The sequence below is a fragment of the Streptomyces sp. NPDC002328 genome, assembly GCF_042890065.1.
In the GTDB taxonomy this organism is placed as follows: Bacteria; Actinomycetota; Actinomycetes; order Streptomycetales; family Streptomycetaceae; genus Streptomyces.
The window spans coordinates 57,672-102,095 of record NZ_JBIARQ010000025.1 but is presented as its reverse complement, the minus strand read 5'-3'; the positions used below and the strand labels follow the sequence as shown (position 1 = coordinate 102,095).

The window sequence follows — 44,424 nt, the reverse complement described above, 5'->3', positions numbered from 1 at the left end:
ACCCGCACCAGCCCCCTGACAGCACTCCGCCCCGCCGCACAGCGACGGGGCGAAGCAACCAGGCCCGAATAAACCAACAGCATCCCCCTCGGGGGGCCGGGCCTCGGCGTGTGCGTGGGCCTCGGCTGTCGGTGGCGTTTGGTAAGAATGCAAGCGTGAGCAGCGAGAACGAGCAGGGGGACGGCGGCGGGGCCGGGGAGGCCGCGCCGCCGGAGCAGCTCGCGCTGATCCGGGAGAGCGTGCGCGCGGCGAAGGTCCCGCGGGCGAAGCCGCGCACCTGGCGGGGGGCCGCCCTGGCCGGGGAGCTGCCGGTCGCGCGGGTGCTCGTCGACAAGGGCGTGCTGCATCTCGACCGGTACTTCGACTACGCGGTGCCGGCCGAGCTGGACGCCGAGGCGCAGCCGGGCGTGCGGGTGCGGGTGCGGTTCGGCGCCGGGCGCGGGCGGGTGCGTGAGGGCCGGCGTGAGGGCGGAGGGCTCATCGACGGTTTCCTCGTCGAGCGGCTCGCCGAGTCCGACTACTCAGGTCCGCTGGCCGCCCTCGCCCAGGTGGTGTCGCCCGAGCCGGTGCTGAGCCCGGAGCTGCTGGGACTGGCGCGGGCCGTCGCCGACCGCTACGCGGGAAGCCTCGCCGATGTGCTGCAACTGGCCGTGCCGCCGCGCAGCGCCCGCGCCGAGCAGCGGCCCTCGCCCGAGCCGCTGCCGCCGCCCGCGCCGCCCACGGCCGGTTCCTGGGCGCGCTACGAGCACGGGCCCGCCTTCCTGGAGGCGCTGGCCTCGGGCGCGTCCCCGCGTGCCGTGTGGAACGCGCTGCCCGGCCCCGAGTGGAGCGAGGAGCTCGCGCGGGCCGTCGCCGCGACGCTGGCCTCGGGGCGCGGCGCGCTCGTCGTCGTACCGGACGGGCGGGCCGCCGCGCGGGTGGACGCCGCGCTGACCGTCGTGCTGGGGGAGGGGCGGCACGCTCTGCTGACCGCCGACGCCGGGCCGGAGAAGCGCTACCGGGAGTGGCTCGCCGTGCGGCGGGGGGCCGTACGGGCCGTCGTCGGGACGCGGGCCGCCATGTTCGCCCCGGTGCGCGACCTCGGGCTGGTGGCGGTCTGGGACGACGGCGACGACAGCCACAGCGAGCAGCACGCTCCGCAGCCCCACGCGCGCGATGTGCTGCTGCTGCGGGCCGCGCAGGACAAGTGCGGCTTTCTGATGGGGGGTTGGAGCTGCACGGTGGAGGGCGCCCAGCTCGTCGAGAGCGGGTGGGCGCGGCCCGTTGCCGCCGGGCGGGAGCAGGTGCGGCGTGCGGCTCCGCTGGTGCGGACGGTGGGCGACCAGGATCTCGCGCGGGACGAGGCCGCGCGGGCCGCCCGGCTGCCGACGCTCGCCTGGCAGGCGGTACGGGAGGGGCTGCGGCTCGGGCCGGTGCTGGTGCAGGTGCCGCGCCGGGGGTACGTGCCGCGCATGGCGTGCGCCGCCTGCCGGGCGCCGGCCCGCTGCCGGCACTGCTCGGGGCCGTTGGAGGCGCGGGACGGCGGTGCGCCGGTGTGCGGCTGGTGCGGGCGCGAGGAGGGCGCGTGGCACTGCCCGGAGTGCGGGGGCTTCCGGCTGCGGGCGCAGGTCGTGGGCGCGCGGCGGACCGCCGAGGAGCTGGGGCGGGCGTTTCCGGCCGTGCCGGTGCGCACCTCGGGGCGGGAGCATGTGCTGGACACCGTGCCGGGGACGCCCGCGCTCGTGGTGAGCACGCCGGGCGCCGAGCCCGTCGCCGAGGGCGGGTACGCGGCGGCGCTGCTGCTGGACGGCTGGGCCATGCTCGGCCGGCCCGATCTGCGGGCCGGGGAGGACGCGCTGCGGCGATGGATCGCGGCGGCCTCGCTGGTACGGCCGCAGGGGGACGGGGGGAGCGTGGTCGTCGTCGCCGAGCCGACCCTGCGGCCCGTGCAGGCCCTGGTCCGCTGGGATCCCGCCGGACACGCCGTACGGGAGCTGGCCGAGCGGGCCGAGCTGGGCTTCCCGCCGGTGTCGCGGATGGCGGCGGTGACGGGGCCGGAGGAGGCGGTGGCGGCGTTCCTGAGGGCCGTGGAGCTGCCTTTGGAGGCCGAGGTGCTGGGCCCCGTGCCGGTGGCTCCGACCCCGGCGGGACGGCCGCGGCGGCCCGGGTCGCCCCCGCCCGGCGAACACTGGGAGCGGGCGCTGATCCGGGTCCCGCCGGGCCGGGGCGCCGCACTGGCCCTTGCCCTGAAGACCGCGCAGGCGGCCCGGATGGCACGCGGCGGGGGAGGCGGCGGGAACGGGGGCGGGGCCGCCGGGGGCGGGGGCGGCTCGCCGGTCTGGGTGCGGATCGATCCGCCGGACATCGGCTGAGGGGCCCGACGGGGTAGTCCCGCGGAGGGGGAGCGGGTCAGCCGTTCCGGGGGCCGGGGAAGGCTGTCGGTCTTGCCTCGTCGCGCAGGGACGGGCTGCCCGCCGTCGGCTGGGTCGGCATGGAGCGGGCCGCCGGGACCGTCGGGATCGGGACCGCGGGGATGCCGGCGCCCACGCTGAGCGTGCGGGCGACCGACGGATCCGCCGCCCTCTCGGGCTCAGCGGTGGCGGTGGCGGTGGCCGTCGCGGTGGCGGCGGCAGTGGCGGTGGCCGTCTGGGCGGCGGCGCGGCGGGCGCCGTAGCGGCGGTGCACCGCCTGCTTGGTGACGCCGAGCGCGGAGCCGACCGCGTCCCACGAGAAGCCGAGCGAGCGGTCGAAGTCCACCGCCGCGGTCACCAGGGTCTCCACGCTGTCCCGCAACTCCTGGGCGAGGCGGACCGTGGGGGCGGGGGCGCGTCCGTAGACGACGAAGCCCGTGGACGGGCCGGAGCGGCGGGGGCGGTAGACGTTGCCGAGCTGGGCGGTGAGGGTGCGGAGGGCGTCCACCTGGCGGCGGACCCGCTCGATGTCCCGCACCAGCAAGTGCAGGCTGGCCCGGGCCTGGGCGTCGTGGGTTGCGTGGTCGGCCATGAACAAGCCTCTCGAACCGGCGTTGGGGTCAACTCTTTCTTGACCAACGCGGGTTTGCTCCGCTGGTCACGGTGTGGGGGCGTATGGGCATATGCGTACGCCCCCTGGGGAGGGGTGTGCGCGGCTCGGCCTTCGGCCGTCGCCCTGTTCGTCTCCCACCCGCGCACCGCTCGTGGCGGTTGGTTGAAGGGGGAACGTTTCCTGTGGGGGCTGAGCGCCGTCGGCGGCCTTTCCCATGTGGGCCAATAAACTTGTGCGTTGCCCGTCGTTCGATCCCTCCGAGAGGCCCGTCCCACCTATGAAGCTCGTCTTCGCCGGCACCCCCGAGGTCGCCGTTCCCGCTCTGGACGCCCTGATCGCCTCCGGGCGGCACGAGGTGGCCGCCGTCGTCACGCGGCCCGACGCTCCGGCGGGGCGGGGACGGCGGCTCGTCGCGTCCCCCGTGGCCCAGCGTGCCGAGGAGTCCGGCATCGAGGTGCTGAAGCCGGTCCGGCCGCGGGAGCCGGAGTTCCTGGAGCGGCTCAAGGAGATCGCGCCGGACTGCTGTCCCGTCGTCGCCTACGGCGCCCTGCTGCCCAAGGCGGCCCTCGACATCCCGGCGCGCGGCTGGGTCAACCTGCACTTCTCGCTGCTGCCCGCCTGGCGCGGGGCCGCGCCCGTGCAGCACGCCCTCATGGCGGGCGACCAGATCACCGGGGCCTCCACCTTCCTCATCGAGGAGGGGCTCGACTCCGGGCCCGTCTACGGGACGGTGACGGAGGAGGTCCGCGCCACCGACACCAGCGGTGACCTGCTGACCCGGCTCGCCTTCGCGGGCTCCGGGCTGCTCGCGGCGACCATGGACGGCATCGAGGACGGCACGCTGAAGGCCGTACCGCAGCCCCAGGACGGCATCACCCTCGCCCCGAAGATCACCGCCGAGGACGCCCGGGTCGACTGGGCCGCGCCGGCGCTGCGCGTCGACCGGGTCGTACGGGGGTGCACGCCCGCGCCCGGCGCCTGGACCGTCTTCCGGGGCGAGCGGCTCAAGCTGATCCAGGTGCGGCCGGTCCCGGGACACGACGACCTCGCCCCGGGCGCGCTCGCCGTCGGCAAGAACAGCGTGCACGTCGGCACCGGTTCGTACGCCGTCGAGCTGCTGTGGGTGCAGGCCCAGGGCAAGAAGCCGATGCGCGCGGCGGACTGGGCGCGGGGCGCGCGCATCGGCGAGGGGGAGCGCGTCGGGGAATGAGCCGGAGCGCGGTGGGGGAGTGAGCCGGGGCGCGGGGCAGGGGAGCGGGGCGGGGGAGTGAGGGGGCGCGTTCGTGCCGCGTAGGCTGGACGCGAATGTCTACCCGTGATCCGGAGCACCTTTTTCGTGAGTGAACAGCCTCGCCGTCCCCGTCCCGGCGGCAAGCCCTACCGTCGTCCCAAGAAGGATCCCGTCCGCATGCTCGCCTTCGAGGCGCTGCGGGCCGTGGACGAGCGGGACGCGTACGCCAACCTCGTGCTGCCGCCGCTGCTGCGCAAGGCGCGCGAGGGCGGGGACTTCGACGGGCGGGACGCCGCGCTGGCCACCGAGCTGGTGTACGGGACGCTGCGGCGGCAGGGGACGTACGACGCCGTCATCGCGGCCTGCGTCGACCGGCCGCTCCGGGAGGTCGACCCGCCGGTGCTGGACGTGCTCAGCCTTGGTGCGCACCAGCTGCTCGGGACGCGGATCCCGACCCACGCCGCCGTGTCCGCCTCCGTCGAGCTGGCCCGGGTCGTGCTCGGCGACGGGCGGGCCAAGTTCGTCAACGCCGTGCTGCGCAAGGTCGCCCAGCACGACCTCGACACCTGGGTCGAGCAGATCGCGCCGCCCTACGACGAGGATCCCGAGGACCACCTCGCCGTCGTCCACTCGCACCCCCGGTGGGTCGTCTCCGCGCTGTGGGACTCCCTCGGCGGCGGCCGCAACGGCATCGAGGACCTGCTGGAGGCCGACAACGAGCGGCCCGAGGTGACCCTCGTCGCCCGGCCGGGGCGCGCCACCGTCGACGAGCTGCTGCGCGAGGAGGCCGCCGAGCCGGGGCGCTGGTCGCCGTACGCCGTGCGGCTCACCGAGGGCGGCGAGCCCGGGGCCGTCGACGCCGTACGCGAGCAGCGGGCCGGCGTGCAGGACGAGGGGAGCCAGCTGGTGGCGCTCGCGCTCGCCGCCGCGCCCCTCGACGGGCCCGACGAGCGCTGGCTCGACGGATGCGCCGGGCCCGGCGGCAAGGCCGCGCTGCTGGCCGCCCTCGCGGCCGAGCGGGGCGCGACGCTGCTCGCCTCCGAGAAGCAGCCGCACCGCGCCGGCCTGGTCGCGAAGGCCCTGGCCGGCAACCCCGGGCCCTACCAGGTGATCGCCGCCGACGGGACGCGCCCGCCGTGGCGGCCCGGCTCCTTCGACCGCGTCCTGATGGACGTGCCCTGCACCGGCCTCGGCGCGCTGCGCCGCCGCCCCGAGGCGCGCTGGCGCCGCCGTCCCGAGGATCTGGACGGCTTCGCGCCCCTCCAGCGCGGGCTGCTGCGCACCGCGCTGGAAGCCGTGCGCGTCGGCGGCGTCGTCGGCTACGCCACCTGCTCGCCGCACCTCGCCGAGACCCGCGCCGTCGTCGCCGACATCCTCAAGCAGCACCCCGAGGCCGAGCTGATCGACGCCCGCCCGCTGCTGCCGGGCGTGCCGGCCCTCGGCGACGGCCCGGACATCCAGCTCTGGCCCCACATGCACGGCACCGACGCGATGTACCTGGCCCTCCTCCGCCGCACCGCCTGACGCCGGAGGGCAGCGGTGCCCTGAAGGGGCGCGGGCCCCCCGGGGTCCGGAACGCTAACCGGAACCGGACCGATGCCGCCAACCCCCGGAGGGCATGGCAGGCTTGGGTCATGGCCGCGCAGATCAACCCCAGCATCCTGTCCGCCGACTTCGCCCGCCTCTCGGACGAGGCCCAGGCGGTCGCCGGAGCCGACTGGCTCCACGTCGACGTGATGGACAACCATTTCGTCCCGAACCTCACGCTCGGCGTGCCGGTGGTGGAGTCGCTGGCCCGCGCGACGGACACCCCGCTGGACTGCCATCTGATGATCGAGGAGCCCGACCGCTGGGCCCCGCAGTACGTCGAGGCGGGCGCTTCTTCCGTCACCTTCCACGTGGAGGCGGCCGCCGCGCCTGTGCGTCTCGCCCGGGAGATCCGGGCCAAGGGCGCCCGGGCCTCCATGGCGCTGCGGCCCGCGACGCCGATCGAGCCGTACGAGGATCTGCTGCCCGAGCTGGACATGCTGCTGATCATGACGGTGGAGCCGGGCTTCGGGGGGCAGGCGTTCCTCGACATCATGCTCCCCAAGATCCGCCGCACCAGGGAGCTGATCGGCAAGCACGGCCTTCAGCTGTGGCTCCAGGTCGACGGCGGGGTCTCGGCCGCCACGATCGAGCGGTGCGCGGACGCCGGCGCGGACGTCTTCGTGGCAGGGTCGGCGGTGTACGGGGCCGAGGACCCCGCCGAAGCGGTACGTGCACTACGCACGCAGGCGGACGCGGCCACCGCCAAGGCCTCGTGGGCGTGCGACCACTGAGCCACAGCTACATGAACGGCTCCCATCAGGACTGATCAAGTGCGCCGGATCTGCAAGGATGAACGGCGAATCCAAGTGTGAACAGCAGTGAGGAGATCGCCGTGTCGGGTATGTCGGCGGGCCGGTCAGCCATGCGGATGGGACCCGCTGAGCTGGTGCAGGCGGCGGCCATGGCCCGCCGCTTCTACCTCGAGGGCAAGTCCAAGATCCAGATCGCGGAGGAGTTCGGCGTCAGCCGCTTCAAGGTGGCCCGGGTCCTGGAAACCGCTCTCGAACGGGATCTCGTGCGCATCGAGATCCGCGTGCCGGCCGAGCTGGACGCCGAGCGCTCCGACGCGCTCCGCGCCCGCTACGGCCTCAGGCACGCAGTGGTGGTCGAGTCCCCGGCCGACGTCGAGGAGTCGCCCGACCCCGAGAACCTGGGGGAAGTGGCCGCCGACCTGCTCGGCGAACTGGTGAACGAGGGGGACGTCCTGGGCCTGGCCTGGGGCCGCTCCACCATCCACATGGCGGCGGCGCTGGACCGGCTGCCGCCCTGCACGGTGGTGCAGCTGACGGGCGTGTACGACGCCGGGACCGCCGAGCGCGGCTCGGTCGAGGCCGTCCGCCGCGCCGCCCAGGTGTCCGGCGGCGACGCGCACCCCATCTACGCGCCGATGCTGCTGCCGGACGCGGCCACCGCGGAGGCGCTGCGCCACCAGACCGGGATCGCCCGGGCCTTCGAGTACTTCGACAAGGTCACGGTCGCCTGCGTCTCCATCGGCTCCTGGGAGCCGGGCATCTCCACGGTGCACGACATGCTCAGCGACGAGGAACGCGGCCACTACGCCTCGTTCGGCGTCGCCGCCGAGATGTCCGCGCACCTCTTCGACACCGACGGCCGCCGGGTCGGGCGCGACCTCGGCGAGCGGTGCATCACGGTCAAGGCCGACCAGCTGCGCCGGGTGCCCGAGGTCGTCGCTATAGCGGGCGGGCAGCGCAAGGCGGCGGCGATCGACGCGGTGCTGCGGTCCGGGCTCGTCACCAGCCTGGTGACGGACACCGCGGCCGCGGACTACCTGATGACCGCCGGACCGACCCCGAAGCCGGCCCTCAACCGGGCCGACCCGGACGGGAACTGACGTAACGTCAGAAGGGAGGGGACGGCCGCACGGGCCGTCCCCGGAGCCGGAACCACGACTCGTGCAGGGCGGTGGCTGGATGACGGATCACGTGCTCACGCTGGACCTCGACGGCGTCCAGGACAAGGCGGACCTGATGGACCGCTGCGTCCGGGACCTGGAGCTGTCCGACCGGTTCGGGCGCAACTGGGACGCCCTCTCCGACAGCCTCGCCGGCCTCCCCGACCGGCCCGACGTCGAGGGCCTGCTCGTCGTCGTACGGAACTGGCAGGCGTACGCGAAGGCGCGGCCGGAGGAGTGGGAGATCGCGCAGGAGGTGTTCTCCTCGGCCGTGGACCACGTGCCCGCGCTCTCCGTGGTGCTGGCCCTCGGACGATCCTCCTAGGCGCCCGCGGTCCTCCTGGAGGATCCGACCGGGCACCGCATTCCGGGCCGCGTGGGAGAATGAAGTACGTGCTTCTCCCCCTGGCTGACCTGCCCGGGGGTCACCTCTGAACGACTGGGATGTGCAGCACGTGCGTTTCCTCAACGACATCCAGCCCGCCCACGACCTGACCTACGACGACGTCTTCATGGTGCCGAGCCGCAGCGCCGTGGGATCGCGGCAGGCCGTGGACCTCAGCTCCCCGGACGGCACGGGCACCACGATCCCGCTGGTCGTCGCCAACATGACCGCCGTCGCCGGCCGCCGGATGGCCGAGACCGTGGCCCGGCGCGGTGGGCTCGTCGTCATACCGCAGGACATCCCCATCGACGTCGTCACCGACGTCATCTCCTGGGTGAAGAGCCGCCATCTGGTCCTCGACACCCCGATCGTCCTCGCCCCGCACCAGACCGTCGCCGACGCGCTGGCCCTGCTGCCCAAGCGGGCGCACGACGCGGGCGTCGTCGTGGACGAGGACGGCCGCCCGGTCGGCGTCGTCACCGACGCGGACCTCACCGGCGTGGACCGCTTCACCCAGCTCAGCGAGGTCATGTCCCGGGATCTGCTGCTCCTGGACGCCGACATCGACCCGCGCGAGGCCTTCCACACCCTCGACCACCACAACCGGCGCTACGCCCCCGCCGTCGACTCCGAGGGCAAGCTCGCCGGCATCCTCTCCCGCCGGGGCGCGCTGCGCGCCACGCTGTACACGCCGGCCACCGACGCCGAGGGCCGGCTGCGGATCGCCGCCGCCGTCGGGATCAACGGCGACTTCGCCGAGAAGGCCAAGCTGCTGCTGGACGCTGGCGTGGACACCCTCGTCATCGACACGGCCCACGGCCACCAGGAGTCGATGATCAATGCCATCCGGCTGGTGCGCGACCTGGACCCGCGGGTGCCGATCGTCGCGGGCAACATCGTCTCCGCCGAGGGCGTCAAGGACCTGATCGAGGCCGGTGCCGACATCATCAAGGTCGGCGTCGGACCGGGCGCCATGTGCACCACGCGCATGATGACCGGCGTGGGCCGGCCTCAGTTCTCGGCGGTCCTGGAGTGCGCCGCCGAAGCGCGCAGGCACGGCAAGCACGTGTGGGCCGACGGCGGCGTCCGCCACCCGCGCGACGTGGCGATGGCCCTCGCGGCCGGCGCGTCCAACGTGATGATCGGCTCCTGGTTCGCGGGCACCTACGAGTCCCCCGGCGACCTCCAGCACGACGCGAACGGCCGTGCCTACAAGGAGTCCTTCGGCATGGCCTCCGCGCGCGCGGTGCGCAACCGCACCGCCGAGGAGTCGTCCTACGACCGCGCCCGCAAGGCGCTCTTCGAGGAGGGCATCTCCACCTCCCGCATGTTCCTCGACCCGGCCCGCCCGGGCGTCGAGGACCTGATCGACTCGATCATCGCGGGCGTCCGCTCCTCCTGCACCTACGCCGGCGCGGGCTCCCTGGAGGAGTTCGCGGAGAAGGCCGTCATCGGCGTTCAGAGCGCGGCGGGTTACGCGGAGGGCAAGCCGCTGCACGCCAGCTGGTAGCTCTGCTGGTAAGGCCGGATTTCGGGTGCGGGGCGGCTGTGGCGGGTCGCGCCCACGCGGCGGAGCCGCACATTGATACGGCCCCGCGCCCCTTCGGCGCGGGCCGCTCGGACGCCCCGCAATGAATGTGCGACCTCGTCGCCATGAACGCAACGATTTTGCGTGTGTGCGCATGGTTGCTGCATTACACCTGCGACGTCCCTGCTCATAGGGTCGTGCGCTGTACGTGGCGTGGCGGGGACCCCGCTCGGTGGGTTCCTGTGTGCGCAGGCATGTCCGCCGGTCCCCCTCGCGTCGAGAGGCACCGACGAAGGAGTCAGCGCGTGCTCGACCAAGGCGCACCCTTGAAGGACCGCCCCCAGGCCGTCCCGCCGTCCGCGGGGCCGGTCGCCCGGCTGATGCGGCGCAAACCCGTGGAACGCCTGGTCGCCGAGGGCGGGCAGGGCGAGGGAGGGGCTCTGCGGCGCTCCCTCGGGCTCTGGCAGCTCACCATGATCAGCATCGGTGCGACGCTCGGCACCGGCATCTTCGTCGTCCTCGGCGAGGCGGTGCCGAAGGCCGGTCCCGCCGTCACCCTCTCCTTCGTGATCGCCGGACTCACGGCGCTCTTCTCGGCCCTGTCCTACGCCGAGCTGGCGGGCGCGATCCCGGTCGCCGGGTCCTCGTACTCGTACGCGTACGCAACGATGGGCGAGCTGATCGCCTGGATCTGCGGCTGGTGCCTGGTCCTGGAGTACGGGGTGTCGGTGGCCGCCGTCGCCGTCGGCTGGGGCGAGTACCTCAACGAACTGCTCGACGGGACCCTCGGCGTGACCATCCCGGCCGCGCTGTCCGCCCCGCCCGGCGACGGGGGAGTGTTCAACCTGCCCGCCCTGATCGTCGTCCTGCTCGCCATGGCGTTCCTGCTCGGCGGGGCCCGGGAGTCCGCCCGCGCCAACACCGTCATGGTCGTCGTGAAGATCGGCGCGCTGGTGCTGTTCTGCGCGATCGGGATCCAGGGCTTCCGCTCCGGCAACTACGAGAACTTCATGCCGCTCGGCATGGCGGGCGTCAGCGCGGCCGGGGCGACGCTCTTCTTCTCGTACATCGGCTTCGACGCCGCCTCCACCGCCGGTGAGGAGGCGAAGAACGCGCAGCGCGACCTGCCCCGCGCGATCATGCTCTCGCTGGTCATCGTGACGGCGCTGTACGTCCTCGTCGCCGCCGTCGCCGTGGGCGCCCGCCCCTGGCAGGGCTTCAACGACTCCGAGGCCGCGCTCGCCCAGATCATGCGCGACGTCACCGGACAGACCTTCTGGGGCACCCTGCTGGCGTTCTGCGCCGTCGTCGCCATCGCCAGCGTCGTCCTGACCGTGCTCTACGGCCAGACCCGCGTCCTGTTCGCGATGTCCCGCGACGGACTTGTGCCCAAGGTGTTCTCCCGTGTCCACCCCAAGACCGGCACGCCCCGCGCCAACACGCTGATCGTCTCCCTGTTCTGCGGCGTCCTGGCCGCGGCCGTCCCGCTCGGCCAGCTCGCCGACGCCACCAGCATCGGCACCCTCTTCGCCTTCGCGCTGGTCAACGTCGCCGTCGTGGTGCTGCGCCGGACGCGCCCGGAGATGCCCCGCACCTTCCGCGTGCCGCTGTCGCCGCTGCTGCCCGCGCTGGGCTTCGCCTTCTGCGTCTGGATGATGGGCAGCCTGTCCACGGTCACCTGGGCGGTCTTCGGAGTCTGGATGGCCGTCGGGCTCGTGTTCTACTTCGTGTACGGCTACCGCCGCTCCCGTCTCGCACCGCCAGCAGCGTCTGCTGCGTCAGAAGTGAAGTGAACCAACCGCCGTGCTGAACGATCTCGACGAACGCATCGTGCACGCCCTCGCCGAGGACGCCCGCCGCTCCTTCGCGGACATCGGGCAACTGGTCGGCCTCTCCGCCCCCGCCGTGAAGCGGCGCGTGGACCGGCTGCGCGCCACCGGGGCGATCACGGGCTTCACCGTCCGCGTCGACCCGGCGGCCCTCGGCTGGAAGACCGAGGGGTTCGTCGAGATCCACTGCCGCCGCAACACCTCCCCGGAGACCATCCAGCGGGGCCTCGAGCGCTACCAGGAGGTCGTCGCCGCCTCCACCGTCACCGGGGAAGCGGACGCGATCGCCCAGGTCTTCGCCGCCGACATGCGCCACTTCGAGCGGGTGCTGGAGCGGATCGCGGGGGAGCCGTTCGTCGAGCGGACCAAGTCCGTGCTGGTGCTGTCGCCGCTGCTGAGGCGGTTCTCGTCGGGGTCGCCCACCTGACGCTGCCCCCGCTTTCTCGCTGGGCAGCGGGGCGGGAGCTGTCTACCATCGGTGCCATGACCTGGCGACATTGATCCACCCGCCGTGCCTCCCGAGGGCCGCCTCGGACGCCGTACATCCGACGTCCGAACCGCGCCCCTTACGGGAAGGCCCCATGACACTCACTCCCGCACGTGTGCCCGTCGCCGGCGTCCGGCGCCTGACGGCCACGCTGTACGGTTACGCGTTCCTCGACGAGTTCGTCCTGCTCTACCCGGTGTACGCGCTGCTGTTCGCCGACACCGGGCTGTCCGTCTGGCAGATGTCCTCGCTGTTCGTCCTGTGGTCGGCGACCGGCGTGCTGCTGGAGGTCCCCTCCGGCGCGTGGGCGGACGCCGTCTCCCGCCGCGCGTTGCTGTGGCTCGGCCCGCTGCTCGGCGCGGCCGGCTTCGCGCTGTGGGTACTCGTCCCGTCCTACTGGGCCTTCGCCCTCGGCTTCGTCCTGTGGGGAGCGCGCGGCGCGCTGGCCTCCGGGGCGCTGGAGGCCCTGGTCTACGAGGAGTTGGAACGACTCGGCGCGGCGTCCCGCTACGCCCGGATCATGGGCCGCGCCCACGCGGCCGGCCAGGCCGCTGCGATGACGGCGATGGCCCTGTCCGGCCCGGTCTTCGCGGCATACGGCTACCCGGCGGTCGGCGCAGCCAGCGTCCTGGCCTGCCTGCTGTGCGCCGGGGTGGCGACGAGGTTTCCGGAACATCGGGGGGTGGGGCCGGGTGCAGCAGTGGCTGTGGGGGGTGGTGGTGGCGATGGCGGTGGCCGGGGTGGTGGCTGCGACGGTGGCGACCAGGAGGGTAGCGGTGGCGGTGGCCGCGGGCGGGGCCGGGGTGGTGGCGACCTTGGCGGTAGCGGCAGGGGCAGCGGTGACGGTGAGGGCGGTGGTCATGGCTCTGGCGCTCACGGGGTCGGCCGAGGGGATGGCGATGCCGGCGGGCCCTCCGGTGGCGGAGATGTAGGCAACGGCCTCGGCTGGGTTGCCGTTCTGCGGGCCGGGGTCGGTGAGGCACGACGTGATCGCTCCGTGCGCGGAGCCCTGTTGCTCGTCCCGGCCGTCGCGGCGGTCTGGGGCGCGCTCGACGAGTACACCCCGCTGCTGGCCCGGGACACCGGGGTGGCGGACGCGACCGTCCCCTACCTGCTGGTGCTGATCTGGGCCGGGGTCACGGCCGGCAGCCTGCTCGCCGGTCCCGCCGAACGCCTGGGCCGGAAGGGGCTCGCGGCCCTGCTCACGGCGTCCGCGCTCGCCCTGGCCGTCGGCGCGGGAGCCGGGACACCGGCCGGCATCGCGCTGGTGGCCGTCGCCTTCGGCGGCTTCCAGCTGGCGACCGTGCTGGCCGACGTGCGACTCCAGCAACGTATCGAGGGCACCGGCCGAGCCACCCTCACCTCGCTCGCGGGCCTGGCCACCGACCTGACCACCATCACCGTCTACGCCACCTACGCGACCGCCCTCACCCCCACCGACACCCACGCGGGCGCGTTCGTGCTGTACACGGTGCCGTACCTCGTGACGGCGGGGGTGCTGGCGCTGCGCCGGTTACGCCCCTAGGGCGGCGGGGGAGCGGTCGGGCGTGCAACGAATCGTCGTTCAGGCCGGGATCGACGCAACGAACCGCTCGGCAGCGCGCAACAGCTGCTTCTTGTTCCGTCCCGGGCGGCGACCGTACCTTCTACGTGGCCCCCACAACCACCCTCCGTCCCGGTGAGGATCACGCATGCGCACCGCCCTGCTCCAGAGCTCCGGCCGTCCCGGCTCGGTCGCCGAGAACCTCAAGGTGCTCGACGAGGCCGCGGCGCGGGCCGCCGCCGCGGGCGCGGAGCTGCTCGTCGCGCCGGAGATGTTCCTCACCGGGTACGCGATCGGCGACGACATCGCCCGCCTCGCCGAGCCCGCCGACGGCGACTCGGCCGACGCGATCGCCGAGACGGCCGGCCGGCACGGGCTCGCGGTGGCGTACGGCTACCCGGAGCGCGAGGGCGACACGGTGTACAACTCCGTCCAGCTGATCTCCGCCGACGGCGTCCGTCTCGCCGGCTACCGCAAGACCCACCTCTTCGGCTGCTTCGAGCGCGACCACTTCACCCCCGGTGAGCGCCAGGTCGTCCAGGCCGAGCTGAACGGCCTCACCGTGGGCCTGCTGATCTGCTACGACGTCGAGTTCCCGGAGAACGTCCGCGCCCATGCCCTGGCCGGCACCGACCTCCTGCTGGTGCCGACGGCGCAGATGCACCCCTTCCAGTTCGTCGCCGAGTCGATGATCCCGGTGCGCGCCTTCGAGAACCAGATGTACGTCGCGTACGTCAACCGGGTCGGCACGGAAGGGGAGTTCGAGTTCGTCGGGCTCTCCACGCTGGCCGGCCCCGACGGCGTAGCCCGCACCCGCGCCGGCCGCGACGAACAGCTGGTGTTCGCCGACGTCGACCCCGTCTTCCTGGCCGCCTCCCGCGAGGCGAACCCCTATCTCCAGGACCGCCGCCCCGGCCTCTACGGGTCACTGGTCTGATCCGCGCCCTTCCGCCGCCCCTCCGCTTCCCCACCGCTTCACCTTTGTCGCAAGGAGTCCGCACCCCATGACGTCCACGGTGCCCAACGCCGTCGAGCACACCGACGAGCAGCAGCCGCCGATCACCATGTTCGGCCCGGACTTCCCGTACGCGTACGACGACTTCCTCGCCCATCCGGCGGGGCTCGGCCAGATCCCGGCGACCGAGCACGGCGCCGAGGTCGCGGTCATCGGCGGCGGGCTGTCCGGCATCGTGGCCGCGTACGAGCTGATGAAGATGGGCCTCAAGCCGGTCGTCTACGAGGCCGACCGCATCGGCGGCCGGCTGCGCACCGTCGGCTTCGAGGGCTGCGACCCGTCGCTCACCGCCGAGATGGGCGCGATGCGCTTCCCGCCGTCCTCCACCGCCCTCCAGCACTACATCGACCTGGTGGGCCTGGAGACCCGGCCGTTCCCCAACCCCCTTGCCGAGACCACGCCTTCGACCGTCGTCGACCTCAAGGGCGAGTCCCACTACGCCGAGACGATCGACGACCTCCCGCAGGTCTACCGGGACGTCGCCGCGGCCTGGGCGAAGTGCCTCGAAGAGGGCGCCGACTTCACCGACATGAACCGCGCCCTGCGGGAGCGGGACGTGCCGCGCATCCGCGAGATCTGGGCGAAGCTCGTCGAGAAGCTCGACAACCAGACCTTCTACGGCTTCCTCTGCGACTCCGAGGCGTTCCGGTCGTTCCGCCACCGCGAGATCTTCGGCCAGGTCGGCTTCGGCACCGGCGGCTGGGACACCGACTTCCCCAACTCCATCCTGGAGATCCTGCGCGTCGTCTACACCGAGGCCGACGACCACCACCGCGGCATCGTCGGCGGCAGCCAGCAGCTCCCGCTGCGGCTGTGGGAGCGCGAGCCGGAGAAGATCGTCCACTGGCCGTACGGCACCTCGCTGGCGAGCCTGCACGAGGGCGGCGAGCCCCGCCCCGCCGTGACCCGGCTGCACCGCACCGCCGGCAACCGGATCACGGTGACGGACGCGAACGGCGACATCCGCACCTACCGGGCGGCGATCTTCACCGCGCAGTCCTGGATGCTGCTGTCGAAGATCGCCTGCGACGACTCGCTCTTCCCGATCGACCACTGGACGGCGATCGAGCGCACCCACTACATGGAGTCCAGCAAGCTCTTCGTCCCGGTGGACCGGCCCTTCTGGCTGGACAAGGCCGTCGACGACAGGGGAAACCCCACGGGCCGGGACGTCATGTCGATGACGCTCACCGACCGTATGACGCGCGGGACTTACCTCCTCGACGACGGTCCGGACAAGCCCGCCGTGATCTGCCTGTCCTACACCTGGTGCGACGACAGCCTGAAGTGGCTGCCGCTGTCCGCGAACGAGCGGATGGAGGTCATGCTGAAGTCGCTCGGCGAGATCTATCCGAACGTCGACATCCGGTCGCACGTCATCGGCAACCCGGTGACGGTCTCCTGGGAGAACGAGCCCTACTTCATGGGCGCGTTCAAGGCCAACCTGCCCGGCCACTACCGCTACCAGCGGCGCCTGTTCACCCACTTCATGCAGGACCGGCTCCCCGAGGACAAGCGCGGCATCTTCCTCGCCGGCGACGACATCTCCTGGACCGCCGGCTGGGCCGAGGGCGCCGTGCAGACCGCGCTGAACGCGGTGTGGGGCGTCATGCACCACTTCGACGGGTCGACGGACGCCGCCAACCCGGGCCCGGGCGACCTGTACGACGAGATCGCCCCGGTCGAGCTGCCCGAGGACTGAGAGGCACGGACGCTAACGGCCCCACGCGGGCAGCGGCGTCAGCAGCATGCGGCCCGCGAAGCCGACCGCCGCGTCCAGGCGGTCGGTGAACTCCTCGGCGACGTCCGGGAGTCCGCGCAGGGCCCACAGCGCGCGGGCCGCCGACCAGGTGGCCTCGCGGGCGCGCTCCAGGCTCCAGGCGCCGAGGAGATGGGTGAGCGGATCGGCGATCTGGAGGAGATCGGGACCCGGCATCAGCTCTTCGCGGATGCGCTCCTCCAGCGCGCCGAGGAGATCGCCCACGCGGTCGAACTCGTCCTCCAGGTCAGCCGGTTCGCAGCCGAGGCTACGGCAGGCGTCCACGACGGCGAGCGCGAGGTCGTGCCCGATGTGCGCGTTGATGCCCGAGAGCGCGAACTGAAGCGGACGTACGCCGGGATGGCGGCGCAACTGGAACAGCGGGCGCCAGCAGGCCGGCGGACGGCGGTCGAGAGCGGCCGCGTCGACCGCCGCGAGGTAGCGCTCCGCGAACCGTACGTCCAGCGTGACGGCGGCGACGGGGTCGGTGAAGCGGCCCGCGTCGACCCGCCGGTCGACCTCCTCCGTCACGGCGAGGTAGACGCGGTTGAACACCGCGACCCCGTCCCCCTGTGGCAGGGCCGCGTCAAGGTCGCGCATTCGGGCGAGGACCCCGTCGAGGGCGGCGGAGGCGGCAGGGACGGGTGGGACGAACTGCTCCAAGTGCGGCATGGGGGAAGGGTCCCAGCCCTAGGCTGACTCGGGCGTCGGCGGGCCCGGTGCTTCCCCGGAACGGGGGACGTGTCCGTCGCGCGGGAGGGGGAGCAGCGCAGTGCGAGTACCGCGAGAGCGGCGGGGCGTCCGGCGGGGCGTGCTGATCGCCGTCGCCTCGGGCGCCGTCGCCCTGGCCGCCGCGGCCGGGCTGGTGTCGGCGACGGGCGACGGGAGCGGGACGGACGACGGCCGCCGGGGGCGGGCGGGCGAGCGGGTCCGGCAGGAGGCGAGCGGCGTCCCGGCGTCCGCCTCGGCTTCCGCTTCCGCGTCCCCGACGGCGTCGGTGTCGCCGTCCGCCGTGAGCGGGAGTCCCACGGCCGGCCCGACCGCCACGCCCACGCCGACCGTGCCGCCCGGCCGGAGCGAGCGGCGGGCCGCCGCGTCGGCCGCCGGGCTCTACCGCCATCCTCAGTCCCAGGTCCTGGACTGGGTGCGGGCCAATCCCCGGGACGCGCGCCGCGCGGTCATCGAGTCCCGGATCGCGAGTCGGCCGGCCGCGGTGTGGTTCGCCGACTTCACGCCGGCCACGATCACCTCCCGGGTCCGCGCGGTCACCGCGGGGGCCGCCGCGCGGGGCCGGGTGCCGGTCCTCGTGCCGTACGCGATCCCCGACCGCGACTGCGGCGGGGCCTCCGGGGGCGGCGCGCCCGACCTGGGCTCCTACGACGCCTGGATCGACCGGTTCGCCGCCGGCCTCGGCTCGGGGGAGGTCGTCGTCATCCTGGAGCCGGACGCGATCGCCTACGCCGACTGCCTCTCGGCGGGGCGACGGGCAGACCGGTTCGCCTCGCTGGCCCGCGCGGGCCGCGTCCTGACGGCGGCGAACCCCCGGGCGCGCGTCTACTACGACGCCGGCCACTCGCACTGGAACGCGCCGGCGAAGCAGGCGGCGCTGCTCAGGCAGGCGGGCGCGGCCTCCGCCTCCTCCGCCGGGATCTTCAGCAACGTCTCCAACTTCCAGCGCACCGCCGACGAGGTCGCCTACGACCGGAGGGTGCTCGCCGCGCTCGGCGGCCCGCCGGGCCTCGGCGCGGTCGTCGACACCAGCCGCAACGGCAACGGCGCGCCCGCCGACGGCCAGTGGTGCGACCCGGACGGCCGCACGGTCGGCCGCGCCCCCACCCTCGCCACCGGCCAGGACCGCGTCGACGCCTACCTGTGGGTGAAGCTGCCGGGCGAGTCCGACGGCTGCAAGGGGACGGCGGGCGCCTTCAGCCCGTCGTACGCCTACGAGTTGGCGCGCTGACCGTCGTCGTAGGAACTGGCGCCCTCGTCCAGCAGGGGCTGCCCGGTCGTGAGATGGGCGGGGGCGAAGGCGCGCAGCGCGTGGTAGCCGACGATGACGACGAGGGTGCCGAGGGCGATGCCGCTGAGGGAGAAGGTGTCGCCGAACGTCATCGTGACGTCGCCGATGCCGATGATGATGCCCGCGGCGGCCGGGACCAGGTTCAGCGGGTTGCGCAGGTCGACCTTCGCGTTGATCCAGATCTGGGCGCCCAGCAGGCCGATCATGCCGTACAGGATGACGGTGATCCCGCCGAGGACCCCGCCCGGGATCGCGGCCACCACCGCGCCGAACTTGGGGCACAGGCCGAAGAGCAGCGCGAAGCCGGCGGCGGCCCAGTAGGCGGCGGTCGAGTAGACGCGGGTCGCGGCCATCACGCCGATGTTCTCGGAGTACGTGGTGTTGGGCGGGCCGCCGACGGCGGTGGACAGCACCGAGCCGAGTCCGTCGGCGGAGATCGCCGTGCCGAGCTTGTCGTCGAGCGGGTCGCCGGTCATCTCGCCGACCGCCTTGACGTGCCCGGCGTTCTCCGCGACCAGGGCGATGACGACGGGGAGCGCGACGAGGATCGCCGACCACTCGAAGCTCGGCCCGTGGAAGGCGGGCAGGCCGATCCAGTCGGCCTGGCCGACCGCGGAGAGGTCCAGCCGCCAGTGGTCGGTGACCTTGCCGCTGGCGTCCGCCGAGTGGATCATGCCGAAGATCCGGTCGAACGCCCAGGAGACGCCGTATCCGAACACCAGGCCGAGGAAGATCGCGATACGGGACCAGAAGCCGCGCAGACAGACGACGGCCAGCGCGGTGAACGACATCACCAGCAGGGCCGTCCACTGGTCCTGCGGCCAGTAGGTGGACGCGGTCACCGGGGCGAGGTTGAAGCCGATCAGCATCACGACCGCGCCGGTCACGATCGGCGGCATCGCGGCGTGGATGATCCGCGCGCCGAAGCGCTGCACGGCCAGCCCCACCAGGAACAGCGCCACGCCCACCACGAGCACCGCCCCGGTGACGGTGGCGCTGGTGCCGCCCTGGGCGCGGATGACGGCCGCCACGCCCACGAACGACAGCGAACAGCCGAGGTAGCTGGGCACCCGGCCGCGGGTGGCGAGCAGGAAGATCACGGTGGCGACGCCCGACATCATGATCGCGAGGTTCGGGTCGAGCCCCATCAGGACGGGCGCGACGAACGACGCGCCGAACATGGCGACCACGTGCTGCGCGCCCAGCCCGACCGTGCGGGGCCAGGAGAGCCGCTCGTCGGGGCGGACCACCGCGCCGGGCGCGGGACTCCGGCCGTCGCCGTGCAGTTTCCAGCCGACGCCAAGATCCATGGTGCGGTTCGCTTTCGTGCGGGTGCGGATGTCCGGCCCATTCTCACGTGAAAACGGAACCTGCCCGACCGCTTGCCGCCGGGACGGCCGCCAGGCGATCGTCCGCAGCCCCCGGCGAGGCCGTCAGGACGACCCCCGCAGCCCCCGGCGAGACCGTCAGGACGACCCCCGCAGCCCCCGGCGAGACCGTCAGACGCCCGCTCGCAGCCCCCGGCGAGGCCGTACCGCGACCGCCCGCAGCCCCGGCGAGACCCTCAGGAGCGCGGGCCGGGCACCGTCTCGCTCCGCGCGGCGGACTGCGCGGGCGTCCGCTCGCCCCCGCGCAGCACGCCCGCGAACCCCACGAGCGCGAAGGCCAGCACGGTCACCACGCCGAACGACACCACCAGGCTCGACAGCTGCGCCACCCCGCCGATCAGACTCGGCGCGATCAGACCGGAGGTGTACGTGATGGTCGCGACGCCCGCGATGGCCTGGCTGGGGTTGGGCCCGCTGCGCCCGGCCGCCGCGAAGCAGAGCGGGACCACGACGGCGATGCCGAGGCCCATCAGCCCGAACCCGCCCGTGACCACCGCCGGGTGGCCGCCGAACACGATCAGCAGCCCGCCCAGCGTGGCCAGCACACCGCCCGCCCGGACCGTGCGCACCGCGCCGAACCGGTTCACCACCGCGTCGCCCGCGATCCGGGCCACCGCCATGGTGAGCATGAAGCCCGTCGTGCAGGCCGCGGCGACGGCGGCCGAGGAGGCGAGCTGGTCGCGCAGATAGACCGCCGACCAGTCCAGGGCGGCGCCCTCCGCGAACACCGCGCAGAACCCGACCGCGCCGATCAGCAGCGCCGAACGCGGCGGCAGCGCGAACCGCGGCGGCGGCTCCTCGTCCTCCGTGGGCCGCAGGTCGAACACCCAGCGGCAGGCCACCAGGCCGAGCACGGTGAGGACGGCCGCCGCCAGCGCGTGATGCACGCGCGCGTCCGCGCCGAGATGGGCCGCGAGCGTTCCGCCCGCCGAGCCGATCAGCGCGCCCGCGCTCCACATGCCGTGCAGCCCGGACATGATCGACTTGTCGAGCAGCCGCTCGACCTCCACGCCCAGGGCGTTCATGGCGACGTCGGCCATGCCGGCGCTGGCCCCGTAGACGAACATCGCCAGGCAGAGCGTGAGCAGGTTCGGCGCGAGCGCGGGCAGCACCAGCGACAGCGTCCACATGGCCATCAGGCCGCGCAGGGCGGCGCGGCTGCCGAAGGTGTGGCTGATCCGGCCGGCCAGCGGCATGGAGCAGGAGGCGCCGAACGCCGTGAAGGCCAGCGCGAAGCCGAGCTGTCCGGCGCTCACCGAGGAGTGGTCCTGGATCCAGGGCACCCGGGTGGCGAAGGAGCCGGTGACCGCGCCGTGCACGGCGAAGACGGCGGCCACGGCGTACCGGGCCCGCCGCACTTCCGCGGGTGCGTAGGTCACTTCGCTCATGCTCGCCGTCCCCTCTCCGTTCGGACTCCCGATCGGTGCCGCCGTAAACTATCAGGAAGCCTGCCTGATAAATAGAGCGCCATTCGGACTCAAGCCTCGGCTCCCCGTGGGAGGATCCCCGCATGCCCGCATCCCCGAGCACCGCCCGGGCCATCAACGACCGGCTCGCACTGCGGCTGCTTCAGGACGAAGGCCCGCTGACGGCGGGGCAGTTGAAGGAGCTCACCGGACTGTCCCGGCCGACGGTCGCCGACCTCGTCGAACGCCTCGCCGCCTCCGGCCTGATCGAGGTCGTCGGCGAGACCGGCGCGCAGCGGCGCGGCCCCAACGCCAAGCTGTACGGCATCGTCGCCGACCGTGCGCAGCTCGCGGCGCTGGACGTGCGCACGGAGGGCGTCACGGTGGTCGTGTCCGACCTGCTCGGCCGGGTCCTCGCCGAGGCGTCCGCGCCGATCGGGGACGACGCCGGCACGGGGCCCGCCGTGGAGCAGGCGGTGGCGTTGGTCGAGCGGGCGGTGAAGGAGGCCGGCGCCGACCGGCTGCACACCGTCGGCATCGGCGCGCCCGGTCTGATCGACCCCGCGAGCGGCGAACTGCGGGACTCCTCCGGCCTGCCCGCCTGGCACCGCCGGCTGGTCGCCGCCCTCCAGGAACGGCTTCCGCAGGCCCGCGTCAGCGTCGAGAACGAGACCAACCTCGCCGCCCTGGCCGAGCGGCACGCGGGCGCGGCCCGGGACCGCGACACCTTCGTCCTGCTCTGGCTGGGCCACGGCACCGGCGCGGCCGTCGTGCTGGACGGCGTCCTGTGCAGGGGCGCCTCCGGCGGCGCCGGCGAGATCGGCTTCCTCCCGGTCCCCGGCACCCGCGCCCTCCCGTCGGCGACGGACTGCGAGGGCGGCTTCCACAGCCTGGCGGGCTCGGCGGCGATCGTGGCGCTGGCGGGGGAGCACGGGCTGGAGGCGTCCGACGCGCGGGCGCGGGCTTCGGGCGGTCGGCTGTCCGGTGAGCCCGAGGCCGCCGGATTCGTGCGGGCGGCGGTCGCGGACGGAGCCGGTGAAGGCGCGGCCCGTTTCCTCGACGTCCTCGCCGAGCGGCTCGCCATCGGCGTCGCCTCGGTCGTCGCCGTGCTCGATCCGGGGTGTGTCGTCCTCGGCGGCGAGGTCGGGCAGGCGGGCGGAGAGGTGCTCGCCGCCCGGGTGGCGGAGCGGCTGCGGCGGATGGCGCCGCCGCCCACCGAGGTGCGGCCCGGCGCCCTGGGCGGTGGCGCGGTGCTGCACGGCGCGCTGCTCACGGCACGTCAGTCCGCCCAGAGCGAGTTGTTCGGCACCCCCGACGCGCGCTGAACGACCCGTCCGAGGCCGCGCTCCAGGGGCCCCGACGGCGGGCAAGGGCCGTCGTCACCGCCGCCGGGACCGTACCCGCCGACCCTAAGAGGACTAGACCAGTGCGTCAACAGGTACGGACCAATCCCTGTGAGGCACCCCACATTCTTCACCCGTATGGACGCCGATCAGGCGTGGCACACTGACCCTGTACCTAAAGCAGCGCACTCCGGGGTCGGTGAAAGTCCGAACCGGCGGTTACAGTCCGCGACCCGGTCGCTTCCAGCGGCCGGTTGACCAGGTGGAATTCCTGGACCGACGGTTAAAGTCCGGATGGGAGGCAGTGCGCGGCGGGCGGGCATTCGTGCGCGCCGCCGTATACGTACTCGTCCGCGGACGAGTCTGTCCGGCGTCGCCCCCGGTGTCCTCGCCCGTACTTTCTGTCGTCCTCGACAGGCCCCGGAGTCCGTGCCCGAATGAGGCAGGAGGACCCGGGAAGTGTTCACCGGAATCGTCGAAGAGCTGGGTGAGGTCACCGCCGTCGAGAACCTCGGCGACGCCTCCCGCTTCCGGCTGCGCGGCCCCGTCGTCACCGACGGCGCGAAGCACGGCGACTCCATCGCCGTGAACGGGGTCTGTCTCACCGTCGTCGAACACGAGGGCGACGAGTTCACCGCCGACGTCATGGCGGAGACCCTCACCCGCTCCAGCCTCGGCGCCCTCGCCGTCGGCTCCCGGGTCAACCTCGAACGCCCCACCGCCGTGGGCGCGCGCCTCGGCGGGCACATCGTGCAGGGCCATGTCGACGGCACCGGCGAGGTGCTGGAGCGCAAGCCGTCCGAGCACTGGGAGATCGTCAAGGTCTCGCTCCCCGCCGGCCTCTCGCGGTACGTCGTCGAGAAGGGCTCCATCACCGTCGACGGCATCAGCCTCACCGTCGTCGACGCCGGCGACGACTACTTCACCGTCAGCCTCATCCCCACCACCCTCGCCCTGACCACGCTCGGCGCCAAGCAGCCCGGCGACCCGGTCAACCTCGAAGTGGACATCGTCGCCAAGTACGTCGAGCGGCTGATGTCCGGTCAGGGCGGTCAGGGCGGTCAGGCAGGACAGGGGGCCACCCGGTGAACTGGCTCAACTCCGAGGCCTTCACCCTCCTCGACCAGCACATCCTCTGGTCGGACATGATCGGCAACATCTTCGGTCTGGCCGCCCTCGCCCTCGGCTGGCGCCGCTCCCTGTGGACCTGGCCCGTCCAGTTCCTCTCCGGCCTGATCCTGTTCGGCGCCTTCTTCGGCCACCTCACCGGCAGCGCCGGCAAGCAGGCCGTCGTCATGGCCGTCGCCCTGTACGGCTGGTGGCAGTGGAACCGCGACAAGGGCCGCAGCGAGGACGGCCACATCGCCCCCCGCTTCGCCACCTGGACCGAGCGCGCCGCCATGGTCGCCGCCGCGGCCGCCGGCACCGTCGCCGTCGCCCTCCTCTTCAAGGCCTACCCGACCCTGTCCTGGGACCCCTGGCCCGACGCCTACATCTTCGTCGGCACCATCGTCGCCATGTACGCCCAGGCCCGCGGCATGGTCGAGTTCTGGTTCGCCTGGCTCCTCGTCGACCTCGTCGGCGTCCCCCTCAACTTCGCCAACGGCTACGCCTTCTCCGGCTTCGTCTACGTCATCTACGGCGCGCTCGTCCTGTGGGGCATGCGCGACTGGTGGCTGCGCTCCCGCAAGGGACCGCGGCCCGCTCTGGAAGGAGCGCCGGCATGAGTACGGCACCGATCCTGTACACCGCCGACGGCGTCGAGGACTTCACGCTCGACCCGATCGAGCAGGCCGTCGCCGACATCGCGGCCGGCCGCCCCGTCGTCGTCGTCGACGACGAGGACCGGGAGAACGAGGGCGACCTCGTCATCGCCGCCGAGAAGGCCACCCCCGAGATCGTCGCCTTCATGATGAGCGAGTGCCGCGGCCTGATCTGCGCCCCCATGGAGGGCGACGAACTCGACCGCCTCCAGCTCCCGCAGATGGTCGCCGACAACACCGAGTCGATGAAGACCGCCTTCACCGTCTCCGTCGACGCCTCCGCCGCGCACGGCGTGACCACCGGCATCTCCGCCTCCGACCGCGCCACCACCCTCCAGCTCCTCGCGAGCGGCGCCGCCGAACCGGCCGACCTCGTCCGCCCCGGCCATGTCTTCCCGCTGCGCGCCAAGCCCGGCGGGGTCCTGGTCCGCGACGGCCACACCGAGGCCGCCGTCGACCTCGCCCGGCTCGCCGGACTGCGCCCGGCCGGCGCGATCGTCGAGATCGCCGGCGAGGACGGCCGGATGCTGCGGCTGCCCGAACTGATCCCCTTCGCCCGCAAGCACGGCCTGACGATCATCTCCATCGAGGACCTGATCGCCTACCGCCGCAGCGCCGAGCCCACCGTCCGCCGCGAGGCCGAGACCCGACTGCCCACCGTGCACGGCACGTTCACCGCGTACGGCTACCGCTCCACCGTCGACGGCGTCGAGCACGTCGCCCTCGTCCACGGCGACATCGGCGACGGCGAGGACGTCCTCGTCCGCGTCCACTCCGAATGCCTCACCGGGGACGTCTTCGGCTCCGCCCGCTGCGACTGCGGCCCCCAGCTCGACGCCTCGCTGGAGCGCATCCAGGCCGAGGGCCGGGGAGCCGTCGTCTACCTGCGCGGGCACGAGGGCCGCGGCATCGGCCTGCTGTCCAAGCTGCGGGCCTACGAACTCCAGGAACAGGGCCACGACACCCTCGACGCCAACCTGGAACTCGGCCTGCCCGCCGACGCCCGGGACTACGCGGCCGGCGCGCAGATCCTGGAGGACCTCGGGGTGCGCAGCGTCCGCCTGATGACCAACAACCCCGAGAAGACCGACGCGCTCGTCCGGCACGGCCTCGAGGTGAGCGCGCGCGAGCCGATGCCCGTGCAGGCGGGCGAGCACAACATCCGCTACCTGCGCACCAAGCGCGACCGGATGGGACACGACCTGCCCTGGCTGGACACGGCCCCCGTGTCCCCCTGCGGCAACCAGTAAGACGAACACCTAGGAGACACGAGAACGTGAGCGGCAAGGGCGCACCCGAACTGTCCGTACGCAATGTGGGCGACCTCAGGGTCGCCGTCATCGCGGCCCAGTGGCACGAGAAGGTGATGGACGGACTGGTCGACGGCGCCCTGCGCGCCCTGCACGACCTGGGCATCGACGAGCCGACCCTGCTGCGGGTCCCCGGCAGCTGGGAGCTCCCGGTCGTCGCCAAGGTCCTCGCCGGCCGCGGCTACGACGCGATCGTCGCCCTCGGCGTCGTCATCCGCGGCGGCACCCCCCACTTCGAGTACGTGTGCCAGGGCGTCACCCAGGGCCTCACCCAGGTCTCCGTCGAGACCGGCGTCCCCGTCGGCTTCGGCGTCCTCACCTGCGACACCGAGGAGCAGGCCCTGGACCGGGCCGGCATCGAGGGCTCCCACGAGGACAAGGGCCACGAGGCGGTGACGGCGGCGGTGGCGACCGCGGCCACCCTGCGCTCAGTATCCGAACCCTGGCGATAGGGCCGACGGCATTACGGCTAGGGTGGGCAGCACCATGTCCAAGAAGACGTTCGAGGAGCTCTTCGTCGAGCTCCAGCAGAAGGCCGCCACCGGCGACCCCGCCACTTCCCGCACCGCCGAACTGGTCGAGAAGGGCGTCCATGCCATCGGCAAGAAGGTCGTCGAAGAGGCCGCCGAGGTCTGGATGGCCGCCGAGTACGAGGGCAAGGACGCGGCCGCCGAGGAGATCTCGCAACTGCTGTACCACGTCCAGGTGATGATGGTCGCCCGCGGGATCTCCCTCGACGACGTCTACGCCCACCTCTGAGCCGTACCCCCACCTGTCTCCCCGACGAAGACGAACCGAAGGAAGCTCGCCTCATGCTGCGCATCGCCATCCCCAACAAGGGTTCCCTGTCCGGCCCTGCGGGGGAGATGCTGCATGAGGCCGGCTACCAGCAGCGCCGCGAGTCCAAGGAACTGCGGATCGTCGACCCGGGCAACGAGGTCGAGTTCTTCTACCTCCGCCCCCGCGACATCGCGATCTACGTCTCCTCCGGCCGCCTCGACATCGGCATCACCGGCCGCGACCTGCTCATCGACTCCGGCGCCGACGCCGAGGAGATCCTCCCCCTCGGCTTCGCCCGCTCCACCTTCCGCTACGCCACCAAGCCCGGCACCGCGAAGGGCGTCGAGGACCTCGCCGGCATGACGGTCGCCACCTCCTACGAGGGCATCGTCGCCGGGCACCTCGCCGACAGCGGCATCGACGCCTCCGTCGTCCACCTCGACGGCGCCGTCGAGACCGCCATCGAACTCGGCGTCGCCGAGGTCATCGCGGACGTCGTCGAGACCGGCACCTCGCTGCGCAACGCCGGCCTGGAGGTCATCGGCGAGCCCATCATGAAGTCCGAGGCCGTCGTCATCCGCCGCACCGGCGCCGACGCCGACGACCCCAAGGTGCAGCAGTTCCTGCGCCGCCTCCAGGGCGTCCTGGTCGCCCGGACGTACGTGATGATGGACTACGACTGCCGCGTCGAGCAGTTGGAGAAGGCCGTCGCGCTGACCCCGGGCCTGGAGTCGCCGACCGTCTCCCCGCTGCACAACGAGGGCTGGGTCGCCGTCCGCGCCATGGTCCCCGCCAAGGAGGCGCAGCGCATCATGGACGACCTGTACGAGATCGGCGCCCGCGCCATCCTCACCACGGCCATCCACGCCTGCCGTCTCTGACCCGAGGGACCCGAGGGATACGCAGCGATGTCCGACCAGCCCGCCCTCCCCGTCACCTTCCGGCCCGGCCGCACCCGTGTGGTGCTGCTCACGGCCGGCGTGACGATCTTCGTCGTGATCTCCGCGATCGCGCTGCTCCTGGAGCAGCTCGGCCCCGGCGAGCGGCTCAGTTTCGTCGTCACCGGAGCGCTCATCTTCTGGGTGCTGGCTCAGCTCGCCCGGGTGCGCGTCGTCGCCGACGACTCCGGCGTCACCGTGGTGAACATCGCGAGCCGCAGGCGTCTGGCCTGGGCGGAGATCGTCCAGGTGAACCTCCGTCCGGGCGATCCCTGGGTGTTCCTGAACCTCAGCGACGGCACCAGCCTGCCCGCGCTCGGCATCCAGCCGGGCATCGCCAAGCAGCAGGCCATCGCCGACGCGCGCGCCCTGCGGGCCCTCGTGGAGCACCGCTCCGTGCGCGACCCCGAGCGGGGCTCCGGGCAGGATCAGGGCTGACTCGGGGCCGTCCGCCCTGCCGCAAAACCGCCTGTCTTGATTAATCTGGTGACGGAGGCGTTCCCCTTTCGCCTCCGCCCCTGGGGTGCCCGGCCGGGCGCACAGGGGTTCCTGCTACCCGAGGAGTGACCCTCTCCGGCGATGGACGGTTCGTCCTGTAGTACCTGCGCCGCCCCCTCCGACGTGGAGGCGGCGGCATCATGACCACCCCCCTGCTGCTCCTGGCAGCCGCGTTCCTGCTCATCCTCGCCAACGGATTCTTCGTGGCCGCCGAGTTCGGCCTCGTGACCGTGGAGCGCCCGGACGCCGAGAAGGCCGCCGCCGAGGGCGACCGACGGGCCCGTACCGTCGTCGAGTCGCTCAAGGAGCTGTCCTTCCAGCTCTCCGGCACCCAGCTCGGCATCACCATCACCTCGCTGGTCGTCGGCATGCTCGCCGAACCCGCGCTCGCCGAGCTGCTCGACGGGCCCGTCACCGCGATCGGCGTCCCCGACGGGGCCGTCTCCGGCGTCGCCGTCGCCGTCGGCATGCTGCTGGCGTCCGCCGTGCAGATGGTGATCGGCGAACTCGTGCCGAAGAACTGGGCGGTGTCCAAGCCGATGCAGGTCGCGCGCTTCGTCGCCGGCCCGCAGCATGTGTTCGCCCGGCTGTTCCGGCCGGTCATCGCCGGCCTCAACGCCGTCGCCAACCGGCTCGTGCGCGCCCTGGGCGTCGAGCCCGCCGAGGAACTGGCCTCCGCCCGCACCCCCGGTGAGCTCGTCTCCCTGGCCCGCCACTCCGCCCGGGCCGGCGCCCTGGAACAGGACACGGCCGACCTCTTCGTACGGACCCTGTCCCTGGCCGAGCTGACCGCGCAGCACGTCATGACCCCGCGGGTGAAGGTCAGCGCCCTCCAGGCGTCGGCCACCGCCGAGGACGTGGTCAACCTGACCCGCGCCACCGGCCTCTCCCGCTTCCCCGTCTACCGCGAGAAGATCGACGAGGTCGTCGGCATGGTCCATCTCAAGGACGCCCTGGCCGTCCCCGTCCATGACCGGCTGCGCACCCCGGCCGGCCGGATCGCCCGCCCGGCGCTGCTCGTCCCCGAGACCCTGCCCGTCCAGCCGCTGCTGGCCCGGCTGCGCAGCGAGCAGCCCATCGCCGTCGTCGTCGACGAGTACGGCGGCACGGCCGGCGTGGTCACCCTGGAGGACATCGTCGAGGAGATCGTCGGCGAGGTCCGCGACGAGCACGACGGGCTGGACACGCCCGAACTCGCCGCCGCCCCGCCCGAGGACGGCAGGCCCGCCTGGGACGCCGACGGCAGCTGCCGCGTCGACATCCTCCGGCGCATAGGCCTGGAAGTGCCCGAGGGACCGTACGAGACGGTCGCCGGGCTCGTCGCCGACCTGCTCGGCCGGATCCCCGCCGTCGGCGACCGCACCGAGCTGCCCGGCTGGCGGCTGTCGGTGCGCCGCGTCGGCCACTACCGGGCCGAACGGGTCCGGCTGGTGCGCACCGGCGTGGTCGTGGAGGTCGCCCGATGAGCGTCCTCCAACTCGCCTTCGCGGGCCTTCTCGTGCTCGCGAACGGCTTCTTCGTCGGCGCCGAGTTCGCGCTCGTCTCGGTCCGCCGCAGCCAGATCGAACCCCTCGGCACCGCGCGGGCCCGCCAGGTCCTCTACGGCCTGGAGCGCCTGCCGCAGATGATGGCCGCGGCCCAGTTCGGCATCACCGTCTGCTCCCTCACCCTGGGCGCGGTCGCCGAGCCGACGGTGGCGCATCTGCTGGAGCCCGTCTTCGAGTGGGTCCAGCTGCCGCACGGCGTGATCCACCCGCTGACCTACGTCATCGCCCTCGCGGCGGTGGTCTTCTTCCATCTCGTCATCGGCGAGATGCTCCCGAAGAACCTCGCCATGGCGGCCCCCGAGAAGGTCGCGCTGTGGCTCAGCCCCGGCCTGGTCTGGTTCGCACGTCTGTGCCGGCCGATCACCGTCGCCCTCGGCGCCTGCGCCCAGGCCATCCTGCGGCTCTTCCGCGTCGAGCCGAAGGACGAGGTCGAGGCCGTCTTCACCAGCGAGCAGCTCAACCGGCTGGTGGAGGACGCCGGCCAGGCCGGTCTGCTCGACCCGGAGGAGCAGGAGCGGCTGGAGGACGCGCTCGAACTGGGCTCCCGCCCGGTGACGGACGTGCTCCTGAAGCGGGAGTCCCTGGTGACGGTCAGCCCGTCGGTCACCCCCGGCGAGATCGTCCGGCTGACCGCCCGCACCGGCTACTCCCGCTTCCCCGTCGCCGCGGAGACCGGCGCCTTCATGGGCTATCTGCATGTGAAGGACGTCCTCGACCTGGAGGAGTCGGACCGGGCCGTGCCCCAGCAGGTGTGGCGCCCGATGACGAAACTCCGCTCGGACCTGCCGCTCGACGACGCGCTGACCGTCATGCGCCGGGCGGCCACCCACCTCGCCCAGGTGGCGGACGGCTCGGGCCGGGTGCTGGGGCTGGCGGCCCTGGAGGACGTGCTGGAGTTGCTGGTGGGCGAGGTCACCGACCCGGCGCACCGGGCGGCGCCGGAGGTCGAGGCCGAGATCAGGGTGACGGACCCGCAGCCGCAGCTGACCGGCGAGCCGGCGCAGGCGCTGGCCACGTAGCCGACCGCCCGCAGGCCCGGAGGGGCGCTACATCCCCGAAGGGTCCTGCGGGCTCCGGCCCGAGAGCACCTCTCCGTACGCCTGCATCAGATCCGGCAGCCGCAAAGTCGACAAGTCGTCCCGCGACAGCATTCCCGGGTAGGTCGACAACCGCAGATCCCGGTAGGCGCAGCTCTTCTCGTACAGCGTGCGCAGGAACCGCCCGTTGCCCAGCTCGTCGATCCACCCCTGGTCGACGACGTGCCCCGCGATGGAGCGCAGCTCGTCCAGCGCCTCCTCGTCCCACACGTCCCCGTTCTCCGCCGCGAGCACCTCGCCGATCGAGGTCAGCTCCAGCGGACGGTAGGACGGGAAGTCGACCCGGGTCGTGAAGCGGGACGACAGCCCCGGGTTCGCGGTCAGCAGCCGGTCCATCCCCTCCGGATAGCCGGCCAGGATCACCACCAGATGGTCCCGGTTGTCCTCGGCCCGCTTCAGCAGCACCTGGAGGGCCTCGTCCCCGTACGCGTCGCCCTTGCCGTAACCGGAGTTGGACAGGGAGTACGCCTCGTCGACGAAGAGCACGCCCCCGAGCGCGGAGTCGATCAGCTCGTTGGCCTTCACGGCGGTCTGACCGAGGTACTCGCCGACCAGATCGGCCCGCTGGGCCTCCACGAGGTGGTCGCCGCCCAGCAGACCGAGGGCGTAGAAGACCCGGCCGAGGATGCGGGCCACCGTGGTCTTGCCGGTGCCGGACGGACCGGAGAAGACGAAGTGCCGTTTCGGCGGCTGCACCGGAAGCCCCTGCCCGGCCCGCAGCCGCGCCATGTTGAGCTGCGCCGACAACGCCTTGACCTGCCGTTTCACCGGCTCCAAGCCCACCATGCGCTCCAGTTCGGCGAGCGCCTCCTCCAGCAGCACCGGGTCGGTGGGGCCGGCGGGCAGCGTCGGGGCGCCGATCGTCCGGGCGCGCACCGCCGGATCGGTCACCGACGGCAGCGGGCCGACGGGCGGCAGGTCGGCGGGCTCCGGGAGCCTCAGGTCCCGGCCCTCCGTGCCGAACAGCGGATCCAGGCCGTCCGGTCCGTCCCCGGCGTCCTGCCCGATACCGGTCAGCGTGATCGCGGCGAGGTCGGCGGGATCGTCGTAGCCGTCGCCCTCGGCGATCGCGGCGAGACGGGCGGAGGTGTCCATGAACGCCGGGTCCACGCGGTGCACGGCCCGGTAGAGGGGGAGGGCCGCCGCGGAGCGGCCGGTGCCCTCGTGGGCGCGGGCCAGCCAGTACCGCAGCTCCTTGCGCTGCGGCTGTTCGCTGCGACAGCGCATCAGCGCCGCCGACAGCAGCGGTTCGGCCTGCCCGTACATCTCCAGCCGGACCCGGGCCATCCCGCCGAACAGGCCGGCCTCGATGCCGAGCAGCGGATCGTCCAGCAGCGGGTCGGTGTGCCGGACGAGCTGCTCCCAGTCCTTGACCAGGTAGGCGCGGCAGGCGTGCAGAAAGCGGACCTGGTGGTCGGTGTCGACGGGCGGGAGCCCGGCGAGCGCCCGGTCCAGCTCGGGCACATGGCGGCCGTCCAGCCAGTGCGAGGCGTGCGCGAGCAGTAGATCGCGGGGGCTCTCCAGCACCGGTTGCACCCACCAGCCCAGCCAGTACCAGGAGTTGAGGGTGCGGCGGTGCCGGGTGCGCTGCTCGCCGAAGCGATCCCGGTGGCGGAACATGCGCAACAGCGCGGTCGTCGTGTCGACGCGCAGCGCGTGCAGTCCCAGCCAGCCGTCGGCCATGCCGGGGTCGATCCGCACGGCGGTCCGGAACTCCTCCTCCGCCTGCGGATACGCGCCCATGGTGTAGGCGTCCACGCCGCGCAGCCAGGCCAGGTCGGCCGGGGCCTCGGGGCCCTGCGTGCCGAAGTCCATCACGTCCCCCACAGACCGTGCCCCCGTCGGTGTGCCGCCGGACCGTCGCCCGCCGGCTGCCATGGTCGAACCGCTGTGCCGCGGACCGGAGTTGCCAGGTGCGCACAGCAGTTGCCCCAGGTCGCACCGAGGGCATCGTACCTGCGCGGGCGTCGCCCGCCGTAGGGTGCCGCACGGGCCGTCGGGCGAGGCGGAAGCAGAGGGGGCGCATGACGGCACGGTGACCCTGAGTGAGGGCATTGCGTCACATCGCGTTCAAACGACGCCGCCGAAGCGGCTTTTGAGCAGAACGAAGCCCCCGATCACGGGGGAACAACCGGGGGCTTCGCGTCTGCGGGGCGGCTTCGATTGCCGCACATTCAGAACGTAAGTCCTGCCCCGGCCGCCGGTCAAGCCGCGTCGGAGCACTTGGCGAAGTTCGGACGCAAGGACCTTCACAGGTTCACCACATCGCAGGCGGGCCCTCACGGTGCGTGACGTCGCGGTCCGGACCAAGTCGTCCCGACGGCCCCGGCAGCACCTCGTATCCCTGCCCCAACTGCCGTACCAGCAAGTCGGCATGGGGCCGCGAAGGATCCTCGGCGACATGACGGAGTTCGGCGTCGACCCATCCGTCCCAGAACTCGCGCTGTTCCTCCCCGTCCCGTGAGCGGCCCCGGGCCCAGGCCTCCTCGCGCGGCACCTCCATCCACAGCAGCTGCGCCAGATACGGCCGCAGCGCGCGGCGGCCCGCGCCGACGCCCTCGATCAGGACCACGGGGGCCGGCGGCAGCGGGCGGGGCGAGGCGAAGCCGCGGGCGCGCCAGTCGTAGGGGGAGTAGTGCGCCGTCTCGCCCCGGCCGAGCGGCTCGATCACCTCGGTCAGCAGACGCGCGGTCCACGAGAACAGCTCGTCGTGGCTGGCGATGTCGTCGAGGTGCAGGACCGGCGCGCCGCCGAGGGCATCGGCCAGCCGTCCGGCGAAGGTGGACTTCCCCGAACCGGCGTGCCCGTCCACGCCGACGAGACGGACGGGGCCGCAGGACGGCGGAAGGCGGCGGAGCCGGGCGGCGAGCTGGTCGATGACGGGCTCCTGGGAGGGGTGTGCGGTGGCCACGCGAGGGGATGTCGGGTGGCCCTGCGAGGAGATGTCCGGTGGCCCCGCGAGGGCATGTCCGGTGGTCACACGAGTCTAGGCGGGCGTCCTTCGCGCATCGGTGGGCGTGGCACGGGCGCGGGTGCTGGCAGCCCCGGCCGCCCGCGTCCATAGTGGGCGCACTACCGTCGCACCGGACCAGTCCCGCCCCGGACCCTTGGGAGACTTCCGTCCATGAGCCAAGCCGAACAGCCGTTCAGCGGAGCCGAGCAGGGCTCCGGCGGAACCGACCAGCTCTCCCGGACCGCCGACCCGCGAACGCCCGCCGCCGACCGTCCCTCGCGCCGGTCCGTCCTCGCCGCCGCGGTCGTCGCCGCCGTGGCGGGCGGCACCGGCTCGGCGGCGGCCGTCGACCCGGCCGGCCCGGTCCTCGACCCGGCCCTCGACCCGGACGTCGAGCCGGTCGACGTCACGGACACCACGGCCGCCGGAGCGCCCGGCGCGGGGGCGGCCCCGGCCCGCACCGTCGACTACCGCGCCTGGACCACGTACGACGACTGGCGGGCCGGCGCCGCCCAGGGCGTCCGGGCCGTCGCGGGCGTCCGGCCGGGACTCGTCGTCGACAGCCCGCTCGGCGTCGTCGACCACACCGACCCGCACACCGGGACCACCGCCCGCTGGGAGTACGCGACCTGGACGTCCCCGGTCCACCGGCTCACCGTCCCCGCGACCGAGGCGATCGCCTCCTGGAACGCGAGCACCCCCGCGGGCACCTGGCTCGCGGTCGAGTTCCAGGGCGTTTACTCCGACGGCGCCGAGACCCCCTGGTACGTGCTCGGCAGGTGGGCCTCCGGCGACCAGGACATCAAGCGCGCCTCGGTCGACGGCCAGGGCGACGGCCGGAGCACCGTCTGGACGGACACCGTCGCCATCGACGACGCCTCCACCGGCCTGCGCCTCGTCTCCTACCGGCTGCGGCTGACCCTCTACCGGCGGCCCGGCACCAAGGCCACCCCCACCGTGTGGCGGCTCGGCGCGATGGGCTCCGACGTCCCCGACCGCTTCACCGTCCCCGCCACCGCGCCCGGCCCCGCACACGAGCTGAAGGTCCCTCGCTACTCGCAGGAGACGCACAAGGGCCAGTACCCGGAGTACGACAACGGCGGCGAGGCCTGGTGCAGCCCCACCTCCTCGCAGATGATCGTCGAGTACTGGGGCGGCCGGCTCACCGCCGGCCAACTCGCCTGGGTCGACCCCTCCTACGCGGACCCCCAGGTCTGCCACGCCGCCCGGCACACGTTCGACCACGAGTACGCCGGCTGCGGCAACTGGCCGTTCAACGCCGCCTACGCGGCCACCTTCAAGGACCTCCAGGGCGTGGTGACCCGGCTCACCTCCCTCACAGACCTGGAGACCCTGATCGCGGCCGGCATCCCGGCCATGACCTCGCAGTCCTTCCTCAAGGAGGAGCTGACGGGCGCGGGATACGGCACCGCCGGCCATCTGATGACCGTGATCGGCTTCACCGTCGACGGTGACGTGATCGCCAACGACCCGGCCTCGCCGAGCAACGCGGCGGTGCGACGCGTCTACCGGCGGCGGGAGTTCGAGAACGTCTGGCTGCGGACGAAGCGGCACAACGCGAGCGGCAAGGTCGTCTCCGGCACCGGGGGCGTCTGCTACCTCTACTTCCCGGCCCGGCCGACGGCGCGCCAGCGCACGGCGCTCGCGTCGGTGGGGGTGCGCTGAGCCGCGCGCCGGGGTGAGCGCCGGGTGCGTGTGCCGGGGCGGCCGTGTGCCGGGCAGCCGTGTGCCGTGTGAGCAAGCTCTCGGCCGCAAAAGCCCTGACCGGTGGCAAGGTGGACAGACCGGACCTGTACCCCCGACCTCAGAGAGACACCATGAGCGCACACGCGGCGACCGCCGCCCGCACCCGCACCGGCGGCCCCCAGGACGACGGCCCGAAGATCGTCGAGCACGTCATGGGCTGGGTGCTCGTCGCGGTCGTGGCGATGCTCGTGACCCAGCTCGGACTGCTCTGACCGGGTGGCCGCGATCTCCCGGACGCTGTGACCTGACGCACCTTTCGGCCTGACATACTGACGTCGTCCCGCCGACCGTTGGAGACCAGGGTCGAAATTGAATATCAGTCAACAGCGTGACGCCGCCCGTCCCCGGGCGCGCGGCACCGAGCGCTCACTCGCGCGGCGCGCCGAACTCATCGCCATCGGGCGGAAGCTGTTCGCCGACACGTCCTACGACGCACTCTCGATGGACGACATCGCCCGGCAGGCGCACGTCGCCAAGGGGCTGATCTACTACTACTTCCAGTCCAAGCGCGGCTACTACCTGGCGATCATCCAGGACTCCGTCGCCGACCTGGTCTCCTTCGCCGCGAGCGGCCTGGAGCTGCCCCAGGTGGACCGGGTCCACCGCACGATCGACAGCTACCTGAGCTTCGCCGAGCACCACCAGGCCGCCTACCGCACGATCGTGAGCGGCGGCGTGGGCTTCGACGCCGAGGTGCACGGCATCCGGGACGGCGTGCGCGAGGCGATGGTGGCCACCATCGCCGAGGGCGCCTACGGCCGCAGCGACATCCCGGCGCTGCCCCGAATGGGCCTGCTCTCGTGGGTGTGCAGCGTGGAGGGGGCCACCCTCGACTGGATCGACCGCCCCGAGGAGCTGTCCCGCGCCACCATGCGCGAACTCCTGGTGCGGACCCTGGGCGGCGCGCTGCGCGCCATCGAGGAACTCGACCCCGCCTTCCCCGCCCCCGAGCCGGCCCGTAGGGGAGACGCCTGACGCCTGAAGGCTGACGTATGACGTATGACGTGCGAGGGGCGGAGAATTACGGCGATCCTCCGCCCCTCGTGCGGCAGGGCCCTCCCGCGGGCATACGGGTACACCGCCGACTTCCCCGTCGAACGCTGTCTGCGCGAGGCGAAGGCCCTACAGATCGTCGAGGGCGTCAACCGGATCCAGCGGATGGTCATCGCCCGTCACCCAGTGGGTCCGGAGATCCGCTGAACTGCCCCGGCCGCACCAGCGGGGCCACCAGCCGTACCCACTCCGGGTCGTGCCGCCCGGGCAGGGTGCGGCCCCGGTCGGCCCATACCCGCATCAGCTCACGGTAGATCGGCGGGTCCTGCTGGGCCGGCGGGGCCGGCGGGACCGAACCCGTCGGCGCGGGGACGAACAGCTGGCGGTGCCGCCCGGGTGCCGCCGTGTAGCTGGGGGTCATACCAGGGCAACGCACACCGGCGGCCTCAGGTCACGGCCCCCGTTCCGCGCCGTCCCGCCCCTGGCCGCCGCCCCCTGTCTGACGTACCGTCAAATCCCTTGCCAGGGAGGTGCGCTCATGGCCGACGACCGTCCCGTGCCGCTCGACGAGTACCCCGTCCACCAGGTGCCCCTGTCGATGAAGCACGTCGCGACGGGAGACCGCAACGCCTACGACCGCTGCATCTTCCACGTCCTCGACCACCACGGCCGCGCCCTGCTGATCGCCGGTCTCGGGGTCTACCCCAACCTCGGGGTGATCGACGCCTTCGCCACCCTGCGCCTCGGCGGCACCCTGCACGCCGTCCGCGCTTCCGACGCCCTCGGCGACGACCGCACCCGCCTGGAGGTCGGCCCCCTGCGCATCGCCGTGGAGCGCCCCCTGCGCGACTTCGTGCTGAGCTGCGCCGCGGACCCGGCCGACCCGGACGGGCTGTCGTACGACATCCACTGGTCGGCGGACTTCCCGGCCCTGTGGGAGCCGCACCACCAGCAACGCAGGGGCGGCAGGCTGACGTTGGAGGGGAAGCGGTTCGTGCAGGCCGGGCGGTGCGTGGGCAGGATACGGGCGGGCGGCGAGGAGATCCGGCTGACTGCCGGCGCCTGGACCGGTACCCGAGACCGCAGTTGGGGTGTGCGGCCCGTCCCCGGCGAGGACGGCGGCCGGCTCGCCCACGACCACCCCACCGAGGGGTTCCACTGGATCTGGTGCCCGGTCCGCTTCGATGACCGTTTCCTGATGGTCGTCATCCAGGAGGACGCCGACGGCCACCGCTCCCTCAACGACGCCACCCTCGTCCGCCCCGGCCGCCGCGACCGTCAACTCGGCTGGCCCCAGGCCGAGATCACCTACCGTCCGGGCACCCGCCACCCCGAGCGCGCCCTCGTCCACCTCGGCGACGTCCGTCGGCCGCTGAAGCTGGAGGCGGAGATCCTCACCTCCTCCCCGCTCGCCGTCGGCGCCGGCTACCCGCCCGCCGAGGACTGGCAGCACGGCGTCTGGAACGGCCCCAACTGGACCGACCGCCGCACCTACGACCTGACCCGGCCGCACGCCCGCGCCGCCTACGGCGTCACCGACCACGCGGCCCGCTTCCGCCTCGACGGCCAGGTCGGCCACGGCGTCTTCGAGCACGGCTCGTTCGGCCGGCACGACCCGAGCGGATTCACCGGCTTCGACTCCGTCGCGCCGTGAGGGCGGCGACCGCATGACACCCCGGCCCCGCACCACCACCCGCGACCCGGAGGAGCTGGCCCGCCGGCTCACCGACTGGCTCGGCGCCCGGCTGCCCGGCGCCGAGGCCGTCGCCGTCACGGTGCCCGCGTCCAACGGCATGTCCAGCGAGACCCTGCTCTTCGACATCGAGCACCCGCAACCACCGGTGCGCGCCTGCGCGTTGAGGCTCGCGGCGGACCCGTCGGCGTACACGGTCTTCCCGGTGTACGACATGGCCCGCCAGTACCGCACCATGCGACTGGTGGCCGAGCGCACGGACCTGCCCGTGCCGAGGGTCCTGTGGCTGGAGGAGGACCCCGCGCCGCTCGGCGCGCCGTTCTTCGTCATGGAACGGGTCGCGGGCCGCGTCCCTCCGGACGTCATGCCCTACACCTACGAGGGCAACTGGCTGCACGCGGCGAGCGACGCCGAGCGGGAGCGCCTGGAGGCCTCCACCATCAGCCTCTTGGCCCGGCTGCACGACCAAGTCCCGTCGCAGGAGACCGAGTTCCTCGCACCGCCCGGCGAGGGCGACACCCTGCGCCGGCATGTGGCCGCCCAACGCGCCTACTACGACTGGGTGGTGGACGGCGTCGCGCGCTCACCGCTCATCGAGGACGCCTTCGACCGGCTCGCGGACCTCTGGCCGCGCGACCCCGGCCCGACCGTGCTGAGTTGGGGCGACGCCCGCATCGGAAACGTGATCTACGACGGGTTCGAGCCCGCCGCCGTGCTCGACTGGGAGATGGCCGCGCCGGCCCCGCGCGAGGTGGACCTCGCCTGGACGATCTACCTGCACCGCTTCTTCCAGGACCTCACCGTCGCCTCCGGCGGACGCGGACTGCCCGGCTTCCTGCGCCGCGCACGCGTTGAGGAGCGGTACGCGCGGCTCACCGGCCACACCCCCCGCGACATGGACTTCCACACGCTGTACGCCGCGCTGCGGCAGGCGATCGTCATGCTGCGGGTCGCCTACCGGCGGGTCCACTTCGGCGAGGCCGCCGTGCCGGCCGACCCGGACACGCTGATCCTGCACCACGGCAGTCTGCGGGCCATGGTGCAGGGCGACTACGGGAGTTGAGCCGGCCGAAGGACGAAGAAGCTCAGGCCGCCTGGCGGCGCAGCACCTGCACACGCATCGGGCGCGAGCCCGGCCCGCCGACGTGCGAGAACGGCTGCGTACGCCAGTCGAGCCCCTGAGGGAGCGTCAACAGCAGCGCGGTGTCCTGCTCCTGGGGCTCGGCGGACTCGTCCGCGGCGCGGGCCTCGGCCGCCGCGCGTCCCGTGCCGGCACAGACCGTGAGCCCGAACGGGTTCCACGGCGAGGCGCACAGCGCGTGCTCCGGCAGGACTTCCTCGTCCGCCAGCAGCGCGATGGGCTGCGCGCAGTCCGGGCAGATCACCCGGTACATCTCGAAGGTGTCGTACGCGTCGAACTCGTCGGTGAGGTCGTCGGGTTCGACGCCCTCCGGCTCGGGTTCGACGGCGACCGGCTGGAGCCGCTTGGGCACGGTGCGACCAGGGCGCTTAAGACTCTGCATGGGATTCTCCCCCTCGGGCTGGGCCGTGAAGGCACTGCGGCCTCGACCACAGCAAGCACTTCCCTGCGCGTCTGCGCGGTAATCACGAGACCGTCACGAAGCCTTGACCTACGCTGTGGTGTTCGTCACATGCCAAACGCAGATGCCCGCCCCCTCATCCTCCCACCCTTCCCCCTCGGCGCCCTCCGGCACATCACAAACCGGCTATGACCTGGGCTGTATAGGTATACGAGGGGTTCGGGCGCACTGTAGGTTCTTGCGCCATGGAGGAGCTGGACCGACAAATCGTGCAGCTGCTCGTCAAGGACGGGCGGATGAGTTACACCGATCTGGGCAAGGCCACGGGCCTGTCCACGTCGGCCGTGCACCAGCGGGTGCGCCGGCTGGAACAGCGCGGCGTCATCCGGGGCTACGCGGCCGTGGTGGACCCGGAGGCGATCGGGCTGCCCCTGACCGCCTTCATCTCGGTGAAACCGTTCGATCCCAGCGCCCCCGACGACATCGCCGACCGCCTCGCCGGCGTGCCGGAGATCGAGGCCTGCCACAGCGTGGCCGGGGACGAGAACTACATCCTCAAGGTGCGGGTGGCCACTCCGCACGAACTGGAGGAGCTGCTGAGCCGGCTCCGCGCGCTCGCGGGCGTCTCGACCCGGACGACGGTCGCCCTGTCCACGCCGTACGAGGCCCGGCCGCCCCGGATCTGACGGCGGCGGGGCGACCGGCCGGGCGGTGCCGGGGGCCCAGCGGTGAGCGGGCTGCGTGCCGGGCGGCGAGCGGGCGCGAGGGGTCCGCGTGCCGGGCGGGTGTGGGGAGGCGCGAGACTGTCCCCCATGAGTGAGCGCACGCCCGAGCCGCAGACCGTCCTGCTCCGCCGCGGAGAGGTCCACAGCCCCGCCGACCCGTTCGCGACCGCGATGGTCGTCGAGCACGGCCAGGTCGCCTGGGTCGGCTCCGAGGGCGCGGCCGACGCCTTCGCGGACGGCGTCGACGAGGTGGTCGACCTGGACGGCGCCCTCGTCACCCCCGCCTTCACCGACGCCCATGTGCACACCACCGCCACGGGCCTCGCCCTGACAGGACTCGACCTGTCGACCGCCCCCGACCTGGCGGCGGCCCTCGCCCGGGTACGGGAGTTCGCCGCGGCCCGCCCGCAGGACAAGGTCCTGCTCGGCCACGGCTGGGACGCCTCCCGCTGGCCCGGCGGCCGCCCCCCGACGCGCGCGGAGCTGGACGAGGCGACCGGCGGCCGTCCCCTGTACCTGTCCCGGATCGACGTCCACTCGGCGGTCGTCACCACGGCCCTGCTGGACCTGACCCCCGGTGCGGCCGCCGGCCCGCAGGACGGCCCGCTCACCGCCGACGCCCACCACGCCGTACGCGCCGCCGCGTTCGCGGCCGTGACGGCCGGGCAGCGCACCGAGGCACAGCGCACCGCCCTCGCCCACGCCGCCTCCCTCGGCATCGGCTCGGTCCACGAGTGCGCCGGCCCGGAGATCTCCTCCGAGGACGACTTCACCGGCCTGCTGCGGCTCGCCGCCGGGGAGCCCGGCCCCCGGGTCGTCGGCTACTGGGCCGAACAGGGCGAGGCGGGCGTGGCCAAGGCACGCGGACTCGGCGCGCTCGGCGCGGCCGGCGACCTCTTCGTCGACGGCGCCCTCGGCTCCCACACCGCCTGTCTGCACGGGCCCTACACCGACGCCGCCCACACCGGCACCGCCTACCTGGACGCCGCCGACGTCGCCGCGCACGTCGTCGCCTGCACCGAGGCCGGCCTCCAGGCGGGCTTCCACGCCATCGGCGACGCCGCCGTCACCGCCGTCGTCGACGGGGTGCGCGCCGCCGCCGAGAAGGCCGGCCTCGCCCGGGTCCGCGCCGCCCGCCACCGCGTCGAGCACGCCGAGATGCTCACCCCGGAGACCATCGCCGCGTTCGCCGAACTCGGCCTCACCGCCTCCGTCCAGCCCGCCTTCGACGCCCTGTGGGGCGGCGAGGACGGCATGTACGCCCAGCGCCTCGGCGTCGAACGGGCCCGCACCCTCAACCCCTTCGCCGCCCTGCTGCGCGCCGGGGTGCCGCTCGCCCTCGGCTCCGACAGCCCCGTCACCCCGCTCGACCCCTGGGGCACGGTCCGCGCCGCCGCGTTCCACCGCACCCCCGAGCACCGGATCTCCGTCCGCGCCGCGTTCACCGCGCACACGCGGGGCGGCTGGCGGGCCGTCGGGCGCGACGACGCCGGCGTCCTGGTGCCGGGCGCGCCCGCGGACTACGCGGTGTGGCGCACGGACCGGCTGGTCGTGCAGGCCCCCGACGACCGGGTCGCCCGCTGGTCCACCGACCCCCGCTCCGGCACCCCGGGCCTGCCCGACCTGACACCCGGCGCCGACCTGCCCGTATGCCTGCGCACGGTGGTCGCGGGTCGGACGGTGTTCGTACGGCCGGGCGAGTGATCCGGACGGGCGGAGCGGGGAAGATCACCCGTCCGGCGCGCCGCCGCACGAGCCGTTCCGCCTCCGCGCTGACCAGGGCTTTGATCGGAGACCCGCAGGTGGAACGGCTGTTGACAGCCGACGGCGGGGGGCCGGTAGGTTCGGCCGGGTCCACCACCGGACGCCCCGCCGGCGAACGTTCGCGCACTCGCCGCGGCGCCGCTGGGTCAGGGACGGTGCGCCCCGCCGGGTCGCCGTCACTGGGAGCCAGGCACAGCGCCCGCGCCGCGCGCGAGGGAACGCTCCGGCCGGTCGGGGAGGTGTGACCCGGGTGGGGCCCGGGCGCTCAGTAGACAACGGCTTTCGGTCGACCCGCAGCCAGCGGGCCCCAGGTCGGCCCGAAGGGCGCCGGGCCCCCATCCGCAGCACACCGCGGACTCACCCGTACGCAGTACGCTCGTCGTACGGGCTCCGGGAGATGTGCCGAAAAGCGCGTACTTACCCCGATCTTCGGAAAACGACACCACCATATGAACGTCCCGTCGCGTCATCGCAGGCGGCGGCCACTATGGTGGTCCCCTGCGTACGGACTCGAAGGGGCAGCAGTGAACGACGGCGACGGGACTCTCGCGGCACGGGACCGGGGGAGGCAGTTCGGCCCGCTCGGCACGGCCTTGGTGATCATTCCGACCTACAACGAGGCGGAGAACATCAAGGCCATCGTCGGCCGGGTGCGCAAGGCCGTCCCCGAGGCCCACGTCCTCGTGGCCGACGACAACAGCCCCGACGGCACCGGCAAGCTCGCCGACGAGCTGGCCGCCCAGGACGACCAGGTCCAGGTCCTGCACCGCAGGGGCAAGGAGGGCCTCGGGGCCGCCTACCTCGCGGGCTTCCGCTGGGGCCTGGAGAACGGTTACGGCGTGCTGATCGAGATGGACGCCGACGGCTCCCACCAGCCCGAGGAACTGCCCCGTCTGCTGACCGCGCTCAAGGGCGCCGACCTGGTCCTGGGCTCCCGCTGGGTGCCGGGCGGCCGGGTCGTGAACTGGCCGAAGTCCCGCGAGATGATCTCCCGCGGCGGCAGTCTCTACTCCCGGCTGGCCCTGGACCTTCCGCTGCGCGACATCACCGGCGGCTACCGCGCCTTCCGCCGCGAGACCCTGGAGGGCCTCGGCCTCGCGGAGGTCGCCTCCCAGGGGTACTGCTTCCAGGTCGACCTCGCCCGGCGCGCGGTCAGGGCCGGGTTCCATGTCGTCGAGGTGCCCATCACGTTCGTCGAGCGCGAACACGGCGACTCGAAGATGAGCCGGGACATCCTGGTGGAGGCGCTGTGGCGGGTCACGGCGTGGGGCGTGGGGGAGCGCGTCGGCAAACTCGCGGGCAGGCCGAACAAGCTGGAGCAGCCCCAGACTTCGGCGGAGTCCTCGGACGAGTCACGGCCCCCGCACAAGAACGGCTGATCGTCCGCTTACGCCGCTCTGAGCCGGGTCCATGCACACTGGGACCATGACGACTGGCGCTCCGACCCCCGCGTACCCCGTACAGCAGCCCCGCCCCCGGCGCTCCCGCCTGCGGACGTTCCTGCCACTGGGCTTCGCCGCGTGGCTCGTGCTGGAGATCTGGCTGCTGACCGTGGTCGCGGGCGCGGCCGGCGGGTACGCGGTCTTCCTGCTGCTCGTGACGGGGCTCGTCCTCGGCACGGTGGTCATCAAGCGGGCCGGCCGACGCGCCTTCCAGAACCTGAACGAGGCGATCCAGCGGGGCACGGCTCCGTCCCGGGGCGGCGGCAACGGTCTGATGATGCTCGGCGGTCTGCTGCTGATGATCCCGGGCCTGATCTCCGACGCCGTCGGGCTGCTCCTGCTGCTCCCGCCCGTGCAGAAGTCCCTCAGCCGCTACGCGGAACGCACCGTGGACCGCAAGCTCCGCGAGGCCGGTTCGGGCGTCCTGGGCGACGCCTTCCAGCAGGCCCAGCAGGCCCGCATCCACCGCCCCGACGGCAAGGTGGTCCAGGGCGAGGTCATCAGGGACGAGAACCCCTGAGCGGGCCCCGCCCGGGCGCGTACACACAACGACCGCGGGCGCCGTACGTCAGTCAGACGTGCGGCGCCCGCGGTCATTGCCGTGCGCTGTAATCCGTGCCCTAGCCCCGCAGGGTCACGCGGACTTGCGGCTGTCGCGGGGATGCACCGCCAGGTTCATCGCCCCGGACCGCAGAACGGCCAGCCGCTCCTCGAGGACCTCTTCGAGTTCCTCACGGGTCCGCCGCTCCATCAGCATGTCCCAATGCGTACGCGCGGGCTTGGCCTTCTTCTCCTCTGGGCCGTCGCCGTCCACGAGGAGTGCAGGGGCACCGCAGACCTTGCACTCCCACTCCGGCGGGATCTCCGCCTCGACCGAGAAGGGCATCTCGAAGCGGTGCCCCTTCTCGCATGCGTACTCCACGGCCTGGCGCGGGGCCAGGTCGATGCCGCGGTCCGTCTCGTAGCTGGTCACCACGAGGCGCGTGCCGCGAAGAGCTCGCTCACTCATGAATCGTGCCTCCCGGGCTTGTCGCCCACAGGACAGGTGTCGCTGTCGTCGTCATCCGGTCAACGTCCGGTCGGCGGTAAAGATTCCCGTTCCGTGTCCCGTTCCGGGTCATGTGTCGCCGTCATGGCCGCAGCCTTGTCAACCAGTGCAGTACCCACCAGCGCC

Annotated in this window: 41 protein-coding genes, 1 pseudogene and 1 riboswitch; of the genes and pseudogenes, 33 read left to right on the top strand and 9 right to left on the bottom strand. The window is 73.1% G+C overall.

Annotated elements, in window-relative coordinates:
• Positions 1 to 155 precede the first annotated feature (155 nt).
• Positions 156 to 2,351, top strand: a complete 2,196-nt coding sequence (locus tag ACFYX4_RS37105; RefSeq protein WP_389343453.1) for a primosomal protein N' — start codon at positions 156 to 158, stop codon at positions 2,349 to 2,351.
• A gap of 37 nt (positions 2,352 to 2,388) precedes the next feature.
• On the opposite strand, the gene ACFYX4_RS37100 is transcribed toward ACFYX4_RS37105, so the two are convergent.
• The gene (locus tag ACFYX4_RS37100) at positions 2,389 to 2,982 is read right to left on the bottom strand and encodes a hypothetical protein (RefSeq protein ID WP_389343450.1); all 594 of its coding nucleotides are present in this window, start codon (positions 2,980 to 2,982) and stop codon (positions 2,389 to 2,391) included.
• A 298-nt stretch (positions 2,983 to 3,280) separates the two neighbouring features.
• Here ACFYX4_RS37100 and fmt point away from each other — a divergent pair, with 298 nt between their 5' ends.
• The 11 genes from fmt (at position 3,281) to ACFYX4_RS37045 (ending at position 16,225) form a co-directional block, all read left to right on the top strand.
• Positions 3,281 to 4,213 carry a methionyl-tRNA formyltransferase gene (gene fmt, locus ACFYX4_RS37095; RefSeq protein WP_389343447.1) on the top strand — a complete coding sequence of 311 codons (933 nt, stop codon included), beginning with the start codon at positions 3,281 to 3,283 and terminating at the stop codon, positions 4,211 to 4,213.
• 126 nt (positions 4,214 to 4,339) lie between these two features.
• Positions 4,340 to 5,758: an RsmB/NOP family class I SAM-dependent RNA methyltransferase gene (locus ACFYX4_RS37090; RefSeq protein WP_389343444.1), complete on the top strand. Its 1,419-nt coding sequence runs from the start codon at positions 4,340 to 4,342 to the stop codon at positions 5,756 to 5,758.
• A gap of 110 nt (positions 5,759 to 5,868) precedes the next feature.
• Complete coding sequence (gene rpe / locus ACFYX4_RS37085) at positions 5,869 to 6,555, top strand: ribulose-phosphate 3-epimerase (protein WP_389343441.1); 687 nt, start codon at positions 5,869 to 5,871, stop codon at positions 6,553 to 6,555.
• 77 nt (positions 6,556 to 6,632) lie between these two features.
• Positions 6,633 to 7,676 carry a sugar-binding transcriptional regulator gene (locus ACFYX4_RS37080; protein ID WP_389343438.1) on the top strand — a complete coding sequence of 348 codons (1,044 nt, stop codon included), beginning with the start codon at positions 6,633 to 6,635 and terminating at the stop codon, positions 7,674 to 7,676.
• Between the two features lie 79 nt (positions 7,677 to 7,755).
• The gene (locus ACFYX4_RS37075) at positions 7,756 to 8,061 is read left to right on the top strand and encodes a barstar family protein (protein WP_389343435.1); all 306 of its coding nucleotides are present in this window, start codon (positions 7,756 to 7,758) and stop codon (positions 8,059 to 8,061) included.
• Positions 8,062 to 8,191: 130 nt separating this feature from the next.
• A complete protein-coding gene (locus tag ACFYX4_RS37070; protein ID WP_389343465.1) occupies positions 8,192 to 9,631 on the top strand; it encodes a GuaB1 family IMP dehydrogenase-related protein in 1,440 nt (479 codons plus the stop codon).
• A gap of 323 nt (positions 9,632 to 9,954) precedes the next feature.
• Positions 9,955 to 11,442, top strand: a complete 1,488-nt coding sequence (locus tag ACFYX4_RS37065; RefSeq protein ID WP_389343432.1) for an amino acid permease — start codon at positions 9,955 to 9,957, stop codon at positions 11,440 to 11,442.
• A gap of 10 nt (positions 11,443 to 11,452) precedes the next feature.
• Entirely contained in the window at positions 11,453 to 11,905 is a 453-nt protein-coding gene (locus ACFYX4_RS37060; protein WP_389343429.1) for an Lrp/AsnC family transcriptional regulator, read from the top strand.
• A 154-nt stretch (positions 11,906 to 12,059) separates the two neighbouring features.
• Positions 12,060 to 13,490, top strand: a complete 1,431-nt coding sequence (locus tag ACFYX4_RS37055) for an MFS transporter (protein WP_389343426.1) — start codon at positions 12,060 to 12,062, stop codon at positions 13,488 to 13,490.
• A gap of 166 nt (positions 13,491 to 13,656) precedes the next feature.
• Positions 13,657 to 14,445 (top strand): carbon-nitrogen hydrolase family protein, encoded by a 789-nt coding sequence (locus ACFYX4_RS37050; protein ID WP_389343423.1) that lies wholly within the window; start codon positions 13,657 to 13,659, stop codon positions 14,443 to 14,445.
• Between the two features lie 67 nt (positions 14,446 to 14,512).
• Positions 14,513 to 16,225 carry a flavin monoamine oxidase family protein gene (locus tag ACFYX4_RS37045; RefSeq protein ID WP_389343420.1) on the top strand — a complete coding sequence of 571 codons (1,713 nt, stop codon included), beginning with the start codon at positions 14,513 to 14,515 and terminating at the stop codon, positions 16,223 to 16,225.
• Positions 16,226 to 16,237: 12 nt separating this feature from the next.
• Here the strand turns inward: ACFYX4_RS37045 and ACFYX4_RS37040 are convergent, their stop codons facing one another.
• Entirely contained in the window at positions 16,238 to 16,954 is a 717-nt protein-coding gene (locus ACFYX4_RS37040) for a DUF5995 family protein (RefSeq protein WP_389343417.1), read from the bottom strand.
• 142 nt (positions 16,955 to 17,096) lie between these two features.
• On the opposite strand from ACFYX4_RS37040, the gene ACFYX4_RS37035 reads away from it, so the two are divergent.
• A complete protein-coding gene (locus ACFYX4_RS37035; protein ID WP_389343462.1) occupies positions 17,097 to 18,242 on the top strand; it encodes a glycoside hydrolase family 6 protein in 1,146 nt (381 codons plus the stop codon).
• Here the strand turns inward: ACFYX4_RS37035 and ACFYX4_RS37030 are convergent.
• Both ACFYX4_RS37030 and ACFYX4_RS37025 read right to left on the bottom strand, forming a co-directional pair.
• Positions 18,224 to 19,612: a uracil-xanthine permease family protein gene (locus tag ACFYX4_RS37030; RefSeq protein ID WP_389343414.1), complete on the bottom strand. Its 1,389-nt coding sequence runs from the start codon at positions 19,610 to 19,612 to the stop codon at positions 18,224 to 18,226. The two genes, ACFYX4_RS37035 and ACFYX4_RS37030, sit on opposite strands and share 19 nt — an antisense overlap.
• 254 nt (positions 19,613 to 19,866) lie before the next feature.
• Positions 19,867 to 21,078, bottom strand: a complete 1,212-nt coding sequence (locus ACFYX4_RS37025) for an MFS transporter (protein WP_389343411.1) — start codon at positions 21,076 to 21,078, stop codon at positions 19,867 to 19,869.
• Positions 21,079 to 21,200: 122 nt separating this feature from the next.
• Between ACFYX4_RS37025 and ACFYX4_RS37020 the strand changes: the two genes are divergently transcribed.
• The 10 genes from ACFYX4_RS37020 to ACFYX4_RS36975 all read left to right on the top strand — a co-directional run bounded on the left by ACFYX4_RS37020 (position 21,201) and on the right by ACFYX4_RS36975 (position 30,294).
• The gene (locus ACFYX4_RS37020; protein ID WP_389343408.1) at positions 21,201 to 22,421 is read left to right on the top strand and encodes an ROK family transcriptional regulator; all 1,221 of its coding nucleotides are present in this window, start codon (positions 21,201 to 21,203) and stop codon (positions 22,419 to 22,421) included.
• Between the two features lie 199 nt (positions 22,422 to 22,620).
• Positions 22,621 to 22,751: riboswitch (FMN riboswitch) on the top strand.
• Between the two features lie 147 nt (positions 22,752 to 22,898).
• On the top strand, positions 22,899 to 23,528 hold the full coding sequence (locus ACFYX4_RS37015) for a riboflavin synthase (RefSeq protein ID WP_389343405.1): 630 nt from the start codon (positions 22,899 to 22,901) through the stop codon (positions 23,526 to 23,528).
• Positions 23,525 to 24,166: a nicotinamide riboside transporter PnuC gene (locus tag ACFYX4_RS37010; RefSeq protein ID WP_389343402.1), complete on the top strand. Its 642-nt coding sequence runs from the start codon at positions 23,525 to 23,527 to the stop codon at positions 24,164 to 24,166. Before ACFYX4_RS37015 ends, ACFYX4_RS37010 begins: the two co-directional genes overlap by 4 nt.
• Positions 24,163 to 25,452, top strand: coding sequence for a bifunctional 3,4-dihydroxy-2-butanone-4-phosphate synthase/GTP cyclohydrolase II (locus tag ACFYX4_RS37005; protein ID WP_389343399.1), 1,290 nt, complete (start codon positions 24,163 to 24,165; stop codon positions 25,450 to 25,452). The genes ACFYX4_RS37010 and ACFYX4_RS37005 overlap by 4 nt, the downstream gene beginning before the upstream one ends.
• 26 nt (positions 25,453 to 25,478) lie before the next feature.
• The gene (ribH, locus tag ACFYX4_RS37000; RefSeq protein ID WP_389343396.1) at positions 25,479 to 25,964 is read left to right on the top strand and encodes a 6,7-dimethyl-8-ribityllumazine synthase; all 486 of its coding nucleotides are present in this window, start codon (positions 25,479 to 25,481) and stop codon (positions 25,962 to 25,964) included.
• Between the two features lie 34 nt (positions 25,965 to 25,998).
• Entirely contained in the window at positions 25,999 to 26,271 is a 273-nt protein-coding gene (locus tag ACFYX4_RS36995) for a phosphoribosyl-ATP diphosphatase (RefSeq protein ID WP_389343393.1), read from the top strand.
• A gap of 53 nt (positions 26,272 to 26,324) precedes the next feature.
• Entirely contained in the window at positions 26,325 to 27,173 is an 849-nt protein-coding gene (hisG, locus tag ACFYX4_RS36990) for an ATP phosphoribosyltransferase (RefSeq protein WP_389343390.1), read from the top strand.
• A 27-nt stretch (positions 27,174 to 27,200) separates the two neighbouring features.
• Complete coding sequence (locus ACFYX4_RS36985; RefSeq protein ID WP_389343387.1) at positions 27,201 to 27,668, top strand: PH domain-containing protein; 468 nt, start codon at positions 27,201 to 27,203, stop codon at positions 27,666 to 27,668.
• A gap of 200 nt (positions 27,669 to 27,868) precedes the next feature.
• Positions 27,869 to 29,194, top strand: coding sequence for a hemolysin family protein (locus ACFYX4_RS36980; RefSeq protein WP_389343384.1), 1,326 nt, complete (start codon positions 27,869 to 27,871; stop codon positions 29,192 to 29,194).
• Positions 29,191 to 30,294: a hemolysin family protein gene (locus ACFYX4_RS36975; protein WP_389343381.1), complete on the top strand. Its 1,104-nt coding sequence runs from the start codon at positions 29,191 to 29,193 to the stop codon at positions 30,292 to 30,294. The genes ACFYX4_RS36980 and ACFYX4_RS36975 overlap by 4 nt, the downstream gene beginning before the upstream one ends.
• A 27-nt stretch (positions 30,295 to 30,321) precedes the next feature.
• On the opposite strand, the gene ACFYX4_RS36970 is transcribed toward ACFYX4_RS36975, so the two are convergent.
• Positions 30,322 to 32,187 (bottom strand): AAA family ATPase, encoded by a 1,866-nt coding sequence (locus ACFYX4_RS36970; RefSeq protein WP_389343378.1) that lies wholly within the window; start codon positions 32,185 to 32,187, stop codon positions 30,322 to 30,324.
• A 442-nt stretch (positions 32,188 to 32,629) separates the two neighbouring features.
• Positions 32,630 to 33,283 (bottom strand): uridine kinase, encoded by a 654-nt coding sequence (locus tag ACFYX4_RS36965; protein WP_389343375.1) that lies wholly within the window; start codon positions 33,281 to 33,283, stop codon positions 32,630 to 32,632.
• Positions 33,284 to 33,496: 213 nt separating this feature from the next.
• Between ACFYX4_RS36965 and ACFYX4_RS36960 the strand changes: the two genes are divergently transcribed.
• The 4 genes and pseudogenes from ACFYX4_RS36960 to ACFYX4_RS36945 all read left to right on the top strand — a co-directional run.
• On the top strand, positions 33,497 to 35,011 hold the full coding sequence (locus ACFYX4_RS36960) for a peptidase C39 family protein (protein ID WP_389343372.1): 1,515 nt from the start codon (positions 33,497 to 33,499) through the stop codon (positions 35,009 to 35,011).
• 152 nt (positions 35,012 to 35,163) lie between these two features.
• The gene (locus ACFYX4_RS36955; protein WP_389343369.1) at positions 35,164 to 35,304 is read left to right on the top strand and encodes an SCO1431 family membrane protein; all 141 of its coding nucleotides are present in this window, start codon (positions 35,164 to 35,166) and stop codon (positions 35,302 to 35,304) included.
• A gap of 97 nt (positions 35,305 to 35,401) precedes the next feature.
• Complete coding sequence (locus ACFYX4_RS36950; protein WP_389343366.1) at positions 35,402 to 36,067, top strand: TetR/AcrR family transcriptional regulator; 666 nt, start codon at positions 35,402 to 35,404, stop codon at positions 36,065 to 36,067.
• A 93-nt stretch (positions 36,068 to 36,160) separates the two neighbouring features.
• Positions 36,161 to 36,292, top strand: a pseudogene (locus ACFYX4_RS36945) (acyl-CoA dehydrogenase family protein); the annotation flags it as partial.
• Here the strand turns inward: ACFYX4_RS36945 and ACFYX4_RS36940 are convergent.
• Positions 36,255 to 36,506 (bottom strand): hypothetical protein, encoded by a 252-nt coding sequence (locus tag ACFYX4_RS36940; RefSeq protein ID WP_389343363.1) that lies wholly within the window; start codon positions 36,504 to 36,506, stop codon positions 36,255 to 36,257. The pseudogene ACFYX4_RS36945 and the gene ACFYX4_RS36940 overlap by 38 nt on opposite strands.
• 117 nt (positions 36,507 to 36,623) lie before the next feature.
• Between ACFYX4_RS36940 and ACFYX4_RS36935 the strand changes: the two genes are divergently transcribed.
• Both ACFYX4_RS36935 and ACFYX4_RS36930 read left to right on the top strand, forming a co-directional pair.
• Complete coding sequence (locus tag ACFYX4_RS36935; RefSeq protein WP_389343360.1) at positions 36,624 to 37,739, top strand: hypothetical protein; 1,116 nt, start codon at positions 36,624 to 36,626, stop codon at positions 37,737 to 37,739.
• Positions 37,740 to 37,752: 13 nt separating this feature from the next.
• A complete protein-coding gene (locus tag ACFYX4_RS36930; RefSeq protein ID WP_389343357.1) occupies positions 37,753 to 38,841 on the top strand; it encodes a phosphotransferase family protein in 1,089 nt (362 codons plus the stop codon).
• A 22-nt stretch (positions 38,842 to 38,863) separates the two neighbouring features.
• On the opposite strand, the gene ACFYX4_RS36925 is transcribed toward ACFYX4_RS36930, so the two are convergent.
• Entirely contained in the window at positions 38,864 to 39,301 is a 438-nt protein-coding gene (locus tag ACFYX4_RS36925; RefSeq protein WP_389343354.1) for a hypothetical protein, read from the bottom strand.
• Positions 39,302 to 39,564: 263 nt separating this feature from the next.
• Between ACFYX4_RS36925 and ACFYX4_RS36920 the strand changes: the two genes are divergently transcribed.
• The 4 genes from ACFYX4_RS36920 (at position 39,565) to fxsA (ending at position 43,770) form a co-directional block, all read left to right on the top strand.
• On the top strand, positions 39,565 to 40,005 hold the full coding sequence (locus ACFYX4_RS36920) for an Lrp/AsnC family transcriptional regulator (RefSeq protein ID WP_389343351.1): 441 nt from the start codon (positions 39,565 to 39,567) through the stop codon (positions 40,003 to 40,005).
• A gap of 126 nt (positions 40,006 to 40,131) precedes the next feature.
• Complete coding sequence (locus ACFYX4_RS36915) at positions 40,132 to 41,748, top strand: amidohydrolase (protein ID WP_389343348.1); 1,617 nt, start codon at positions 40,132 to 40,134, stop codon at positions 41,746 to 41,748.
• Between the two features lie 584 nt (positions 41,749 to 42,332).
• Positions 42,333 to 43,187, top strand: coding sequence for a polyprenol monophosphomannose synthase (locus ACFYX4_RS36910; RefSeq protein WP_389343345.1), 855 nt, complete (start codon positions 42,333 to 42,335; stop codon positions 43,185 to 43,187).
• 46 nt (positions 43,188 to 43,233) lie between these two features.
• Positions 43,234 to 43,770, top strand: a complete 537-nt coding sequence (fxsA, locus tag ACFYX4_RS36905; protein ID WP_389343342.1) for an FxsA family membrane protein — start codon at positions 43,234 to 43,236, stop codon at positions 43,768 to 43,770.
• 114 nt (positions 43,771 to 43,884) lie between these two features.
• On the opposite strand, the gene ACFYX4_RS36900 is transcribed toward fxsA, so the two are convergent.
• Positions 43,885 to 44,259: an RNA polymerase-binding protein RbpA gene (locus tag ACFYX4_RS36900; protein ID WP_020128921.1), complete on the bottom strand. Its 375-nt coding sequence runs from the start codon at positions 44,257 to 44,259 to the stop codon at positions 43,885 to 43,887.
• Positions 44,260 to 44,424: the final 165 nt, after the last annotated feature.

Bases quoted from the DNA above. Each gene is read 5' to 3' on its own strand.
- ACFYX4_RS37100 (WP_389343450.1), bottom strand. From the start codon at position 2,982: ATGGCCGACCACGCAACCCACGACGCCCAGGCCCGGGCCAGCCTGCAC.
- fmt (WP_389343447.1), top strand. From the start codon at position 3,281: ATGAAGCTCGTCTTCGCCGGCACCCCCGAGGTCGCCGTTCCCGCTCTG.
- rpe (WP_389343441.1), top strand. From the start codon at position 5,869: ATGGCCGCGCAGATCAACCCCAGCATCCTGTCCGCCGACTTCGCCCGC.
- ACFYX4_RS37075 (WP_389343435.1), top strand. From the start codon at position 7,756: ATGACGGATCACGTGCTCACGCTGGACCTCGACGGCGTCCAGGACAAG.
- ACFYX4_RS37055 (WP_389343426.1), top strand. From the start codon at position 12,060: ATGACACTCACTCCCGCACGTGTGCCCGTCGCCGGCGTCCGGCGCCTG.
- ACFYX4_RS37050 (WP_389343423.1), top strand. From the start codon at position 13,657: ATGCGCACCGCCCTGCTCCAGAGCTCCGGCCGTCCCGGCTCGGTCGCC.
- ACFYX4_RS37045 (WP_389343420.1), top strand. From the start codon at position 14,513: ATGACGTCCACGGTGCCCAACGCCGTCGAGCACACCGACGAGCAGCAG.
- ACFYX4_RS37040 (WP_389343417.1), bottom strand. From the start codon at position 16,954: ATGCCGCACTTGGAGCAGTTCGTCCCACCCGTCCCTGCCGCCTCCGCC.
- ACFYX4_RS37030 (WP_389343414.1), bottom strand. From the start codon at position 19,612: ATGGATCTTGGCGTCGGCTGGAAACTGCACGGCGACGGCCGGAGTCCC.
- ACFYX4_RS37025 (WP_389343411.1), bottom strand. From the start codon at position 21,078: ATGAGCGAAGTGACCTACGCACCCGCGGAAGTGCGGCGGGCCCGGTAC.
- ACFYX4_RS37020 (WP_389343408.1), top strand. From the start codon at position 21,201: ATGCCCGCATCCCCGAGCACCGCCCGGGCCATCAACGACCGGCTCGCA.
- ACFYX4_RS37005 (WP_389343399.1), top strand. From the start codon at position 24,163: ATGAGTACGGCACCGATCCTGTACACCGCCGACGGCGTCGAGGACTTC.
- ACFYX4_RS36995 (WP_389343393.1), top strand. From the start codon at position 25,999: ATGTCCAAGAAGACGTTCGAGGAGCTCTTCGTCGAGCTCCAGCAGAAG.
- hisG (WP_389343390.1), top strand. From the start codon at position 26,325: ATGCTGCGCATCGCCATCCCCAACAAGGGTTCCCTGTCCGGCCCTGCG.
- ACFYX4_RS36985 (WP_389343387.1), top strand. From the start codon at position 27,201: ATGTCCGACCAGCCCGCCCTCCCCGTCACCTTCCGGCCCGGCCGCACC.
- ACFYX4_RS36980 (WP_389343384.1), top strand. From the start codon at position 27,869: ATGACCACCCCCCTGCTGCTCCTGGCAGCCGCGTTCCTGCTCATCCTC.
- ACFYX4_RS36975 (WP_389343381.1), top strand. From the start codon at position 29,191: ATGAGCGTCCTCCAACTCGCCTTCGCGGGCCTTCTCGTGCTCGCGAAC.
- ACFYX4_RS36970 (WP_389343378.1), bottom strand. From the start codon at position 32,187: ATGGACTTCGGCACGCAGGGCCCCGAGGCCCCGGCCGACCTGGCCTGG.
- ACFYX4_RS36960 (WP_389343372.1), top strand. From the start codon at position 33,497: ATGAGCCAAGCCGAACAGCCGTTCAGCGGAGCCGAGCAGGGCTCCGGC.
- ACFYX4_RS36955 (WP_389343369.1), top strand. From the start codon at position 35,164: ATGAGCGCACACGCGGCGACCGCCGCCCGCACCCGCACCGGCGGCCCC.
- ACFYX4_RS36940 (WP_389343363.1), bottom strand. From the start codon at position 36,506: ATGACCCCCAGCTACACGGCGGCACCCGGGCGGCACCGCCAGCTGTTC.
- ACFYX4_RS36935 (WP_389343360.1), top strand. From the start codon at position 36,624: ATGGCCGACGACCGTCCCGTGCCGCTCGACGAGTACCCCGTCCACCAG.
- ACFYX4_RS36930 (WP_389343357.1), top strand. From the start codon at position 37,753: ATGACACCCCGGCCCCGCACCACCACCCGCGACCCGGAGGAGCTGGCC.
- ACFYX4_RS36925 (WP_389343354.1), bottom strand. From the start codon at position 39,301: ATGCAGAGTCTTAAGCGCCCTGGTCGCACCGTGCCCAAGCGGCTCCAG.
- ACFYX4_RS36920 (WP_389343351.1), top strand. From the start codon at position 39,565: ATGGAGGAGCTGGACCGACAAATCGTGCAGCTGCTCGTCAAGGACGGG.
- ACFYX4_RS36915 (WP_389343348.1), top strand. From the start codon at position 40,132: ATGAGTGAGCGCACGCCCGAGCCGCAGACCGTCCTGCTCCGCCGCGGA.
- fxsA (WP_389343342.1), top strand. From the start codon at position 43,234: ATGACGACTGGCGCTCCGACCCCCGCGTACCCCGTACAGCAGCCCCGC.
- ACFYX4_RS36900 (WP_020128921.1), bottom strand. From the start codon at position 44,259: ATGAGTGAGCGAGCTCTTCGCGGCACGCGCCTCGTGGTGACCAGCTAC.